The 57,671-nt window shown below is 45.7% G+C and carries 55 protein-coding genes and 1 pseudogene (1 of these 56 running past the window's edge); 25 read left to right on the top strand and 31 right to left on the bottom strand.

All coding sequences use genetic code 11. The features are described from left to right. Positions 1-95: 95 nt before the first annotated feature. A complete protein-coding gene (locus tag JGK14_RS10650) occupies positions 96-1,010 on the bottom strand; it encodes a PPC domain-containing protein (RefSeq protein ID WP_293197271.1) in 915 nt (304 codons plus the stop codon). Between the two features lie 98 nt (positions 1,011-1,108). On the opposite strand from JGK14_RS10650, the gene JGK14_RS10655 reads away from it, so the two are divergent. Further along, entirely contained in the window at positions 1,109-2,812 is a 1,704-nt protein-coding gene (locus JGK14_RS10655; RefSeq protein ID WP_293193544.1) for a flavin monoamine oxidase family protein, read from the top strand. Positions 2,813-2,869: 57 nt separating this feature from the next. Here JGK14_RS10655 and JGK14_RS10660 read toward each other — a convergent pair whose 3' ends face one another. After that, entirely contained in the window at positions 2,870-3,625 is a 756-nt protein-coding gene (locus tag JGK14_RS10660) for a Uma2 family endonuclease (protein WP_293179527.1), read from the bottom strand. A gap of 96 nt (positions 3,626-3,721) precedes the next feature. Between JGK14_RS10660 and JGK14_RS10665 the strand changes: the two genes are divergently transcribed. Both JGK14_RS10665 and JGK14_RS10670 read left to right on the top strand, forming a co-directional pair. After that, positions 3,722-4,201: an FxLYD domain-containing protein gene (locus JGK14_RS10665; protein ID WP_293179530.1), complete on the top strand. Its 480-nt coding sequence runs from the start codon at positions 3,722-3,724 to the stop codon at positions 4,199-4,201. A gap of 80 nt (positions 4,202-4,281) precedes the next feature. Beyond that, positions 4,282-6,039: an ABC transporter ATP-binding protein gene (locus JGK14_RS10670; RefSeq protein WP_325315045.1), complete on the top strand. Its 1,758-nt coding sequence runs from the start codon at positions 4,282-4,284 to the stop codon at positions 6,037-6,039. A gap of 233 nt (positions 6,040-6,272) precedes the next feature. On the opposite strand, the gene JGK14_RS10675 is transcribed toward JGK14_RS10670, so the two are convergent. The 4 genes from JGK14_RS10675 to JGK14_RS10690 are packed head-to-tail and all read right to left on the bottom strand — an operon-like array spanning position 6,273 to position 12,442. Next, a complete protein-coding gene (locus JGK14_RS10675; protein ID WP_293211895.1) occupies positions 6,273-7,424 on the bottom strand; it encodes a Fic family protein in 1,152 nt (383 codons plus the stop codon). Positions 7,425-7,427: 3 nt separating this feature from the next. Next, entirely contained in the window at positions 7,428-7,649 is a 222-nt protein-coding gene (locus tag JGK14_RS10680; protein ID WP_293211897.1) for a hypothetical protein, read from the bottom strand. A gap of 19 nt (positions 7,650-7,668) precedes the next feature. Continuing rightward, on the bottom strand, positions 7,669-12,276 hold the full coding sequence (locus JGK14_RS10685; RefSeq protein ID WP_325315046.1) for an eIF2A-related protein: 4,608 nt from the start codon (positions 12,274-12,276) through the stop codon (positions 7,669-7,671). Continuing rightward, positions 12,263-12,442 (bottom strand): hypothetical protein, encoded by a 180-nt coding sequence (locus tag JGK14_RS10690; protein ID WP_293201166.1) that lies wholly within the window; start codon positions 12,440-12,442, stop codon positions 12,263-12,265. Before JGK14_RS10690 ends, JGK14_RS10685 begins: the two co-directional genes overlap by 14 nt. Before the next feature lie 207 nt (positions 12,443-12,649). Between JGK14_RS10690 and JGK14_RS10695 the strand changes: the two genes are divergently transcribed. Further along, positions 12,650-13,006, top strand: coding sequence for a hypothetical protein (locus JGK14_RS10695; RefSeq protein ID WP_293179548.1), 357 nt, complete (start codon positions 12,650-12,652; stop codon positions 13,004-13,006). Positions 13,007-13,399: 393 nt separating this feature from the next. Here JGK14_RS10695 and JGK14_RS10700 read toward each other — a convergent pair whose 3' ends face one another. Together JGK14_RS10700 and JGK14_RS10705 are read right to left on the bottom strand one after the other, a co-directional pair. Further along, positions 13,400-14,368, bottom strand: a complete 969-nt coding sequence (locus JGK14_RS10700; protein WP_293179551.1) for a YegS/Rv2252/BmrU family lipid kinase — start codon at positions 14,366-14,368, stop codon at positions 13,400-13,402. A gap of 238 nt (positions 14,369-14,606) precedes the next feature. Then, the gene (locus tag JGK14_RS10705) at positions 14,607-16,163 is read right to left on the bottom strand and encodes a metallophosphoesterase (RefSeq protein WP_325315047.1); all 1,557 of its coding nucleotides are present in this window, start codon (positions 16,161-16,163) and stop codon (positions 14,607-14,609) included. Between the two features lie 646 nt (positions 16,164-16,809). Between JGK14_RS10705 and JGK14_RS10710 the strand changes: the two genes are divergently transcribed. Next, positions 16,810-18,195 (top strand): hypothetical protein, encoded by a 1,386-nt coding sequence (locus JGK14_RS10710; RefSeq protein ID WP_293179557.1) that lies wholly within the window; start codon positions 16,810-16,812, stop codon positions 18,193-18,195. Positions 18,196-18,548: 353 nt separating this feature from the next. Here JGK14_RS10710 and JGK14_RS10715 read toward each other — a convergent pair whose 3' ends face one another. Next, a complete protein-coding gene (locus JGK14_RS10715) occupies positions 18,549-18,947 on the bottom strand; it encodes a DUF4342 domain-containing protein (protein ID WP_293179560.1) in 399 nt (132 codons plus the stop codon). 669 nt (positions 18,948-19,616) lie between these two features. On the opposite strand from JGK14_RS10715, the gene JGK14_RS10720 reads away from it, so the two are divergent. Then, on the top strand, positions 19,617-22,433 hold the full coding sequence (locus JGK14_RS10720; protein WP_325315048.1) for an AAA-like domain-containing protein: 2,817 nt from the start codon (positions 19,617-19,619) through the stop codon (positions 22,431-22,433). 404 nt (positions 22,434-22,837) lie between these two features. Continuing rightward, positions 22,838-24,385, top strand: coding sequence for a sensor histidine kinase (locus JGK14_RS10725; RefSeq protein ID WP_293212621.1), 1,548 nt, complete (start codon positions 22,838-22,840; stop codon positions 24,383-24,385). Between the two features lie 111 nt (positions 24,386-24,496). Here the strand turns inward: JGK14_RS10725 and JGK14_RS10730 are convergent, their stop codons facing one another. The 4 genes from JGK14_RS10730 to JGK14_RS10745 form a co-directional block, all read right to left on the bottom strand. After that, positions 24,497-24,877, bottom strand: coding sequence for a hypothetical protein (locus JGK14_RS10730; RefSeq protein ID WP_293197263.1), 381 nt, complete (start codon positions 24,875-24,877; stop codon positions 24,497-24,499). Positions 24,878-25,037: 160 nt separating this feature from the next. Further along, the gene (secF, locus tag JGK14_RS10735) at positions 25,038-26,006 is read right to left on the bottom strand and encodes a protein translocase subunit SecF (protein ID WP_293179572.1); all 969 of its coding nucleotides are present in this window, start codon (positions 26,004-26,006) and stop codon (positions 25,038-25,040) included. Between the two features lie 181 nt (positions 26,007-26,187). Beyond that, a complete protein-coding gene (gene secD / locus JGK14_RS10740) occupies positions 26,188-27,597 on the bottom strand; it encodes a protein translocase subunit SecD (RefSeq protein ID WP_293179803.1) in 1,410 nt (469 codons plus the stop codon). 193 nt (positions 27,598-27,790) lie between these two features. After that, positions 27,791-28,774 carry an alpha-ketoacid dehydrogenase subunit beta gene (locus JGK14_RS10745; protein ID WP_293193211.1) on the bottom strand — a complete coding sequence of 328 codons (984 nt, stop codon included), beginning with the start codon at positions 28,772-28,774 and terminating at the stop codon, positions 27,791-27,793. A 196-nt stretch (positions 28,775-28,970) separates the two neighbouring features. Between JGK14_RS10745 and JGK14_RS10750 the strand changes: the two genes are divergently transcribed. From JGK14_RS10750 to JGK14_RS10760, 3 genes are all read left to right on the top strand, one after another. Further along, a complete protein-coding gene (locus JGK14_RS10750) occupies positions 28,971-29,270 on the top strand; it encodes a Uma2 family endonuclease (RefSeq protein WP_293193210.1) in 300 nt (99 codons plus the stop codon). 67 nt (positions 29,271-29,337) lie between these two features. Continuing rightward, positions 29,338-30,465: an RNA-guided endonuclease InsQ/TnpB family protein gene (locus tag JGK14_RS10755; RefSeq protein WP_293179581.1), complete on the top strand. Its 1,128-nt coding sequence runs from the start codon at positions 29,338-29,340 to the stop codon at positions 30,463-30,465. Beyond that, positions 30,462-30,803 carry a Uma2 family endonuclease gene (locus JGK14_RS10760; RefSeq protein ID WP_325315049.1) on the top strand — a complete coding sequence of 114 codons (342 nt, stop codon included), beginning with the start codon at positions 30,462-30,464 and terminating at the stop codon, positions 30,801-30,803. The genes JGK14_RS10755 and JGK14_RS10760 overlap by 4 nt, the downstream gene beginning before the upstream one ends. 240 nt (positions 30,804-31,043) lie before the next feature. Here the strand turns inward: JGK14_RS10760 and JGK14_RS10765 are convergent, their stop codons facing one another. Both JGK14_RS10765 and JGK14_RS10770 read right to left on the bottom strand, forming a co-directional pair. Next, the gene (locus JGK14_RS10765) at positions 31,044-31,316 is read right to left on the bottom strand and encodes a type II toxin-antitoxin system HicB family antitoxin (protein ID WP_293179584.1); all 273 of its coding nucleotides are present in this window, start codon (positions 31,314-31,316) and stop codon (positions 31,044-31,046) included. A gap of 102 nt (positions 31,317-31,418) precedes the next feature. After that, positions 31,419-32,786 (bottom strand): NACHT domain-containing protein, encoded by a 1,368-nt coding sequence (locus tag JGK14_RS10770; RefSeq protein WP_293207911.1) that lies wholly within the window; start codon positions 32,784-32,786, stop codon positions 31,419-31,421. A 451-nt stretch (positions 32,787-33,237) separates the two neighbouring features. Here JGK14_RS10770 and JGK14_RS10775 point away from each other — a divergent pair, with 451 nt between their 5' ends. After that, positions 33,238-34,083, top strand: a complete 846-nt coding sequence (locus JGK14_RS10775) for an SH3 domain-containing protein (protein ID WP_325315050.1) — start codon at positions 33,238-33,240, stop codon at positions 34,081-34,083. 190 nt (positions 34,084-34,273) lie between these two features. Here the strand turns inward: JGK14_RS10775 and JGK14_RS10780 are convergent, their stop codons facing one another. Then, positions 34,274-34,999, bottom strand: coding sequence for a M15 family metallopeptidase (locus tag JGK14_RS10780; RefSeq protein ID WP_325315051.1), 726 nt, complete (start codon positions 34,997-34,999; stop codon positions 34,274-34,276). 275 nt (positions 35,000-35,274) lie between these two features. Then, entirely contained in the window at positions 35,275-36,570 is a 1,296-nt protein-coding gene (gene purB, locus JGK14_RS10785) for an adenylosuccinate lyase (RefSeq protein ID WP_293212625.1), read from the bottom strand. A gap of 238 nt (positions 36,571-36,808) precedes the next feature. Between purB and JGK14_RS10790 the strand changes: the two genes are divergently transcribed. The 6 genes from JGK14_RS10790 (at position 36,809) to JGK14_RS10815 (ending at position 38,721) form a co-directional block, all read left to right on the top strand. Then, entirely contained in the window at positions 36,809-37,039 is a 231-nt protein-coding gene (locus tag JGK14_RS10790) for a type II toxin-antitoxin system HicB family antitoxin (protein ID WP_293179597.1), read from the top strand. Between the two features lie 51 nt (positions 37,040-37,090). Beyond that, the gene (locus tag JGK14_RS10795; protein WP_293206643.1) at positions 37,091-37,315 is read left to right on the top strand and encodes a type II toxin-antitoxin system HicB family antitoxin; all 225 of its coding nucleotides are present in this window, start codon (positions 37,091-37,093) and stop codon (positions 37,313-37,315) included. A 79-nt stretch (positions 37,316-37,394) separates the two neighbouring features. Continuing rightward, positions 37,395-37,841 carry a helix-turn-helix domain-containing protein gene (locus tag JGK14_RS10800; RefSeq protein WP_293206640.1) on the top strand — a complete coding sequence of 149 codons (447 nt, stop codon included), beginning with the start codon at positions 37,395-37,397 and terminating at the stop codon, positions 37,839-37,841. 19 nt (positions 37,842-37,860) lie between these two features. Beyond that, entirely contained in the window at positions 37,861-38,181 is a 321-nt protein-coding gene (locus tag JGK14_RS10805) for a helix-turn-helix domain-containing protein (RefSeq protein WP_293206638.1), read from the top strand. A 64-nt stretch (positions 38,182-38,245) separates the two neighbouring features. After that, positions 38,246-38,503 carry a type II toxin-antitoxin system HicA family toxin gene (locus JGK14_RS10810; RefSeq protein WP_293179609.1) on the top strand — a complete coding sequence of 86 codons (258 nt, stop codon included), beginning with the start codon at positions 38,246-38,248 and terminating at the stop codon, positions 38,501-38,503. Next, positions 38,500-38,721: a type II toxin-antitoxin system HicB family antitoxin gene (locus JGK14_RS10815; RefSeq protein ID WP_293179612.1), complete on the top strand. Its 222-nt coding sequence runs from the start codon at positions 38,500-38,502 to the stop codon at positions 38,719-38,721. The genes JGK14_RS10810 and JGK14_RS10815 overlap by 4 nt, the downstream gene beginning before the upstream one ends. Before the next feature lie 180 nt (positions 38,722-38,901). Here JGK14_RS10815 and JGK14_RS10820 read toward each other — a convergent pair whose 3' ends face one another. The 4 genes from JGK14_RS10820 to JGK14_RS10835 form a co-directional block, all read right to left on the bottom strand. Next, positions 38,902-39,669, bottom strand: coding sequence for a YebC/PmpR family DNA-binding transcriptional regulator (locus JGK14_RS10820; RefSeq protein WP_293193172.1), 768 nt, complete (start codon positions 39,667-39,669; stop codon positions 38,902-38,904). A gap of 144 nt (positions 39,670-39,813) precedes the next feature. Further along, positions 39,814-40,452, bottom strand: a complete 639-nt coding sequence (locus tag JGK14_RS10825; RefSeq protein ID WP_293179618.1) for a histidine phosphatase family protein — start codon at positions 40,450-40,452, stop codon at positions 39,814-39,816. Positions 40,453-40,735: 283 nt separating this feature from the next. Next, on the bottom strand, positions 40,736-41,740 hold the full coding sequence (locus JGK14_RS10830) for an endonuclease NucS domain-containing protein (protein ID WP_293193174.1): 1,005 nt from the start codon (positions 41,738-41,740) through the stop codon (positions 40,736-40,738). A gap of 94 nt (positions 41,741-41,834) precedes the next feature. Further along, positions 41,835-42,524 carry a class I SAM-dependent methyltransferase gene (locus JGK14_RS10835; RefSeq protein WP_293193175.1) on the bottom strand — a complete coding sequence of 230 codons (690 nt, stop codon included), beginning with the start codon at positions 42,522-42,524 and terminating at the stop codon, positions 41,835-41,837. Between the two features lie 301 nt (positions 42,525-42,825). Here JGK14_RS10835 and JGK14_RS10840 point away from each other — a divergent pair, with 301 nt between their 5' ends. Continuing rightward, the gene (locus tag JGK14_RS10840; RefSeq protein ID WP_293179630.1) at positions 42,826-44,697 is read left to right on the top strand and encodes a polysaccharide biosynthesis/export family protein; all 1,872 of its coding nucleotides are present in this window, start codon (positions 42,826-42,828) and stop codon (positions 44,695-44,697) included. Positions 44,698-45,033: 336 nt separating this feature from the next. Here the strand turns inward: JGK14_RS10840 and JGK14_RS10845 are convergent, their stop codons facing one another. Beyond that, a complete protein-coding gene (locus JGK14_RS10845; RefSeq protein WP_293219217.1) occupies positions 45,034-45,726 on the bottom strand; it encodes an SGNH/GDSL hydrolase family protein in 693 nt (230 codons plus the stop codon). A 153-nt stretch (positions 45,727-45,879) separates the two neighbouring features. On the opposite strand from JGK14_RS10845, the gene JGK14_RS10850 reads away from it, so the two are divergent. After that, entirely contained in the window at positions 45,880-46,203 is a 324-nt protein-coding gene (locus JGK14_RS10850; protein ID WP_293179636.1) for a polymorphic toxin type 24 domain-containing protein, read from the top strand. 5 nt (positions 46,204-46,208) lie between these two features. Further along, positions 46,209-46,667 (top strand): hypothetical protein, encoded by a 459-nt coding sequence (locus JGK14_RS10855; RefSeq protein ID WP_293179639.1) that lies wholly within the window; start codon positions 46,209-46,211, stop codon positions 46,665-46,667. Here the strand turns inward: JGK14_RS10855 and larE are convergent, their stop codons facing one another. The 5 genes from larE to fraC form a co-directional block, all read right to left on the bottom strand. Beyond that, positions 46,668-47,495 (bottom strand): ATP-dependent sacrificial sulfur transferase LarE, encoded by an 828-nt coding sequence (larE, locus tag JGK14_RS10860; RefSeq protein ID WP_325315052.1) that lies wholly within the window; start codon positions 47,493-47,495, stop codon positions 46,668-46,670. A gap of 101 nt (positions 47,496-47,596) precedes the next feature. Beyond that, positions 47,597-48,481 (bottom strand): Uma2 family endonuclease, encoded by an 885-nt coding sequence (locus tag JGK14_RS10865; RefSeq protein ID WP_293179645.1) that lies wholly within the window; start codon positions 48,479-48,481, stop codon positions 47,597-47,599. Between the two features lie 157 nt (positions 48,482-48,638). Next, positions 48,639-49,412: an ABC transporter permease gene (locus JGK14_RS10870; protein ID WP_293179648.1), complete on the bottom strand. Its 774-nt coding sequence runs from the start codon at positions 49,410-49,412 to the stop codon at positions 48,639-48,641. A gap of 351 nt (positions 49,413-49,763) precedes the next feature. Next, positions 49,764-50,762, bottom strand: coding sequence for a DUF5357 family protein (locus tag JGK14_RS10875; RefSeq protein WP_293179651.1), 999 nt, complete (start codon positions 50,760-50,762; stop codon positions 49,764-49,766). Positions 50,763-50,767: 5 nt separating this feature from the next. After that, positions 50,768-51,286 carry a filament integrity protein FraC gene (gene fraC, locus JGK14_RS10880; protein WP_293147226.1) on the bottom strand — a complete coding sequence of 173 codons (519 nt, stop codon included), beginning with the start codon at positions 51,284-51,286 and terminating at the stop codon, positions 50,768-50,770. Between the two features lie 229 nt (positions 51,287-51,515). Here fraC and JGK14_RS10885 point away from each other — a divergent pair, with 229 nt between their 5' ends. From JGK14_RS10885 to JGK14_RS10900, 4 genes are all read left to right on the top strand, one after another. Next, positions 51,516-52,649: a cob(I)yrinic acid a,c-diamide adenosyltransferase gene (locus JGK14_RS10885; RefSeq protein WP_293179654.1), complete on the top strand. Its 1,134-nt coding sequence runs from the start codon at positions 51,516-51,518 to the stop codon at positions 52,647-52,649. A gap of 461 nt (positions 52,650-53,110) precedes the next feature. After that, positions 53,111-55,099 carry a calcium-binding protein gene (locus JGK14_RS10890; RefSeq protein WP_293206622.1) on the top strand — a complete coding sequence of 663 codons (1,989 nt, stop codon included), beginning with the start codon at positions 53,111-53,113 and terminating at the stop codon, positions 55,097-55,099. A 338-nt stretch (positions 55,100-55,437) separates the two neighbouring features. After that, positions 55,438-55,677, top strand: a complete 240-nt coding sequence (locus JGK14_RS10895) for a DUF6883 domain-containing protein (RefSeq protein WP_293212609.1) — start codon at positions 55,438-55,440, stop codon at positions 55,675-55,677. Positions 55,678-55,687: 10 nt separating this feature from the next. Continuing rightward, positions 55,688-55,942, top strand: coding sequence for a DUF4926 domain-containing protein (locus JGK14_RS10900; protein WP_325315053.1), 255 nt, complete (start codon positions 55,688-55,690; stop codon positions 55,940-55,942). 113 nt (positions 55,943-56,055) lie between these two features. Here the strand turns inward: JGK14_RS10900 and JGK14_RS10905 are convergent, their stop codons facing one another. From JGK14_RS10905 to petN, 4 genes and pseudogenes are all read right to left on the bottom strand, one after another. Further along, positions 56,056-56,244, bottom strand: coding sequence for a CsbD family protein (locus tag JGK14_RS10905; protein WP_293179667.1), 189 nt, complete (start codon positions 56,242-56,244; stop codon positions 56,056-56,058). A gap of 96 nt (positions 56,245-56,340) precedes the next feature. Next, positions 56,341-56,567, bottom strand: a pseudogene (locus JGK14_RS10910) (DUF167 domain-containing protein). 75 nt (positions 56,568-56,642) lie between these two features. After that, complete coding sequence (locus JGK14_RS10915; RefSeq protein WP_293179670.1) at positions 56,643-57,236, bottom strand: DJ-1/PfpI family protein; 594 nt, start codon at positions 57,234-57,236, stop codon at positions 56,643-56,645. Between the two features lie 240 nt (positions 57,237-57,476). Continuing rightward, a complete protein-coding gene (gene petN / locus JGK14_RS10920) occupies positions 57,477-57,566 on the bottom strand; it encodes a cytochrome b6-f complex subunit PetN (RefSeq protein WP_071883976.1) in 90 nt (29 codons plus the stop codon). Positions 57,567-57,648: 82 nt separating this feature from the next. Between petN and JGK14_RS10925 the strand changes: the two genes are divergently transcribed. Then, positions 57,649-57,671, top strand: partial view of a hypothetical protein gene (locus JGK14_RS10925; protein ID WP_293179673.1) — the 5' end (the start) only. The gene runs 478 nt beyond the window's last position; only the first 23 of its 501 coding nucleotides appear in the window; the start codon lies at positions 57,649-57,651; its stop codon lies off the right edge, out of view.

The raw sequence follows: 57,671 nt of genomic DNA on the forward strand, positions 1-57,671 counted from the left end.
ATCTCAAAAGGTACGTAGTTGCGATCTTGGCGCTCTTTCCTAATATTATAAAGAGCGCTAAAGCGCAACTACGTACCTAATACGTTAATTTGATTTTAAGTTTGGGGCGGTATTACTGAGGGAGCAGATAGCAATCTCAAGTTGTAATCTGTATCGCCTTGAAATTGAGAAACGCGGACGAAATAAGTCCCCGCAGGCAAAGCCCCATTGCTTACAACTCTTTCTGAAGCCGTACCTAAATTGTTAGATGAAGCAATAATATCGTCTAATCCAACTACGCCGTTACCATTGAGATCCTGAATTAATTCTACATCCACATCTGCACTCAAACCATCAACAGTTGCACTGAAAAGACTGGGAGTATTGAGGATGAAACTGTAAATATCGGCTGGTTTGGTAGCACTCAAAAAATCGTTGTCAGTTAGACTGTCTGTGAGAACACCTAGGTTTTGGGCTGTGCTCAAATCGTCGGCGGGAACGGGGAGAGCGCTCAACAATCCTTCTTGTTGACCGAATTGAATGTAATGGTCGATCGCACTTTTAACTGCGCCACTGCTGACTGCTGATCCTATTACCGGATATCTTTCTAGATAAAAGCTGGGATCGAAAAAAATGCTGGCTTTGCGGTTTTCAAATTGACCGACTTTCAAGTAGTGTTCAAAGGCGCTAAATTGATTGGTTTGGACTGCTGTTTGCACATCCGGGTTGCTTGTCAGATAAAAACCCACATCGAAGAAAGGGTTGGGGTTCCGCCGTTCAAATTGACCGAATTTAATAAAGTGCTGGGCGCCGGAAAATTTGTTTTTTTCGGCTGACACTGCAACATCTGAATTGGTGTCTAAATAATAGCTGGCGTCGAACAGGGCATTAGGGTCACGATTTTCAAATTGGCCAATTTTTTGGTAGTGATCGAAGGGGGTCGATACTGTGCCTCTGGCGACTGCTACGGCGACATCTGGGTTGTTTTCGAGATAAAATTTGCTGTCGAACAGTGTTCTGAGGGTTAGCATTATTAAAAAATCTCTCTGTACTTTAATCTGGAAAGTGCATAATCAAATTCGATCGAGAATTCAGTTTACATCATTTTTTTTGTGAGGGCGTCTCAATTATGGCTAAATCTGCACTGATGGCAATGCTGCGCCGCGCTGCGAGTATTGCCCAAAAGTCAAGGGAAACAGGCATTCCGGCTGATGAATTACTGGGGATGCTGGACGATCGCACTCCCAATTTTCCCATATCTCGGCGGCACTTGCTGCATGGGGGTTTAGCGGCGGCGGGAGCCGTTGCTGCTGCGACTTTTACCCGGGAGGGAGAGGGGGCTTTTGCTCAAGCGCGCGGTCGATCGCCCATTTTGGTTGTGGGTGCGGGGATTGCTGGTTTGACGGCGGGCTATCGCTTGCGTCAGGGGGGCGTGCGTGCCGATATTATCGAAGCAAGCAACCGCGTGGGGGGACGGATTCGCACGGCTCCTAGGGTGGCTGGAACAGCGATTTCGGCCGAGCTGGGAGGAGAATTTATTGATAGCGGCCACACTACTTTGATCTCGCTGGCGACGGAATTGGGTTTGCGGGCGATCGACTTAGTTAACGTACAGCGGGGATTGGTAAAGGATACTTTTTTCTTGGAAGGGCGACGATTTTCTCTAGCGCAATTAATCTCTGATTTTGGGCCCCTTGCTAGTAAAATTAGTGCAGATTTGGGTGCGATCGGAGATAACATTAGCTATCAAGATTTTACAGAACCAGCGGAAAGATTGGACAATCTTTCGATCGCTGAATATGTAAACCAAGCTGATACTAGCACAATTGTCCGGCAGTTGCTCCGCATTGCTTACACGATAGAATACGGTCGAGATCCCGAGGAACAGTCGGCGTTAAATCTGCTGTTTTTAATCGGTTCTGAATCTGGCAGTTTTGAATTGTACGGCGACAGCGATCAGCGTTATCAAATAGACGGCGGTAACAGTCAAATTGTCAACCGTTTAGCCGATCGATTGTCTGGTTCGATCGAGACGGGGACAATTTTGGAAGCGATTACTTTTTTGCCGGATGGCCGCTATCGGGTGAATTTGCGATCGGGTGAAAGCGCCTTTGAGCGTATTTATGAACGGGTTTTGCTAACTTTGCCGTTTAGCACTCTCCGAGACGTTAAAATTAACGTGCCTTTGCCGCAACCGAAGCGTAGGGCGATCGAGCAATTGGGTTACGGTACTAATTCTAAGCTGATTACTGGCTACCGCAGTCGCATTTGGCGAGAAACTTATCGATCGACTGCTTCTGTTTATACCGATTTAGGATTCCAGAATACCTGGGAAGCTACGGCTTTTGCTCCCACTGCTAACGGTTTGATCACTAATTTTACAGGAGGAAAGCAAGGTTTGTCGATCGGTAGCGGAACTCCTGAAGACCAAGCACAAAAATTCTTGGGACAATTTGAAAGAGTTTTTCCCGGAGTGAGAAATTTGCGATCGGGAAAAGCAGTGCGAGTTTATTGGCCGGGAGAACGCTTTTCTAAAGGTTCTTATTCCTGCTATTTAGTCGGACAGTGGACGCAAATGCACCGCGTCGAAGGCGAACGATTTGGCAATTTATATTTTGCCGGAGAACACACTTCGCTAGAAAATCAAGGTTACATGGAAGGCGGTTGCGAAACTGGACAAAGGGCGGCTGTAGAAATTTTGCAAGACTTGGGTTTAAGAGCTCCTGTTGATGCTGTGAATGCTCGAACTGCTAGCAGTTTGAACAATCGTCGTCCCAGCCGAAAAGTTCCGGGAGCCCGGAATCTTGGGAATAGGAATCCGAGTATTAAATAATAGGAGTAATTGCGGACACGGCATTGCCGTGTCCCTACAAATATCGCGTAGAATTCATCAAATAATCTCGTCCGGGTTGATTCCCCGATCGCGCAAATACTCAGCCAGTCGATCGGCTCGTTCCCGTTCGCGATCGGCTCGCTGGCGTTCTACTGCTAACTGTTCTACGCCCCACAACAGCAGATTTCCTGATTCATCCCACCAGCGCAACCAATAGCCTGTACGCTGTTCTTTCTCCCCTCTCCACGTTCCTAAATACAAACCAAAATCTGCCATCCAGTGACGACCTTCCTCATCGGGAAATTCTAGTACATAGTTGCCATTTTGCAAGCGATATACTTCCAGCAATCCAGTTTCTGGGTCAAAAATGATGTAAGTTGGGACTTGCAGAATTTGTTCGTAAAAAAACCACTTTCCCGGAGGAAAAGTACGTTTAGTAGAATATTCCCCGCCGTCTGTTTCCGACAAAAATTCCATCACAATGGTCGGGATTTCTCCTTCCAAGTTTGGGGTGTAACTTTTGCGGTCAATTCTCGACTCTGCGGGCAATACCGAAGGTACGTAAACCCAATCTGGTGCTTTGATAACTAACTCGCCGTTGACAGTAGCGCAAATCCCAAAATTGCTGGCAATCAACATTAGTGGGCCGATTAATCCTCTCAGTTCTAAGATTTCTCGCAGTGCTCCAGCAATTAGCGGTTGACCTGTATTCTCCACTGGTTTTTCTTCTAATTGGAAATCGTCTGGCAACTTCTCCCAAGTTACGGTCAGGGCGATCGCTTTTTGTTTGGGGTTATCTTGAGTAACGACCATGACTTTATTTTCAAAAGTTTGATGTCTTATCATAGCACAATGTAAATTTTAGCGAAATTATCTGGTACAATTAATTTCATTAAATCCCAAACAAATATGAAAATATTACATTTAACCGTAGCTTTATCAAGTTTGCTAATCTCGCCGATATCGGCTCGCCCTTTGATTGCAGACTCTACAAATACCCTTGCTCAAAACTCACTAATTAATGAACCATTTTGCTACCTAAAAACCACCGAAGGCAAAATAGTAGACTTAGGCAAGTTGTGCGAAAAACAGCCATCGGGAAGTTCCCCAACTTGCATTACCGGTGCTAACATTGCGGCGAAAGTGTCAATTGCGACGGCAAATTATGACGGCAGCTTTTTCAGCGGAAAAGTGTTGAATCAAGGCTGCAAAATTATCAAAAATGTCAAAGTCAACTATGAAGTTTTGGACGAGTCAGGCAATTTAATAGACAACGGATTTATCGATACTCAACCCGTTAGTCTTGCACCCGGAGAATCGGCCGCCTTTCGGGGTGCAGTTGTGGCGGGGGCTAAAGTACGGGCTACTCATGCTGAGGGTCAAGAATGATTGCGAAGATTTGCCCGATCGCTGATATCATATTCTGGCTCAGATATCTCTAAAAACAGAACTTGCGAGGGCAAAATATCTTGAAAGCTCGATCGACATACTGGCAAATCTTACCCTACCTCCGTCCCCAAAAACAAACCATCGGTAAAGCATTAGCTTGTACCGTAGTCTTTACCATATTTTGGCCAATAATCGCGTGGCTGGTTGGTGAAACCGCCAAATTTATAGGTAAAGGAGATTTAAAAGGGTTTGCTCAAATTGCTGCACTCAGCGCCATCATATTTCTAATTCGTGGTATCGCCCAGTACGGTCAAGATACGCTGATGGCAAAAGCAGCTTTGACTATTGCTTTAGAAATCCGCAAAAAAGTTTATGCACACCTCCAAAACCTCAATCTCGGCTACTTTGAGACTGCCAAAACCGGAGATTTATCCTACCGCCTCACAGAAGATATTGACCGCATTGGCGAAGTCGTAAATAAATTTTTTCATCAATTTATCCCTTGTGTTTTGCAGCTAATTGCAGTCATGGGATATATGATTTATCTTAACTGGCAATTAACTTTGGGTGCGTTAATCATTGCACCGTTGATGGCTATTTTAATTGGCTGGTTTGGCGAGAAACTGCTCAGTTACTCGCGAGAAAGTCAAAATCGGATTTCTGATTTATCCGCTTTGCTAACAGAAGTATTCAGCGGCATTCGTTTAATCAAAGCATTTGTGGCGGAAGACTACGAAATTGCCCGCTTTGCAGAAGAAGCCGAACAAAACCGTCGCGCTAAGTATTTGTCAGAACGCATAAAAGCACTCCAGTTCGTCGTAGTTGGCTTTCTGGAAGCGATGAGCGTGATTTTGCTGTTTTTCCTCGGTGGTTGGCAAATTGCTCAAGGAAATCTCACTGGTACGCAATTTATCAGTTATATCGCCGGAGTAGCGCTGTTAATCGATCCGATCGCAATTACCACTGCAAATTACGGCGATTTTAAGCAGGGAGAGGCTTCTAGCGATCGCATTTTTGAACTTTTAGCCATTCAATCAACAGTCGTCGAAAAGCCTGGTGCGATCGAACTTCCCCACGTTACCGGAAAAGTCGAATACCGCAACATTAACTTTGCCTACCCCCCTCAACCCCCCCTTGATAAGGGGGGGCTAGGGGGGGTTCCGATTTTACAAAGTATGAGTTTACTCGCACTTCCCGGAGAAGCGATTGCGCTTGTCGGCGCATCCGGTGCGGGGAAAACTACGTTAGTAAACTTGTTACCCAGATTTTACGATCCGCAAGCCGGACAAATTTTAATTGACGGTATTGATATTCAAGATGTCACCTTAAATACTCTGCGCCGACAAATCGGAATAGTGCCGCAAGAAACTATTTTATTTTCGGGTACAATTGCTCAAAATATTGCTTTCGGTCAATCTTATTATGAACTGAAAGATGTGCAGAAAGCTGCGGAAATTGCTAACGCCCATCAATTCATTACTGAGTTTCCCGACGGCTATCAAACTTGGGTAGGAGAAAGGGGTGTAAATTTATCTGGTGGACAAAAACAAAGAATTGCGATCGCCCGTGCAGTCTTGCTAAATCCGCGAATTCTGATCCTCGATGAAGCGACATCGGCGCTAGATTCGGAGTCGGAAGCTTTGGTGCAGGAGGCCTTGGAAAGATTGATGCGCGGTCGGACTGTGTTTATTATCGCGCACCGTTTGGCGACTGTGCGGAAAGCCGATCGCATATTAGTTCTCGAAAAAGGTAGAGTGATGGAATCGGGGACGCATGAGGAATTATTGCAAAAGGGCGATCGATATGCTCGTTATTACGCCCAGCAATTTAGTCAGTAAGGTATCCTAGAAACCGGGTTTTTGGCCGAATCTGCTGGTCTCAACGAAGTATTATCGAAAAAACCCGGTTTCTGACTACTCGCGCGTAAATTTGGGGGTGCGATCGCACCGCCGACCACCGGCTAAATAGGCGTTATTTTTCCCAACCTACTTCCGTTATTTTTAGAGTCATAACAGCTAAAAACCTTGCAAATTCGTAAAACACCCCTCAAATAAGTGGCTCAATGCCTAAATTAACTTCCGCTATTTTCCGAAACAGATTCCCTTATTTTGAAGCAAGCAGCAATCCACTCCTCAGCTAGCGCGTAACTGCGGACTCTTGCCCCAGAACCCGCCCAAACCGGATGGATCAAACTACCTTCAGTCCACTCTTGCAGCCATTCGCGGGCCGTCTTGTCTGAAACCCCAAACCAGGATGCAACATCTGAAACGTCGATCGCAAAAGGATTTTCCACTCCATCCAAAACCCTTGCCAAAAGTCGGGTGAGGAGTTGTTGAGAGCGACGTGGCAATGCTTCCCAGGGTAGGGCATCAGGAGAAGCACCTTGATAAAGAGACTTAGCTTTAGCTTGCAATTCATCGGCGGCACGAGCCATCGTCTCCACGAAGTAAAGCAGCCAGGGCGTGTGGTCTGGGTCGTGGCGACCTTCGTAGAAGTTCACCGGCAGTCCCATTTGCAAAGAGCGGTAATAGCGATCGCGATCGGCATTAAAATACTCATCAAACGAGAAAAACCCCCGCATTCGGTAGCCGGAACGCCACAGTTCAGCAGTAGCCAGAAGTCTGCCGGTGCGACCGTTCCCGTCGTTAAATGGATGGATACTGAGAAAGCGGTGCGTCAGAATAGCTGCACGGATGGGGGCGGACAATTCTGCTGCTGTCGTTGAAGATAGCCAATCGACTAATTCCCGCATCAAGGCGGGTACATCCCCCGGTTCCGGTGGCCCGTAATCTATCGCCCGCGTGACTGTATCTACTACAGGGCATTCTGTAACGCGATACTCGCTTTTGCTGCCCCGCCGCCCGCGACCGCGCACGATGACTATTCGGTGCAGTTCTTTGATAAATGCTTCTGTAATGGGAGTTTGGGCTTCTGCGAATTCTTCAACGCGGTCAAGGGCACGCCAGTAATTTCGGACTTCCTGTTCCGCATCACTTCCTGTGCGCGAACTCCTTGCTATCGCCCGTCGCACCGCCGCTTCATCCAAGGGATTACCCTCAATTTGTGTCGAGCTGCGTGTACTTCTTTGCAGAGCATCGTGGCGCAGGCGTAGAGTAGTATCAGGTGGCAGCGGTAACACCTCAATGACAGCACGCGCACCCTCGATGACTCCCAAATGCGTAACGAGATTGTGACTGTATGAGAAGCGGGGAATAAAACTCATGGGCTAATAGTTCTGAAGTTCCTGGTCAATTTCTTCAACAGTTCTGGATACATGACGGCTGCGGATTTCCGTAAGCAATTCCAACACTTTACGCCGCCCGCCTTGCGGCTTTTCTGGTATAATCACAAACACTTCAACCTCTTCACCCACAGAACCAGGTGGCACTTGAATTTCAAGTTTATTTCCTGCAAGAACTTTGGTTGTAATCCGTATTGCTGACTGCATAATTCCTCCTTGGCGATGATTAATTTTCCACAGCCCCTAAAGCTTTGAGGGTGGCTTTTTCAACTTCCGTTAAACCCGTAACTCCGGTAATATTCATGTTTTCATAAGGTCTGTCACTTTTCAGTATTTTGAGGCACTCACCCGTCCCAGCATCCCAAATTATAATTGTGCCATCCCGACAGCAAGCAGCAATAATTTTTCCATTTGAACTGAAGGCAACTGAGTTAATTCTACTGGTATGACCTTGCAAAATTTTTAGACATTCACCTGTACGGATATCCCATATTCTTACCGTTCCATCTACACTTCCACTAGCAACTATTTTACCAGAATAACTAAAAGCAACTGAACGTATCCAATCAGTATGCCCCTGCAAAATTTGGAGGCATTCACCACTCTTGACATCCCATAATCTTACTGTTCGATCGATACTTCCACTGGCAAGTATTTCACCGTTCTGACTAAAGGCGATTCCGCGTGCCCAACCCGTATGCGCCTGCAAAATTTGGAGGCATTCACCACTATGGATATCCCACAGCCTCACCGTTCCGTCAAAACCTGCACTGGCAAATATCTCGCCCAAAAAACTGAAAGCAACCGAGTATACAAAATTGTTATGCCCTTGCAAGGTTTTGAGGCATTCGCCAGTAACGATATCCCACAGCCTCACCGTTTGTTTATAACCTGCACTCGCAAGTATTTCACCATTTGGACTGAATGTGATCGACCGTACTTCATTGCCAAATTCTGGCAAAGTATGAAGGCATTCACCACTGCGAATATTCCACAGCCTCAATGTTTCGTCATAACTACCGCTGGCAAGTATTTCACCGTTTGGATGGAAGGCAACTAAGTGTACCCGATCGAGATGCCCCTGCAAGATTTGGAGGCACTCACCAGTGTTGACATCCCACAGCCTGACTTTTTTCTCGTCATCGCCGCTGGCCAGCATTTCACCGTTGGGACTGAAGGCGATCGACATTACTTGATTGCTATACCCTTGCAGTGTATTCAAGCATTCACCGCTGTTGATATCCCACAGATTCAGCGTTTGGTCGTAACTACTGCTAGCAAGTATGTCACCCCCAGGATGGAAGGCAACTGACCCTACTTGATTGCTATGTCCTTGCAAAGTATTCAAGCATTCACCAGTGCGGATATCCCACAGCTTTGCAGTGCGATCGTAACTTCCACTTGCAAGTATTTCGCCATTTGGGCTAAAGGCGATCGACCGTATTTGATCGAAATGTCCCTCCAAAGTTTTGAGACATTCACCGCTACCGATATTCCACAGCTTCACTGTTTTGTCGCCACTGCCACTAGCAAGTATTTCACCAGTAGAATTGAAAACAACTGAAAACACATTTTTAGTATGTCCCTCAAATATTTTTAGACATTCACCACTGTTGATATTCCATACCCTTATTGTTTGGTCACCACTCCCAGTAGCAAGTATCTCACCACCAGGATGGAAAGCCACTGAAAATCCCACTTTAGTATGGTCTTGCAAAATTTTGCAGCATTCGCTAGTACGAATATCCCATAACCTTACCGTGCCATCAAAACTCCCACTGGCGAGTATATTTCCATCAGGATTGAATCTGACAGACATTACTGATTCGGTATGTCCCTGCAAAACTTTTAAACATTCACCAGTTTTGACATCCCATAACTTAATTGTTTTGTCATAACTTCCGCTAGCAAGTATCTTACCATCAGAACTGAAGGCAACTGACTCCACTACGTTGCTATGTCCTTTACAGGTCAATATTTCTCTGCAACTGCTAGCTTCCCACAAGCGAACTATGCCATCAGTATCACCTGTAGCTAACAGTTTGCCATCAGGACTAAACATTACTGACCGAATACTGCTGAAGATTTTAGTAAAAGCAGAATTAGCTAAATTCGCTTCAGCAAAGTTGACGCGGCGCAAGCTAGCATTTGTAAAATCAGCACCTAAAATAACTGCACGAGAAAGGTCTTTTGTTTCTAACGCAGTGCGATCGATTTTCACCAACAGCGTCGCCGCATTCCCTCCCACATAACCTACCTCACTTTCAGTTTTTCCCCGCGTTGCTTCCAGAATTTCTAGTAGGGGCGACTTCTCTAAAGCCCCCCTTCTTAAGGGGCGTTGGGGGGATCTCTTCTGGCTAACATCGTCACTATCCTCTCTCTCTAATAGGAATTCGGGGGTTCTCTCGTGATTGGCATCGTCACGATCCCCCCCGGCCCCCCTTAACAAGGGGGGGGAAATAACCTCCAACATAGGTAACAACAAATCAATCACTGCTTTCGTCAGTGGCGCTTGTCCAAAACTCTGACAAAGTTGCCCTAAATCTTCAGCAATAAATCCCTGCAAAGGGGCGATAAGTTCGTTGTTATTTCTCTTCTGCGCCTGAAGCCGACAATAATTAGACCAAGTGTATAATTGAGCCTCAACATCAGGATCTAAACAAGACTGTTCCGGCGCAACTAATTCGGTAAAATCTGCCGCCAAAACTCCCAATTCCGCTGCAAATTTGTAAGCGACAAAAAACTCTAATAACGAACGGTGCGCCGGAGTATAATCGCCGTCGGCATTGCGGATCAGCATTGTTTGACCCATCATGTCGTAGTGCCAGTGGTCTAAGTCTTTTTCCTCTTGGACGATGGCACCAAACAGGCCGCGAATGCGATCGGGAAAACCGCGATAATTCAGACTCATTTGGTCGGTAGACAGCATTTCCCAAGACAGTTCGCACAAAAAGTAAAGCTTATCTGCTAAAGAAGTAAAAGTGCGTTCAGCTTTGATATCTCTCTCTATCTTCCGTCGCACCGCATACAGATATATCCGCGACATATCGACGGGTTTTCCAGCTTCAATATCGGGCAATGCTTCCAAAATTAACTCTGTCATCACCGGGCGGCGCGCTAAATCTAATAAATGCGGGTTTCCCATCACTTTTTCGACAGTAGTTGCTTCTGTTTGAACTGACAGCGCTTGCCGAATTTGCGCGTCGTTAAATTTCTCTAATTCTAAGACTTCAAATTGGGGAGTTTCGCCTGTTAAAATGGTTGTTGAAGCTTGCAGTTCTGCATTGAACAATGCCCGTCCTTCCTTGCCTTCAGGAAAGTGTTCGGTGCGGCAAGTCAGGATAACTTTCGCACCCGGAACGACGGCTTTTGCTAGTTCCCAGAAGTTGTTGATGGTTTCTTGCCGATCGCACTTAGCGGCCATTTCATCAAAACCATCGAAAATCAACAGAAACTTACCCATCCGATTCAGTTGTTCAAAAGCCGAATAACCCGCCAAAGGTATCTCGTGTTTCCGAAAGAAAAACTCAGAAAATAGCGACTCCACACTAACAGCTTTAGCATAATCTCTCAGGGGAATTACTAACGGCAAACGCGGACGTTCTAAGCCGCGCTTTTGAGCATCTCGGTAGCGTTGTAGCGCCATCCAAGCATAGTGCATGGCAAACCAAGTTTTCCCCGTCCCAAATTCTCCTAAAACTGAAATATGTTCTTTTACTGGGTCATCCAACCACAAATCAATATAACCTTCAATCCAGCCATCTCGTTCGCCATAATGACTCACTCCTATTTTGCGGTGAGTATCGGGGTCAATTTCTTCTTTCGTACAAGCTAGCGGCACATATTTCGTATCAATTCCTCGGCTGGTAATTTCAGTTTCTAGCCAATCCAGATAAGCGGTAAAATCGGCATCTTGATCCAGCAATTCATCGAAGGTATAGCAAGCTAGATCGCGATTTTCATCTTTTTCTACCTCATCCCGCGCGGCGCGACTGATGCGGCGGGCGGTGACTAGCCAGCCTTCATCGGTGCGCTGCTTTTCCACCGACTCGCGCAAGGCTAAGATGTCCCTGAGTCCGGCTTCTCCGGCGATACCGCGTACTAAAATGCGATCGTACTTTTTGCGTCTCACCGGAACATTGATAATCCATTCAAAATAGTTATCTTCCGAGATTTGATAGGTTTCAAATTGATAATTTAAGGTTTCAAACCAACCGCGCACTTGTTGTGATAAAATAAAAGCTTGAGACTTTTGAATATTCGTTGATGCGGCTGCGGGAAGTGCGGGATAATCTTCGGCTTCCAACCGCGCAAACTCGGTGCGAATTCCTTCGAGAGTGGGAAGGCGTTCGATGCGATCCATTACCATAGATAGGCGTTTTTGCAAAGAGGCGATCGCATTTCCCACCATCACATCGCCGATCGATCGCGTCCGCTTTGCGACTTCCATAAACACGGCCGCAAATGCCATAAACTCCCGTCTGGGGTCAATCCCTAAATCTCGAAGTTCTTGGCCCAAAGCACTTTCGTTGAGAAACTCATCGCCTGCTTGAATTAAAATGGCTGGGCTGTCGGACTCGAAGGCTTTACGAAATGCTGATTCAATCTCTTTTTGGCGAAACAGTTCTAAAATCTGCTTGGGTTTGCCAGCGCCGTATTCTACTAAAGTATAAACGTAAACTCCGCTAAAATCGGCTGGCGGTGCATCGGGGTCGAGGTTAAATCTTTTTAATAATTTGATGACTGTTTCGTTGCGCTGAAACTTGTCTTTGATGGTGCCGAAGGGAATGGCTGTCAGGAGGCTGATAACTAAGTCGAGACTAATTGGGATCATTTAGGCTTTCCTGTTTTTCCGTGGGAGTAACGCTCAAATCTAGAATCGGTAGGCTGTGTCCCTGAAATGCGCTGCGGGCGATCGCACATTGCTCTATTTTTATGTTAACAGGATTTACGCGCTTCAACCAAAGAAACCGGGTTTTTACCGAATCTGTGGGCTGCAACGCGTCTCTTCGTGAAAAACCCGGTTTCTGACCAACCGTTGGCAAGTTATATCCAGTTAATTAACTTAGCATTTTTTTCTCGATTTGACAACTTCAAAACAGAGAAAAAACCGACATATATTGTAGTAAAAAAAGCTTTGATATTAGTTGTCGTTTCATAGTGAAAAAGTTAAAATATAGATAACTTACAAATAAAACTTGCTATCTATGAAAATACAATCTTCCGTCTTAGTCCACCTAGGATTTGGCAAATATGTGCGATCCGATCGAGTAACAGCAGTAATCCCAATTGAAGAAGAACGGGGCCCGGGCCGGCGCACTTTCGTGCACGTAGACGGCGAAGCAGACCCGATCGTTGCTTCGCGCGCCGAAGATACAATTGTTCGCGATTTAGTGCAGGAACCGCGCGAAATAACTCAAGCCCGCCAGCAACAAGAAATCCTCCAAGATTTGCTGGCAGATTTGAACAATGTTAACGTCACCGTGCGCCGCATCAGTCGCGATGAAGGCGGCCTCGATCTCGAACTTTTAGAGCGCCGGATTCGCCAAATCTTAGACGCATAAAAAGAAAAGACCGCCCGCGCGGTCTTAAGGTATGTAGTTGCGCTTCAGCGCTCTTTCATATCTAATTAAAAGAGCGCCCACGCGGTCTTAAGGTATGTTGTTGCGCTTCAGCGCTCTTTCATATCTAATTAAAAGCGCCCACGCGGTCTTAAGGTATGTTGTTGCGCTTCAGCGCTCTTTCATATCTAATTAAAAGAGCGCTGAAGTGCAACTACGTACCTCCAGAATACTGCTCTTTCATATCTAATTAAGAGAGCGCTTTCATCGCAACTACGTACCTTAAGAGAAGAGAGCGCTGAAGCGCAACTACGTACCTAAGAGCGCCCAAGCGCAACTACGTACCTAAGAGCGCCCAAGCGCAACTACGTACCTTAAGAGTTGCCTAGGTCATGTTTAAGTTAAGGGTTTCATTGTCACTTCAATGTCAGCTAAACCTGTCAGTTTTTCCACGGGTACATCTTCTTCAACTCGCGGTATGAAAATAGTTAAACCTCCGGGAATGCACTCAATTGAAAGCGGAGTCATGCCGACAATTTCTCCATCTACAACCACTTTTTGAGGCGGATCGGCACTGATTTTTACTTTTTTTGCGCGCAAATAACCGATGTCGTCGCGATCGGTAGGATTGCCGCTCAATGCTGTTTGTAAGAGGTGATAAGAAGCTGCGATCGCCCCTGCTTTATTTTGAGGCGCCACCAGCGTCACGTCCAGCAAGCCGTCATCGAAAATAATCCCCGCGGGGCCTTGAGCTAAAATGGAAGTAGGCGGCGCTGCATTCGCCACTGTCACGGCCACCGCAGTAACGGTGATGATTTTATCTTCGGTTTCGATTTCGGCTTCAAATCTTTCTAAATTGTTTAACTGTTTGATTCCCGAGAGAATGTAGGCCAGCATTCCCCAGCGATTCTTCATTTCGCGATCGGCTAATTCGACAGTTTCCGCCTCAAAACCCACTCCAGCTAACAAAACCATCGGCATTTTACCGTTACACATCCCCGCATCCACCACCCGCGTCAACCCTCCCAAAATAGTTTCGCAGGCGGTTTCGATGGTATTCGGAAGATCCAAAGCATTTGCAAAAGCATTCGCAGTTCCCCGCGAAATAATTCCTAAAGGGATATTTGTCCCCACAATGGCGCCCGCAACTGCTGATAATGTGCCGTCACCCCCGGAAGCAATAATTTCCTGAACTCCTCTAGCAACTGCTTCGCGGGCGAGTTGATCTGCATCTAATTCTGGTGTTGTCAGCCGAATGTCTAAGTCAATAAACGGCTCTAACATTTCTTGAATTGTCGCTAAGTCTTGGTCGGGGTCGCTGTTGCCGGCGACGGGATTAAAGATTAGGCAAGCTGAACGTTTCATAGTTGGTAAGGGGTAATTGGGAATGGGGAATTGGGAATGGGTAATTGGTAATTGGTAATATTATTTCCTGTTGAGATACAACAATTAAATTGGTTTGTAGTGAGGACTTTCGTCCTTATTTTCCTGAGGACTAAAGTCCCCACTACAAACCTAAAACCAAATAGGTTCGATCGTTCGGACTTTAGTCCTTCCCAATTTTTGCGGACTGAAGTCCTCACTACAAACCTAGAAGCGAAAGTTAAATTACAAAAGGTTCGATCGCGATTTCCTGCCATTTCCCCTCAAATCGTTCGACAACCAAAGGTCGAACTCTGAACTTGGGGGGAGTCCCGTCAAGAACATCAATCCGCAAACACGAATAAGGACGGCGTTTGTGGGAACCTTCGCCGCTGCGGCCGACAAATAGCAAAGATTCCGCTACCCGCCGGCTGGCTGTTTCAGCACCAGCCTCGCGCGCCAACCGATAAGCTTCCGGGCTCGATGCTTCCTGCAATATCGGCCCTTCCGGGCGCTGACGCCGCAGGCTGTGGCCGCTTCCCCCGCAGACAATCCAATTAATCCCAGAGTCGCCGTGTCCGGTATCCCCAGTCCGCAGGTATTCCAAACAGTGGGCGTGGCCTGTGAGTACCAAATCTACTAGGGGACGCCCCCGCGCCTCCTCCCCAACTGCATCGGCCACCGCATCGAGTACCTCGCGCAATCGCAGCCGAACTGCCAAAGTTTGAGCTTGATTCCACTTTGTCGCCTCGGTTACGTAGGGGGGATGGTGCAAGTACATTACCCGCCCCCGCACGTCTGAATCTGCCCAAGATGCAATCAATCGCCTTTTGAGCCATTCGAGTTGTTCAACGTCCGTGGAGGCTGTTCTGTCGGGCGACAGTTGTTTGTCGATATCCATCAGCATTTCGTCAACTTGCTCTAATTTGGCGCTCAAGTCGTCTAGCTTTTCGGCTTCTTCGGGAATTTCCGGGTTTAGCCGATCGGACATTTCGAGCATTTCCAATTTTTCTTGTTCCAACTTTTGCCGATCGAGTTCCAAATTTTGGCGGCGAATCTCGCCCTCTTTGGTTTTCGGGATCGGTAAGGGTTCGTTGAAGGTATTGGAGTCGAGGGCGAAGAAGTCGATACCCCCGCTGCGAAACGTGTAATAGCGGTTGGGTAAGCGGGTAAAGCGTCCGGGTTGGTAGCGGATGCAGCGGCCTGTGCTGGTGCTGGCGGTGTAGTGGGCGTCTAGGTGGCGATCGAGCTCTCCCGGCAATTTGTGAGCCCTCAGGTAGTCGAGAAAGGCTTTGGCGTAGGCATTTCCGATCTCCGAACCGTGCCAGCCGACATCGAGATCTAACTTGGAACCCAGCAGCCTCCGCAGCGGCAAAGCAGTCGCAGAGAGAATTCCGTAGAATATCGGCAAGTCGTAGTAGTCGTGGTTTCCCGGTACGGGCAAAAACGGAAAGTTGAACACCATGCGATCGTAAGCAATCCGAGATGGTTGCTCGCCGCCGACGATAAACTCTCGGTAGGGGCGAATAAAGTTTTGCAAGTAATATTCACTCGAACCCACCAGATAAACTACATCGCCCGTATGCAGAGCAAAACGGCAACTTTGGCGTTCCCGCAGCATCAACTCGGCAACCTGCCGCTGCGGGTTGTGGCCGCGGTGGTTGCCGGTGCCGCTGTCGCCTGCGACTAAAAATGAAAATTCAGGACAGTCATCGGTTCGATCGTCCAAAACCATCTTAGTTTGGTCAATTCCCCGATCGGCGATCGACTTTTCTTGCCACCGCACCCGCTCGTTCATTTTGCGGATTTTGACTGTTATTCGCGGGTCGGACACGAATTTCACGCCACCTAGTCTCCCAAATTGCTCAGTTCCTAGTTAATCTTGCAGCGATCGCACGGGTGTTTACCTCTGTCTAAAAGCTGAACATCGCTCGATCGCTGGCGCGTGCGGGCTACAACCAGGTTTCTGCTTCCCTAGAAGTCGATCGACCCAGATTGAGAAAAACCGCGTTTTTTTGAGATTTAGCGATCGGGCGGTTGTAAACTCACTATTGTTAAAAAAAATGCAACTGCTTTTGCTTTGTCGGCGATCCAAACCCCGATAGTCATAAGTCATTCCCAATCCTGCAATTTTTCAATCCTGCAATTTTTCAATCCTGCAATTTTTCAATCCACAATCTAAAATCTAAAATGGTATCCGCTCAAATCTAATGTTATTGATGATACAGAACCTTTTAGTTCCCAGAATCGCGGCAAATTTTTAATTTTTAATTCTCTTCTGGCGCTCTCTCCCTCTCTCCCTGTATTCCCCTCTGGCTTTTACCCCCCGATCGGACTTCTGACAAAAACAAGTTTTCACTCACGAGCGATGGCACGATCGCAGCGCGTTTTGATACCATTCAATCAAGCCCAAGACAATCAGGGAATGTAGTGGAGGTGCGTAAATGGAGCTTTTCGGAGAACAAAAACGGTGTCTGGATGCTTTGGTAGCGTCGATCGAGCAATTGGGAGGTCGAGTAGACATTCCGAAGCTGGAGCAGATAGCAGAGCTCATCATTCAAACGATGAGGGGGCCTTGGCGCTACTTTCACACGTCGGAACACATTTTTGAGGTCGGAGGGTCAGTCGATCCGATCGAGGTACTGGCTGCGCTGTTTCACGACCTCGTGTACGTCCAAGTCGATCAGGGCGTAAGTTTCAATATCAGCAGCGCCCTTTGTCCTTTTGTCCAAGAAGTGCGATCGCAGTTAGTGATTAGAGATCGAACCGAACTACCCGACGATGCCATGTATCACCTGGTGGCCTCTGTCTTTGGGTTTGTTCCAGGCAAGATTCTCTCTCCGTTTGCCGGCCAGAACGAATTCTTGAGTGCCGTGATTGCTGCCAAATCTTTGGAGCCTTTTTTGCCTGCAAGTACGATCGCCGAAATTGCCGCTTGCATCGAAGCTACGATTCCTTTTCGTCCGATTTCGGCCAGCGGTTTGAGTGCGATCGAACTTTTGCACCAGCGCTTGGTAAGTGTAAATCGCGATTTGAATTTCGGATGGACTGATGCCGAAACAGCAGAAATTGTCAAGCGTTCGGTCAGGTTAGCCAATCGGGATGTAGAGAATTTTGCCTCTCCAAATTCCTCTAATTTCTTAGACAATACCTGGAACTTGATGCCAGAAACCAACCACGAATTGAGCAATGTCAATTCCTATACCGTGGGCGGATATCGCAAATCTCTGCAAAAGATGGAAGGATTTTTAAACTTCCTCAAACCAGAACTGGTTTTTCAGCAGTTTATGCAAGAACCGGACAATGAAACCTACGCTCACATGATTGCCCAAACTAGAAAAAATATCGCAGTCGCCAAACTTTATCTGGGTATCAAACTAATTACGATCGCAATTTTAGAAGCTCTTTCCTACCGTTTGGGGCGCGACATTCCGCTTTCGACAATGATGGGAGAATTGCGCGCACCAGGATTTAAAACATCGGTTTTGGAAGATTACTTGCCCAACAGACAAATCGCTTACCCCTTAGAAAGTCAGTTGGAAAAAGAGGTTTTAGATTTGTTAGCAATAGGACGTAATCAAGAATCTCCCTATGATATTAAAAACTCCCCCGTGGCTACGTTTATTATCAAATCTATCGGCTTTGCAGAAACCGAAAACTTTTTGAAGAAAGCTCAAGAATTCTTTGCCGGTCACATTTCGTCGGAAGAGTTTCTGTCTTACTGCGCTCCCGATGTCATCGATACCATCTCCTCCGGGGTTATGAAACTCTTTGACAGCAGGAAGACGGCTTTAGGAACAGTTAAGCTAGCTCACCAAACAGTTTCTTAGCATATGTTGGCAAAATCAGGACTTACGCACAACCTAATTTTGGTAAGGTGCGCTCTGCACCTCGTGCACCTTACCGCTATAATTCAATACGCTTGGGTTAACTGTTTACTCCGAGGAGATCCCCCTAAATCCCCCTTAAAAAGGGGGACTTTGAGCAACTTCTTGTCCCCCCCTTGGGAAGGGGGGCTAGGGGGGATCTGGCTTAACTGAACGGTATTGCGCTATAATTCCACCATAAAAACACTTTTTGCGTAAGTCCTGATTCAAAAAAAGAGGACTTTAGTCCTCACAAGAAACAAGCTCGATCGCGCGAAATTAACCGGATATTAGCAGTAATCGCGACTGAGTTATTATTATTCTTTTCTTTCAATTATAATCGTCATGTGAGCGACTAATGCACCGATCGCTCCTACTGCTGCAATCACTGGAAACAAAGTCGCGCTGATGACTCCGCCGACTACTCCCACCGTCAGAGGAACTTCTACTAAAATCCGTCCCTCTTCATTTTTGATAATCAGGCGGCGGATACTCCCTTCGTGAATCAGCTCTTTAACTTTAGCAACCAAATCGTCGCCGTTAATCTTCAACTCCTCGACGCTAACTTTGTCCTGAGTATAAGTAGGGGTTTCTAAAGGAGTCGCGTCAAATTGAACTTCAGTAACTTTTTCGGCAGAAACTTTTCCCGATACAGGTATTGATTCGAGTTCTCTTGCCCCGACAGGTTCTTGTACGCGATCTGTAGGTGTGTCCATTTTTTGTTCTCCTTTTCGGTAAAAGTATTTTTGTATAGAATTATTTAGAATAATAACACGCAACTTTTTATCCATCAATCATACTTTTGGGTGATATTAAGGCATTTACGTAATAAACTCAGAAACCGGGTTTCTACGAAGATTTCTGGTAACTCAACGAAAAAAATCGTAGAAACCCGGTTTCTCGCCCCCCACCATGACTTCAGAAACCGGGTTTCTACGAAGATTTCTGGTAACTCAACGAAAAAAATCGTAGAAACCCGGTTTCTCGCCTCACCTCTTGCCCCCCCTCTCTCCCTCTCTCTCTGCTTGTGCCAATACGCTAACTGTCTACCTCTAACCCCCCCACCGCTGCACCCGCGAACAACCTCAGAGCGAGACAGCCACAGGATTAGAGCTACTTTCACACCTTGTATATTCAGACTCAGCGGATGTAGAGGTTGAAATACTGACATTGTACTGAAAGTGCGATCGCCCCGCCGTGTATAGATTTAACACATCTAGTTCGGCAAACCGCACATGGAAATCCTCGCTTACTTTCCTCAACAGTCATTTTTATCCAAGTCACTGCGATCGCCCCACAAAACCCGGCCTCCCGAGGTTCCTCCCATGAACATCCTAGAGTTTCTAATGAGAATTGCTTAAAATAAAGGGGAAGCAGTAGTAATTATGATCGAAATATTATCGAAACCAAACCAATTATCTCAAATTGAAGTTGAGCTTGGCGCAAAGTCGGCTAAAATAGAATTTCTTCCTTCTGCTTCCCCTTTATTTCCCGTGTCCGATTTGGCAGCGACAGAATTTGCATATCAAGTTGGTGGCAGTTTGCAGGCGAATGCTCTTACCTACGTCACCAGAGCAGCAGATAGCGAACTTTACGAATCGTTAAAAGCAGGTGATTTTTGCTACGTGCTCACCTCCCGACAAATGGGAAAATCCAGTCTGCGGGTGCAAACAGCGCGCCGCTTACAAGCAGAAAATATTGCCTGCTCAATTGTTGACATCACAGGAATTGGCACGGCTCAAATAACTCCCGTCCAGTGGTACGCGGGTTTTACAGCCACTCTCGCCAATAGCTTTAAAATTAAAATGAATGTCAAGACTTGGTGGCGCGATCGAGAAGACTTGCCACCAGCCGTCAGATTAAATGAATTTATCGAACAAGTATTGCTTCCGGCGATCGATCGCAATATCGTAATTTTTATCGACGAAATTGACAGCATTCTCTCCCTGAACTTCTCCAGCGACGACTTTTTTGCCTGGGTGCGCGGCTGCTACAACAAACGCGCCGAAAATCCCGAATACAACCGCCTGACTTTTGCCTTATTTGGAGTAGCGACTCCTCAAGATTTGATCTCTGACAAAACCCGAACTCCGTTTAATATCGGCCGCGCCATTGAACTCAAAGGATTCGATCTTGCCGAAGCCACACCTTTAGTCAGAGGATGGCCAGAAAAAATCGATAATTCCCACGAAATTCTCAAAGAAATCTTAGCTTGGACTGGAGGACAGCCATTCCTTACTCAAAAACTTTGTCAATTAACTGCCCAGAAGTTAGCAGCAGAAACCAGCCGCGATTGCCATAGCCCAGCCAACTGTCAATTATTTATTGCCGAATTAGTGCAGTCTAGCACCGTAGAAAACTGGGAATTTCAAGACGAACCCGAACATCTCAAGACAATTCGCGATCGCCTCCTGAGAAATCAAGAGCGCATCGGCCGTTTGCTAGGACTTTACCAACAAATCTTAGCAGATATGACTCTGCCAAACGGCGCAGAAAATACCGCAAAAGAGTCGATTGCTCAATATAATTTAGCTAAATACAGTTCCCAAAAAATGGAACTTTTACTGTCAGGTTTAATCGTCCAAGATGGAGGAAAACTGAGAGTTTACAACCAAATTTATGCGTCTGTTTTTAATCGGGAATGGATACACCAAGAATTAGCAAAGCTCCTGCCTTACTCCGAGTCTATCTGCGCTTGGGAAGCCTCCAACCACACAGACGCTTCCCGCTTGCTGCAAGGCAGAGCTCTCGCAGAAGCCTTAATCTGGGCGGCTGACAAAAGTTTGAGCGATCGCGATTATCAATTCCTCTCGGCTAGCCAAGAACAAGAAAATCTGGAAGTTCAAAGAGCTTTGGAACTAGAAAAAGCAGCTTCGCAAATATTAACCGAAGCAAATTTAGTTTTGACTAAAGCTCAGCAAAAAGCCAAGCGAACAGTCCAATTTAGTTTGTTTGCACTCGCTGTAATTTCTGCTATCTCTGGTAGCGTGCTCGTGCAGGTGCAGCGAGTAGCCCAGAAAGCTGAAAATCAAAAAAGACAAGCAATAATTACCCACATAGAAGCACTCAATTCTACCGCCGATATTTCCCTAAGCTACGATCAGCTAGGAGCTTTAATCGCAGCAGTCAGTGCTGGCAAAAAAATGCGAGAGATAGAAGTTTCCCCAACGCTGAAAGCACAGACACTAAATATACTGCACCGAACGGTAAATGCAGTTAGAGAACGCAATCGTTTGCTTAAGGGACACACGGCTAATTTCAGCCCGGATGGCAAGTTGATTGTGAGTGCGACTGACGAATTGTTGGTGAATTTCTTTCAGCCTAACGGTAAGTTAATTTTGAGTTTGCCTGGACACACCGAGTCAATTACTGAGGTAGTTTTTAGTCCTGACAGTCAGTTAGTTGCTTCTACAAGTTTTGACAAAACTGTCAGAATTTGGCGCCGCGACGGAACTTTGCAGCAAGTTTTGAAAGGACATCAAGATTTAGTTTGGAGTGCAAGTTTTAGCCATGATTCTCAACTAATTGCTACTGCAAGTTCGGATAAAACTATTAAAATTTGGAATGCAGGCGGTGTTTTGCTGCATACTTTAAAAGGACATACTAGACCTGTTACATCAGTCAGGTTCAGTCCCGACGGTAATATGTTGGCTTCCACCAGTCAAGATCGAACTGTCAAACTTTGGAAACGCAGCGGGAAAACACTGTTTCGACTTGAGAAAACTCTTTTGGGACACGGAGATGAAGTGTGGGGCTGCAATTTCTCGCCAGACGGTGAGAGGATTGCTTCAGCTAGTCACGATTGGAAGGTGAAAGTTTGGAATACTGACGGCAAGTTGCTCAAAACTCTCGATTCTACAGCAGCTTTGGGTAATGTCAGTTGGAGTAAAGACAGCAAGTTGCTGGCAGGGGGCAGCACTGACGGCAATGTGAGACTTTGGCGCCGCGACGGGACTTTGCTGCAAACTTTTAGGGCACATCAAGCGGATGTGTGGAGTGTGAGTTTTAGTGCCGATCGCAAAACTTTAGCATCTGCCGGGAAAGATGGGTCGGTGAAGCTTTGGAGTCTCGATCCTGCTAAAGTAGAAGGTGCCGAACTTGACACATTGCTCGCCGTCGGCTGTCGCTGGCTAGGAGACTACCTGCAATACAATCCGGGTGTTGAGAGCGATCGGCATTTGTGCGAAAAAACTGACAATTGACATTTTGTGCCAATTAGCAGAAACAGGTTGCGGTTGAATTGTCAGGGCGGGCGATCGGCTCCAGATTTGTCGCTACTCTTTTCTGGATTGTCATATAATTTTAGGTAAGGGGTAATAGCAAATGTCCTCGCCCAGATCGCGGATGTCTATCAATCTGAACCAAATTCATGTTATGAAACATTCAAGCTAGTGATAAGTGCTAGATTCTGGTTAGTAGAATTTGGGATAGATTAAACTTACTAAGTAGTCAGGTTGCAAAGGTATCTACTGTTAAATTAATCTAACCTGCTATATCGTTTCGGGTGACAACAGCACGATTAAAGAAAAAAATCATGCTAAATTAACTCGATTGGAGCGAGCCGAGTAGAGTTGATTGCCAAGCTATCAAAAGAGTAGAAAAAGCAGTGCAAATAGTACGCAATACTCCAGCAGCCAACAGCAACTGCCAATTACCAAAGGAGGGAGCAGTGTATGAAACTGATGGGGTAAGTCCCCTGAAATCGCCGCTCGGTTTGCGATCGACTCTAGAGGAATTAACCCTGTACAACTTTCTCCTGGAGTCAGAGTGTCTGGGTGGCGAAGTTACTAAAATTTTTCAATCTAATCCTTTACTTCCCGGCATCATCATTACTGAGAAAGGAAAGTTTGCAGGGATGATTTCGCGCCGACGTTTTTTTGAACACATGAGTCGCCCCTACAGCTTGGAGTTATTTTCTCAACAGCCTTTGTTCATCCTGTACCGCTTTACTAAAACTGATATCTTGGTTCTCGATCGCAAAACCTCTATTATGAAGGCAGTACGGCAGTCTCTAGAGCGATCGCCCGAACTAATCCACGAACCCATTGTAGTGCAGGTAGAGCCGGACAATTACCAACTTTTAGACGTTCACCAACTACTGCTTTCTCAGTTGCAGATTCACGAGTTAGCAACCGTGGCGATGCGGGAATCCCAAGCACAATTGAGACATCAAGCCCAACAGCTCGAACTTGCCCTCCTGGAACTTCAGCGCACTCAAACTCAACTAATTCAAACAGAGAAAATGTCTTCTTTGGGGCAGTTAGTAGCAGGAGTTGCTCACGAAATCAACAATCCCATCGGCTTTATCTACAGCAATTTGCACCACGCTAAAGAGTATACCGAAGGTTTAATGCGGATGCTTTCTCTGTACCGGCAGCACTGTCCCGAATCTATCCCAGAAATTGAAGCGGAATCAGAAAACATCGAACTCGATTATTTGCTGGAAGACTTACCCAAAGTGTTTGATTCAATGCAGCAAGGTGCAGAAAGGGTGCGCGATATCGTTTTGTCGCTGCGGAATTTTTGCAGGTTAGACGAAGCCCAAATGAAGCAGGTCAACATTCACGACGGTATCAACAACACAATTATGCTTTTGCAAAGCCAGCTTAAAGGGAAACCAGGACTGGAGGCGATCGCAATTCACAAAGAATATAGCAAATTGCCGCTGGTGCAGTGCTATCCCGGACAGCTAAATCAGGTATTTATGAATATTTTGGTTAATGCCATTTACGCTCTTGTTGAGTGGAACAAACACGAAAATGTCGATGGGAAAACCCAGAAAAATTCGCAAGCAGGCGATCAAAATAATTCCCGTACAAACACTCAATCTTCAATTTCTAATTCTAGCCATCTGATGCCTGCGATTCTGATTCGCACGGAGTTAGTCGAGGGCAAAAAGGTAATAATTAAGATTTCTGACAACGGCCCGGGGATGACAGAAGATGTTCGGAAGCGGTTGTTTGACCCTTTCTTTACCACAAAGCCTGTGGGCAAAGGAACGGGCTTGGGATTGTCAATTAGCTATGAAATTGTTGTCAATCAGCACGGTGGCGAATTGAAGTGCTTTTCCGAACCGGAAAAAGGAACTGAATTTGCGATCGAGATTCCACTTCAACAGTTTTCCCCACCACATATGTTACCTCGGTTTGCCTGATGACTGCTGTTCGCGATCGGGGACAGCACTAGCTCGAAAGCGAGCGGGGACAGCACTCATGACAACTGTCAACTGTCAACTGTCAACTGTCAACTGTCAACTGTCAACTGACTACGGACTACCTTTGCAAACCCACTTCCACAAAACATGACTCGGCCCCTGTTGGCGAATGCGGCGCACTTGTTGTTCCAAACCCTGTTTTTCCCGCAGGGGCAATCCTCGCACAATGTTGCGACTGTGCCAAGTTAGCACTGCTAAAGTCATCGCCAAACATATACCCAAACCGAGAGTGGGCCAGCGGTGAAAATATAAACCGTAGCGCACCGCCGCCCAAGTAAAGTTTTCTAACCACAAATCGATTTCGTGACGCAAACTCCAAATGCTCAAAGAACCGACGCTAATCCACAGCAATATCACAGTTAACCAGCGGCCGTAAACTGTTAGTTTGTGAAGCCTTTGGACTTCAATTTGAAAATTTGGGTCATTAGTCATGGCAGAAGGAAGAAGGAAGAAGGAAGAAGGAAGAAGGAAGACCGAAGTTGCAATCGACCGCATGGGGAAATTGCAACGCGAGAACGTCCTAACCGTCTTGGCGCGGTTACAATAACACCAGTCAACAGCTCGATCGCTAATGACTGATGACCAACAATCGTTAAACTTCTTCTGATGGGTTAATTCCTTCTGCGGGGACGGCGATGGATTTGCCTGTACGACTGCGCCACCAAGCTAGCAGCGTGCTAGCAATGAAAATACTGGAATATGCACCAGCAATAAAGCCGACAATCAAGGCTAAAGCAAAGTATTTGAGGGTTTCGCCGCCAAACAAAAAGATGGAAAACAAGGTCAGCAGCGTCGTCATGGTCGTGTTAATTGACCTTCCCAGAGTCTGCATGACGGCATCATCGACAATTTGATCGATCGACTGTCCGGGATTTAGCTTGATTACTTCCCGCACGCGATCGTAAATTACCACTGTATCGTTAACAGAAAAACCGATAATTGTCAAGAGCGCAACCACAAATAAACTGTCAACTTCCACTCCTATAGCCAAACCCAACATTGAGAAAATGCCCAGGGTAATTAAGACATCGTGAAACAAAGCAACAAAAGCAAAAAAGGCATAATCTAACTGAAACCGGAACGTCAGATAAAGAGTAATGCCAGCAAAAGAAAGGAACAAAGCTAGCAAGCCGGAAGTAAATAACTGTTTGCCGAGAGTAGGGCCAACCGTATCAATTTGAATAGATTGAGGAGCAAAAGCGCCTATTTTCTCGCTCAAAGCTGTTTGCAACTTAGTCCGCTGTTCGACATCCAAAGTTTTAGTCCGCAGGGACAAACCGCGCTGTTCTTTGCCGATAACTTGAATGCTGCTGCCGGCCAAACCTTGGGTGTCGAGGACTTGGCGGACAGCAGCAATATCGATGGGTTTACAATTTTCCGGTTTCGTGCAGTCGAGTTCAAATTGCAGCCGAGTGCCGCCGATAAAGTCCAAACTGGGGCGCAGCGGTGCGCGGATGTCGGGACGAGTCCAAGAAATCGCCATCGACACTATACCTGCAAGGATTATAGCGGCGGAAAGACTCCACCAGATCGATCGCTGTTTGATAACACTGAATTGCATAATTTCGCGGGAATTGGGAATTGGGAATTGGGAATCGGTAATCGGTAATCGGTAATCGGTAATTGCGAGTTGGAAATTGGTAATTGCGAATTGCGAATTAATTTACAACTGATTTTTAGCAATTTTTACTTAGCCAATCTTATCGATTACCAATTACCCATTACCCATTACCTACTAGCTATTAGCTATTAACTGTTTTCGACAAACCGGGACAAAACCACTCGGGTTTGCGTAATTTGGGAAAGCCCAAGACTACCAACATTAGAGTGCGACTGCAAGTAAGAGCAGTAAACATACTCACTGCGACGCCCAAGGCCAGCGTTACAGCAAACCCTTTGACTAAACCAGCCCCCAACCAGAACAAAGCAGCACAAGCAATCAGTGTAGTTACGTTGCCGTCTAAAATGCTGGAAAAAGCGCGGTAAAAACCTGATTCTACCGATCGATAAAGCGTCTTCCCCGCCCGCAACTCTTCCCGCGTGCGCTCAAAAATCAACACGTTAGCATCCACGGCCATCCCGATGCTGAGCACAAAACCAGCAATTCCTGGCAACGTTAATGTCACCCCCAACAGCACGAAAGCGGCCCAAGTTAACAAAGCATAAATTAACAGAGCAATATTGGCAATTACGCCGGGGAGTCGATAGTAGCCAACCATGAAAATCAAGACTAAAGTCAAGCCACCGATGCCTGCATTAATACTGCTTTGAATGCTGTCTCGTCCCAAGCTGGCACCTACTGTGCGGTTTTCAATAATTACGACAGGCACGGGCAAAGCACCGCCGCGCAATTGCACCGCCAAGTCATTAGCCTTCTGTGCTGTAAAGTTGCCCGAAATTTCGACATTACCGCCTGTGATACCTGTTTGTTTGTACTGATCGCTAACAGTCGCAGCACTAATGAGTTCGTTATCTACAAAAATGCCTAGGGTGAGGTTTGTACCAGCAATGCTTTTGGTCAATTCGGCAAACTTTTGGGCCCCCTCAGTATCGAACCGTAGCGCTACAGCATAGGTGTTGCCTAAGGAATTGGATGTGGCGAAAGCATCTTTGAGGTTTTTGCCGGTGATCTCGGTACGTTCGTAAAGGTTGGCGGTAAGCTGTTTAATGTCCTGATTCTTTTTGTCGATCGCAGCTTGGTTGTCTGCGATCGCCTTAGCATCTCCTTTTGCCTGCAACTCCTGCTGCTTTCCCAGCATTCCAGCAAGTTCCTCTTTCCTAACCTTCAAAAAAGCTCCTTCTTGCGGTGTCTCGCGCCGAAAATCTAGCTGTGCCGTACCGCCGAGTACCCGTTCCGCTTGTTGCGGATCGCTTACTCCAGGCAACTGAACCAGAATTTGATCGCTGCCTACGGTTTGTACAACTGATTCGGAGACTCCCAAACCATTAACTCGGTTTTCGATAATTCGCCTCACTGCTTCTAGATCCCGCTCTTCAATTTTCGGGATATCTTTGGTAGTTTTCACCTGAATTGTGAGTTGCGATCCTCCTTGCAAGTCTAATCCCAGCCGCGTCGGAATTGTTGCTATCACAGTAATAGCGGCTACGATCAAAACAAAAATTAGGGCTAATAATGAACGTTGTTTTTGCATACTTATAGTAGTTGACAGTTGACACTTGACAGTTGGTGAGACTGTGGATTCCTGCACGGTTGAGGTAGTTGGCAGTTTACCAGGGACAGTAATTAGTTGGCAGTGGTAATTGGTAATTCGCAATTGGTAATTGGTAAGGGCAGCTATCAACTGTCAACTATCAACTGTCAACTATCAACTGTCAACTGACTATTTATACTCGCAAACCTACCATTTTTTGGACAGCTTCGACAATTTGGTTTGGCTGGACAATTGTCAATCTTTCCAAATTACCGTTGTAAGGTGTGGGAATATCTTGTGAAGACAGCCGCAAAACTGGTGCGTCAAGTTCGTCAAAATATCGATCGCAAATTGAGGCAATTAATTCAGCGCCGATGCCTCCGGTTTTCATGCACTCCTCTACAATAATTACTTTGTGAGTTTTGCGAATAGATTCGCCGATGGTGTCCATGTCGAGGGGTTTGAGAGAAATTAGGTCGATTACTTCGGGATCGAAACCTTCTTTCATGAGTGCCGGCAAGGCTTGCAGGACGTGGTGGCGCATCCGCGAATATGTCAAGATGGTGACATCTTTGCCCGATCGCACAATTTCCGCTTTATCTAACGGCACTAAATATTCTGTGTCTGGCAAATTTTCCTTAAGGTTGTAAAGCAAAACGTGCTCGAAAAACAGCACCGGGTTATCGTCGCGGATTGCTGATTTTAAGAGTCCTTTGGCGTTGTAGGGAGTCGAACAGGCGACAATTTTCAAACCCGGTACTGCTTGGAAATAGGCTTCTAACCGCTGGGAGTGTTCGGCGCCGAGTTGTCGGCCCACGCCGCCTGGGCCGCGAATTACCATCGGCATTTTGAAGTTGCCGCCGGAGGTGTAGCGCAGCATTCCGGCGTTGTTGGAGATTTGGTTGAAGGCGAGGAGCAAAAAGCCCATGTTCATGCCTTCGATGATCGGCCGCAATCCCGTCATTGCTGCGCCTACTGCCATGCCTGTAAAGCTATTTTCGGCGATCGGGGTATCGAGGACTCGGAGCTCGCCATATTTTTCGTAGAGGTCTTTGGTGACTTTATAGGAACCACCGTATTGACCTACGTCTTCGCCGAGTACGAATACAGAGGAGTCGCGGGCCATTTCTTCGTCTAGCGCCTCGCGGAGGGCGTTGAACAATAGGGTTTCTGCCATAGGAGGTGAAGCAATGATTGCAGGAGGTCAGATTAGAATCTTAACCTTTTGGGGGTGTCGGTGAGGATGCGATCGTACATTTGGCAGTTAAGACTGGAGATTTGGCCAACATATATCATAATATTTGTATTATGTCAATCAATATTTAAGTTAACTAGACAGGCGGGAATTCCCCCGCTCACAGCAGAGGAATATTATGTTCCAGACAAAAACTGAACTAACTCTGGAAGAGTTTCTCAGTCTCCCCGAAGGAGAAGGAGATATAACCTACGAACTTGTTGACAATCAAGCAGTACCGAAGATGTCACCGAAAAAATTTCATTCTCGCCTCACCAGAAGCCTGATAAAAATTCTCGAACAGTGGGGTGAAGAACGGGGAGAAATTGGTGTAGAATGGGCAGTTAAATTAACCAGAATGGGGCGAGATTGGGTTCCAGTCCCAGATTTTTTATATGTTTCTTACCGAGAAATTGGGTCTAAAGCCCCGTCCTTCTAGGACGGCTTTTTCTTAACTTTTCTTAATTTTTCTTGGGATTCTCCTGAATCCGCGATAAAATGCCAACATGAAAACCCTGAAGTTTAAGCTGTATCAACATAAGCGGAATAGATTTCTCAAGCGGTCAATTAACGCCGCCGGAGTGATCTATAACCACTGTATTGCCCTACATAAAAGGTACTACAGAATGTGGGGAAAACACTTAAACTGCTCTAAACTTCAAGCTCATATAGCTAAACTACGGAAGCGTAAACCTTTCTGGCAACGACTAGGCTCTCAGGCCGTTCAGGATATCTGTCAACGCATCGAGAAAGCCTATCAACTATTCTTTAAGCACAATAAAAAGGGAGTAAGACCGCCGGGATTCAAGAAAGTTAGAAGATACAAATCTTTTACTCTAAAGCAAGCCGGATACAAATTTCTCTTAGGCAACAGAGTTAGGATTGGAAATCAGGTTTATCAGTATTGGAATTCCAGGGAAATAGAAGGAACCGTTAAAACCTTAACTATCAAGCGATCGCCTCTAGGTGAACTCTTTATGATGGTGGTTGTGGACCCAGAAATAAGAGAACCCAAAATCAAATCCGAGACGAGTAGAATTGCTGGATTTGATTTTGGCTTAAAAACCTTCCTGACTATTTCCGATGGAACCCAAATTGAATCCCCTCAATTCCTCAAGCAATCCCTAAACAAGCTCAAGCAAGCCAGTCGCCAACATTCAAGAAAAGTTAAAGGGTCAAATCATCGAGAGAAAGCTAGAAAGAACTTAGTTCGTCAGTATGAAGATGTTTCAAATCGTCGTACTGACTGGTTCTGGAAACTAGCCCATCACCTCACAGATAGATTTGACATTTTGTGTTTTGAGACCTTGAACTTGAAAGGAATGCAACGTCTTTGGGGCAGGAAAATATCAGACTTAGCCTTTGGAGAGTTTCTCCAGATTTTAGAATGGGTGGCTCAGAAAAAAGGAAAAGCGATCGTTTTTATAGATAGATGGTATCCATCTAGCAAAACCTGTTCTGCCTGTGGTCATGTTTTAGAAAGTCTAGATTTATCGGTAAGAGAATGGCGTTGTCCATCTTGTCAATCTGTGAATGGACGAGATGAAAATGCTGCTAAAAATATTTGTGCGGTTGGGGCATCGACCGCTAAGTTAGGCTATGTTAGACAGGTTTTGCCTGCAATTGCTGTTTGACCTTAGAATCAAGAGTGCGTTTACGCCGGGGAGTATGTCAAGAACGCTTATCTCCAGACTGGAATCAAGATGAAGCCTGTCCTGTCGTCCCGGAATTAGTCATAGAAATTATTTCACCAGAACAAACTTTCGGTCAGTTAGCTGCGAAAGCGAGAAATTATTTGGATGCTAAGGTATTGCGGGTTTGGGTAGTTGATAGCAAGGCTAGAAGTATTACAGTTTTTTACCCCGATGCAGCACCGCAGACTTATATGGGAGATACTCTATTAAAAGATCCACTTTTTGATGGACTAGAATTTACTGCGGAACAGGTATTTAAGATGGCAAAAATACCATAATTTTTTTTGAATCAGGATTAGTGTGTGCTAGTTCACAAGCTATTCCATTGTTCTAGAGTAATTTGCCTATCTATAATCTCCTCAACCTCTCGAATCATCATCCGTAACTGAGGAACAGAATACTCGTCATTAGAAGGAATAGTTAAGCGATACTCATGATAAATCATAAACTGGTGCTTGCTTCCAGAAAAAGGGCCAGCTAAGCCTAGCTCTTGTAATTTCTGGATAAATTCTCGACGCTTACAAGGTGTCCAACGGCTCAAGGCTAGGCTCCTGATTTAAATCAATATTGTCAATTACGGGCAAACGGTGTCGCAATTTTAACCCTAGCAAAATCCAGTCTTCCAAAGTGGATCGCAACTCATTTTGACACTCTTTTAAAGTTGAGCCAAAGGCGATGACTCCCTTGCAAACAGGAATTTTGCCGACAAAGCTACGATCTTCAAGTTTGTCATACATAGCCTCAGTCATTGCTCGATCGACGTATTCACTCAGAATGAATTTTACAGTCATTAAGTTTTAGTTTCCTTTTGCTTGTCGAATATTTGGCGATCGGGTATTTAGCTCTCCTTCACAGTTACATCTATTATATTTGTTTTTGTCAAGCTACTACATTTATATCTCAGCAAAATGCTTCTGCAACAAATCGTGAATAAATCGATAACGTCGATCGCCCGTTTTTTGAAGCAACAGTCGATCGCCCGCAGCATCCAGAAAACGCTGGTAATCCCAAGGAATATGACCGCTAGACCACAGCACGAGGCGCAATATCAAACTATCAATCGCCGGAATTGGCGGCAACACAGCACTAATTACCGCAGCCACAGCACCCGCAATCAATCCCCAAATCGAGCCGGAGACTAGGGTGGCGATTACTCCCAAAAATACCCAAATCAGCCCGCCCAACAGCTTAACTCCAAACTGATACTTGCGCTGTTCCTCGCCTGTTTGCAGCCAACTCGACGAGATGCGATCGAGGTAAAATTCTTGAATTCCTTGCTGTTCCATCTTTCTCGCCAACCATCCCAGCCAGCGGCGAATTTGTTCTGGCCGCAGTTCCTTATTTCTGGGATACTGCTTGACTTCCCCAGTCATTTGGTGGCGGATGTAAGCAGTTAACAGATATTTGCGCTGTTCTTCTGTGGAAGTGATCCGCTTCCAAGATTCAATTAAAATATCATCGTAAGCCAAAGCCATCATGCTCAATAATAAGGGAGCTTTTGCTAATTTTAACAACTCCGGCTCCTTCTCTATGCTGTACCAAAGTTCGCGGCTTCTGGCTTCTAGGAGATAATTTTGAATTTGAGTTTCGCTCAGAGGTTTCAGCAAAACTGCTGCTTGCAGTTTAAATCTACTCTGGCAGTTTTTGTAAGCTTCAAAACTGCTGCACGCGACTAAATGTTTGGGTTGAAATTCGCTTTCAAGAAACTGATTGATTGCTTGAATGCAGCTATCTTGGCGGTGGATTTCTACTTCGTCCAAACCGTCGAGGAGAGGTAGCAATTTTTGTTCGGCCAGCCATTTTTTGCCGACAGCCGCAGGGATACTATATTTGTACTGAAGCTGAACAATTAACCAATCTGCGATCGCCCCAGATTCTGCTTTCCACGATCTCAGTTCAAACAGCACGGGTATTGGTAAATTAGGATCTTGTTCGGCGCGCGAAACTAACACCAGAGCCAATTCTAGCAGCGTCGTGGTTTTGCCGGCACCCGTCGCTCCCAAAATGACTAATTTGCCGTTGGTGCGATCGAACACTTGAGAAATGCTAGCTTTGGCTGGAAGCCGAAAACTTGGACGATTTCCCGCTTTCACTTCCACATCCCAACAGCGGCTAACACCGACAGGCTGCGAATCTTGGCTGAGGTTAGCCAGCACAGCAGTATGCAAGGATTGCGATCGGCCGGCTTCGGCTTCCTGCTTCACCTCCGAAAGCAGTCGATCGCGAGGTGGTTGTAATTGGAAAGGAATAAATCTTGACATGACAACTAATAAACTAGACTTCTTGCAAAAATAGTTAGGACGCTGCTCAAAGCCATCCCACAAAAATCTTTTTTCTTGTGGGATGGGCTTCTAGCCCGTCCCAAAATTTGATTAAAAGGACTTTTGCAAGAGGTCTACTGCACCTCGCGCTGGATGCTTACGTTGCTAGAGTTGAGCACAATTGGCTCAGAGCAACAGTAGCATCACCACAGGTGTCAAGTATAGACGGACTAAAATTATTGTGACAATCATGAATGTTAAATTTTAGGAACTCATCCGGAAAGATGAGCCCTGATTAAGTATTTTCACTATAAATCCAATGGTGGTCGCCCGGAATTTCCCGGAAAAATCTTGATAAATCCGCCTAATTACGTATTTTCCCTATAACTTGACTGGCGATCGCGTCAATTCCGCAACCAAAAATATCAGTATAAATACAGAGGAGGTTTTTATGCCATTTACTTCTACTCAAATCATCATTACAGGCTTAGCAGGGCTAGCCACAGCCGTGGGTGTAGCTGCTGCAACTATACAGTCGGGTGCGATTCAACAATCCAATGTAGCCCTTCGAGAATCCCCAGCAGCAGTCAGAAACGAGATTTCACTCGTTCCGGCGAACAACCCGGAATCTGAACCGGCAGAACCTCTGCAAGTAGAAACCCAGCCTGCGGAAGCCCCCAAATCTCAACCTCAACCAGCCAAAAGTGCCGCACTTCAACCACCGCTAATCGCTGGATTCTCGCAGCAAAAAGTTGCCCCAGTAGTTGTCACACCGCCCAATTCCGGCTGTAAAATCAGTATGGCTGTAGTTAGCGATCCGAATCCACCGCTGAATGTGCGATCGCACCCGCAAGTAAACGACAGCAAAATAGTAGGAAAACTGAAAAATAATACCTTTGTTTCCATCGCAGAAGAACAAAATGGTTGGCTGCGAATTACCGAACCGCCCGGTTGGATTGCCAAAAATCGCACCGAAAGCAGTTGTTCTAATGTCAACCAGCAGATTAATTTTTTGACTGGGGGAGATGAAGCGATAGTCAAAGGTCGAATTATCGGCGGTGGAACTCATTCTTACAAGATTCGGGCTGCTAAAAATCAAACAATGACGGTTAAGAATCGGAAAGATGTTTTCCCACAAATTATCACTCCTAGTGGCAAACTTTTAGTAGAAGATCCGAATACACAAGGCAAGAAAACTGAGTGGACGGGCAAAATCCCTGTTACTGGAAATTACACATTTCAACTAGACTCAAATTTCCGGGGATTTGAATACGAATTTTATGTGCGAGTCCGATAAATTCCCAAGAATACCGGGCGGTTGAAACCGCGTCTATACAGACAAAACAAGCCGGACGCCGGTTGAAGAGTGGGCGGTGAAAATTACGTTAGCTTCTTCAGTCCGCGGAGGCGGACTTCCTTTGTGTAGACGCGGTTTTAACCGCCGTCTTAGTTTGTGTAGACGCGGTTTTAACCGCCGTCTTAGCTAATTAAGGAATTTCAGAAAGCGACACATCTAAAATCGCAAATTTCTGCCAATCTTCCGAATCAAAGTGCCACCATTCTGTGCTTATCCCGATAAATCCCTGTTTTTTCATCGCATCTTCAAGCGTTTGACGATTTTTCCGAGATTGAGCGCTGCCACCGTTGTAATCTCTGTGAGCTTTTTTGGTAAAATCGTCATAGGGCGTTGGCATCTCTAATTCTTTGCCAGTGCGATCGACTAAAGTCAAATCCACTGCCGCACCGCGATTGTGTCGCGAACCCCTAACAGGATTAGCAACATAGTTCGGATCTGGCAAAAACTCCCACATTTGCTTAGTCACAGAAAAAGGCCTGTAGCAATCGTAAACTTTCAAACCCAATCCGATTTTTTCTAAATCTGTTTGAACTAGGGCTAATTTTTGAGCAACAGAACTTCTCAAAGCACATTTTGCTACTGTATAAAGTTTTCGTTTCAAGAAATTGTTAGTAGTGGCGTAGCGGATATCAAGACGAATGTTGCGATTGACGGTGCGGATATCAACAAGTCTCGCCCAATTGGGAAGTTGACTCATGAAAACACTTTCAGGTGTTACTGGGTTGGATTCTAATTGGGGAGATTGCACTTTTGGTGGTTCCTCGGCGCGGACAAATGTTGTATAATTTAGCGTAGTTGTAGATACTAATACAAGGACAAATACCATTAGATATTTGACAAATCTACTAATTTTCATAAGTCTGTTAATTTGAGGTTTTATATGAGTTTTTACAATTTATGTCTTCGACGATTTTCGCGCTTTTTGGATTGTCTGTCAGCCCGCGAGACCGACAAGGGTTGAAACCCCTGTCTCATAGCTAAAGTCCTCTTTAGAGGACTAAGATATTTCTCATTTCTTGAAAATTTTGTTTTTATGAGTCTTTCAGTCGGTTTCAACCGACTTTAGCTATGAGACGGGGGTTTCAACCCCGGCGTACTGTCGGACAATCCTGATTTAATTGTTGATTTTCTTCAAATTCCCAACCGCTGATATACTAAATCTAAGTGCCTCAATTGATACTGCGGATCGAAACAATCATCAATTTCCTTGCTCGTCATCTTAGCAGTAACGCGATCGTCCTTAGCAATCAAATTATAGAAATTGCCTTCAGATTTGTTCCAAGCTTCGTGAGCGCAAGATTGCACAACTTTGTATGCTTCTTCACGGTTCATTCCTTTTTCTACCAAGGCTAGCATCACGCGCTGACTGAAGATAACTCCGCCGTAAAGATTCATGTTTCGCTTCATATTTTCGGGATAGACTAGCAGGTGTTTTACTAAGTCTGTGGTTTCCACTAACATGAAGTGAGTTACTGTAGAACTGTCGGGCAAAATCATCCGTTCTACGGAACTGTGAGAAATGTCTCTTTCGTGCCAAAGCGCCACATTTTCTAAGGCTGCGACGGCGTTGGCGCGGACAATTCTCGCCATCCCTGTGAGTCTTTCCGATCGAATCGGGTTGCGTTTGTGGGGCATGGCGGATGAGCCTTTTTGCCCTTTGGAGAAGAATTCTTCGACTTCGAGCACGTCGGTGCGTTGCAGGTTGCGAATTTCGACTGCAAAACGTTCGATCGATGCGGCTAACAATGCTAAGGTTTGGACGTATTCGGCGTGTCGATCGCGCGAAATGACTTGAGTCGATGCACAATCGGGTTCGAGTCCGAGGTTTTGACAGGCGATCGCTTCGATGCGCGGATCGATATTAGCATAGGTTCCGACTGCACCGGAGATTTTGCCAACTGCGATCGACGATCGCAAATTCACCAATCGGGCGCGGTTGCGAAGGACTTCAGCCAGCCATCCTGCTAGTTTAAAGCCAAAGGTGATGGGTTCGGCGTGAATTCCGTGCGATCGGCCAACCATCACAGTATTGCGGTGTTGTTGGGCCTGATAGCGAATAGCTTGGCTCAAATCTTCGACACGTTCTAACAAGATATTGACGCTGGCGACTAATTGCAGCGCCAAAGCAGTATCGAGCACATCGGAACTGGTTAAACCGAGGTGAATGTAGCGGCCGGCATCGCCTACATATTCGTTGACATTTGTCAAGAAAGCAATCATGTCATGGCGAACTTCCTCTTCAATTTCGAGGACTCGTTTGGGGTCAAAATTAGCCTTAGCTTTAATTTCTTCGACTGCGGCGGCGGGGATGTAGCCGAGTTCGGCTTGAGCTTCGCAGACAGCAATTTCTACTTGTAGCCAGCTTTTGAGTTTGGCGGTTTCAGTCCAGATGTTGCCCATTTCGGGCAGAGTGTAGCGGTCAATCACGGTGGTCGTTGGGGAATTCGGTCTCACCATTGTACATCTGTGTGGGGATGCAAGAGTCAGGAAGTCCAGAAACCGGGTTTTTTACGAAAATACTTTGTTGTAGCCCGCAGATTTGGTAAAAACCCGGTTTCTTTGGTCGGAGTGAAGAAACTAGGTTTTTGGAGTTTGGGCGATCGGCTACAATATCCTAAACCTCATTAGCTGGCATTCTTCTCTATTCCCCTATAAAGGGTTCCAAATGAATAGCAATTATAGTCTCATTATCCAGTGGTCAAAAGAGGATCAACTTTTTGTTGTCAGCTTACCTGAGTTTACCGATGTCATGCAGCCTTGCACTCACGGACACACTTACGAAGAAGCGGCAAAACACGGACAAGAATTGTTAGAAACATTGATTGAACTCTATCAAGAAGATGGCAAACCTCTACCAGAACCTCAGACGTTGGGGAAACGATTACAGATAGCGTAAAACGAAATAATTGAGGAAAATTTGCCAAATCGAAGCAGAGGAGACAGAACCATGAAATATACAGTTGTTATCCAATGGTCGGAAGGCGATCGATGTTTTGTCGTGTTTTTGCCTGAATTTGAGGATGTAATGCAGCCGGTAACTCACGGAGATTCTTATGAAGAAGCTATCTACAATGCACGAGAGGTACTGGAGTTACTAATTGAGAGTTGTCAAGCTGAAGGTAAACCATTGCCCGCAACTAAGAAGCTAGAACGATTATTTCAGGCTGTTTGAATATTTTGATTATTTCGGATATTGCGTTTACGCCGTGAAAAGTGTTATCGTCAAGAAAACAATCAAAATACATCTTGCTATGTTAAAGCAAAAAGCATCGCCAGAGTCTGTTTTGCCTCCAGAAAAAGAACAAGAATCTATAGCACAATTAGCACAGATACTCAGCCGAGAATCCGCACAGCCAAAATTAGTCACCAGTAACGGAGAAGAGATTCTCCTTCCCGAATCAGTCTGCAACATCCTGCATCAAGCTGTGCAGGCGATGGCATCTAATCGGGCTGTTTCGATCGTTCGTCACAATCGCGAATTAACAACACAACAAGCTGCTAATATCCTAAATGTATCGCGACCTTTTCTAGTCAAGTTGCTAGATGAAGAAGCAATTCCTTATATCAAAGTAGGTTCCGATCGGAGGATTCGATTTAAGGATTTAATCATTTATCAAGAACAGCGAGACAGAAAGCGCCGTAAACTATTAGACCAGCTAATCGAGATGACTGAGGAAGCTGGTTTATACGAGGAATAGGATTAATTCACTTTTTAATATGGCTAAAGTTGCTGTTCTACTTAATGCTTGTCTTTTGTTTTCCCTATATTTGCTTGATATTCTTCACAATCGCGAACTGACGACGCAGCAAGCTGCCGATATCCTGAATGTATCGCGACCATTTCTTGTCAAGTTGCTAGATGAAGGAGCAATTTCTTGTGTCAAAGTAGGTTCCCATCGGCGAATTCAATTGAAGGATTTAATCATTTATCAAGAACAGCGAAAAGTCAAGCGTCGCCAAGGACTTAAGGAATTAACTCAATTTCTTCAAGAGGAAGGATTTTACGAAGCACGAATACACGATATAGTTCAAGATTAAGAATGTTATGATTGCAAGCAGCATCAATAAACCCTAAAATTCCAGGTACAATCAAGAGCGAGCGATGAAAAAGCGTAAAATTTTAGAAAAGGTGCTATCTGGGTCAAAAAACATCAAGTTTAATGAAATGGTGACACTGATTGAAGCCTTTGGCTTTAGTCTGGCGAGAGTCAGTGGCAGCCATCACATATTCAATCATCCTGAAGTGCCAGAAATTGTTAACATTCAAAATAAGAAAGGCGAGGTGACACCCTATCAAGTCCGTCAATTCTTAGCGATAATCGAGGAATACGCTCTCACAATAGAGGATGATCAACCATGAAAGACTATCACATCAATATTTTTTACAGCAACGAAGATGAAGGCTATATTGCCGATATTCCCGACTTAAAATACTGTTCCGCTTTTGGGGAAACCCCAGAATTAGCTTTGCAGGAAGTACAGATTGCTAAAACAGCATGGCTGGAAGCTGCAACAACTGCGGGAAAACCCATTCCCGAACCAAAATACCGACCCGCAATATATCAACTTACTACTTGACAAACGATCGCACAAATCCCCCTTACTGCATCCGATCGCCCATCCGGTACTGGACTGCTTCTCCCAGATAATTCGCGATCGAACTTTCATACTCCGACAAAGCCGTAATTGTTCTAGTAACCTTCAAATTTTGCTACGAACCTGATGCGGACTAAAGTCCTCACTACGAACCTTGGGATTTTAAATCATAATTGAGGACATCAATTCATCGGTCATTTCAAAATTAGCGGTCACACTTTGCACGTCGTCCAAATCTTCCAAGGCGTCCATTAACTTAAGGAGCGATCGAGCTTTTTCAGGAGTGTCTATTTCCACTGTATTGCTCGGAATCCAGCGAGTCTCTGACTGTAAAACTGCAAAACCTGTTTGTTTCAAAACATCAGCCAGTTTTTCCAAATTAGGCACACTTGTAAAAACTTCTGCACCTTCAGTATCCTCATCAATTGATATCAAATCGTAGGATTCGGCTTCGGCTTCTAGGGATGCTTCAAACAATTGTTCCTCATCAATGGGGCCGCGTACTGTACAAACTCCTTTGTGGTCGAACATCCACCCCACACAACCAGTTTCGCCCAAGTTGCCGCCATTTTTACTAAAAGCTTCTCGCAAGTCAGCCGCCGCGCGGTTGCGGTTGTCTGTCAGCGCTTCAATCAGAATCGCCACGCCGCCAACGCCGTAACCTTCGTAGCGAATGGCTTCTAATTCGGAACTACCTCCGGCTAAACCGGCACCTTTGGCGATCGCCCTTTCTATGTTTTCATTAGGAATACTCGCCGCCTTGGCTTTTTCAATAGCTGTCCGCAGTTGAAAATTGCCAGCGGGATCGGGAACTCCGCTGCGGGCGGCGACAATAATTTCGCGAGATATTCGGGCAAAAACCTTGCCTTTAACAGCATCAACTCTAGCTTTTTGGCGTTTAATATTCGCCCACTTACTGTGTCCTGCCATACTTATTTAAGATTTTTGATTTAAAATGTGCGATCGACATTAAATGATAGCACTCAGATTTTCACAGACCAGATTAACCTAGGGTGTGCACTGCACAACCCGTACACATAGCATATAATGCGATTTTTTGCACGAATCTCAACTTTAATTAAAGCGGATGTCGGTTTCAGTGTCCGTGAGGTGAGAAGTATCGCCATTAAGTGCGATCGACCATTCGTCCCCATTCCGCACCACTTTCACCAAACAGCAAAGAGAAGCATTAATTTTCCTCCTAGCACCGCCCACCAGCCACAGCGCACTTCCCACAACCGACGAACCGTGACCTACTAATAACATATCCTCAGGAAACTGTGCAGCGAGGCGTTTAGCAGTTTCCCCCGCCCTTTTGAGACAAGCTTCCCCGGTTTCGGGATAATTAGCAATACCGCCTTTATAAGAAGCATCAATCCTGGGAAAACGCCTGCACAAATCCTCGACAGATTCAGTTTCCGGCATTTCGGTCATCCATTCAGGATTCAGCCATTCGCACAGTCCCCACTCTAGTTTAATTGACAAATCCAGAGCTTCTGCCGCGTGATTTGCCGTTTGGACAGTTCGCAGAAAAGGCGAAGCAAAAATATGAGAAATTTCTTCACCTTTGAGGCGATTGGCTAGTTGTTTGGCTTGAATGTTACCGTCTTCGGAAAGATGGGGATCGTAGCGGTGTTCTGCGGTGAGAAACCAGTCGGGGTTTACGAAGTCGATGCGGTTTCCGTGGCGTGCGATCCAGACTGTTTGCGGCATGAGAATTTTATGTTTTGGTTTCTATATGTAATATAATCTAGACTTACGCACCACGCGATCGAAGAAACCGGGTTTTTTATTTAATCTGTGGACTACAGCGCAGCATTTTCGGGAAAAACCCGGTTTCTGGCCACCCATGCGTAAGTCCATTTATATCAAAATTAGGTAATTTTGATTTTTTGTCAAGCTATTGATATAAGTTTTTAACCGCTGATGCACGCAGATAGACGCAGATGGATGGTGATTTTGGCAAGAAATTATGGGTGCTATATGATTTTTTACCTTAAAGTGTTTCCCGCCATTTTTCCAAGGATAAATTTACCAAATAATCCAGAGGATTAGATTCTTTATTTTGCTGACTTATCTCAGTTACATAGTGTTTTAAATCCCAGGTCAGAACTTGCGAATCAGAAGCAGAATAACGAGAACCCACCGGCCAGTGGCGAAGATAAGAATACTCATCTATTTTGCTCAGGGATAAAGCATCATTCCTCTTTCGGTTATAAATTGCCATTCTCCCAACCCTGTTACAGTTATCGATCCAAGGGGAAAGAGGTAGCCATAACATGAGTGCTGGTCTAATATAACCTTCCCCAGCTCTTCTATCTACACAAATCTGAGCGCATAGTTTACTTTTACCTTTACCATAGCTAATGCTTTTAGAGCAAATTATTTCTTGTATACGGGTGTCAAATCTGAGAATCTTCTCCCGAATTCTCCAGATTACCTGCTGTTCATCATCAATAAACTTCTTGAGTAGATTCCGAAACTCTCTGGGTGGACTCCGTATATTATCCGTACTTTCTATTTCTTGATATGTAATCTCTAGTTGTGAAGTATGCCCAGTATCTACATCTTTCAAATGGAGATATAAATTATCCCCCTCAGGAACTATCGCAAATTCTAAAAACTGTAAAAGTAGATGATTGTACTTCCTATCAGTAAAACTATCCCTGTGAAAAATAGGCGCAATCGCGACTAAACGAACAGGGGGATCGTAGTTTACTTGGTTGGCAAAAGGTTTGCTCTCTAGCAAAGCATGATAATAACGAGTTAACTGCTGGACGATATATCGATCTTCACCATTTTTCAACTCCAGCACTGCTAAACTTTTATTGTCATCAACTGCGATGATGTCGCATCTTTGTTCGTTGATAGTGAATTGTCGCTTGATGACTGTCAAGCCTAGCAAACTCTCCAGATGAGCTTCGACAAAATCCTCTAAAGCCTCTTCGCTGACAAATTCCCACCCTGTCCCTGTTTTCCTTAAGGCTGCGCTGCTGAGCATTTTGACCTGGGTATATGAATATAGTAACTATTGTCTTTGAGTCCGCGGAGGCGGACATGGTTTGTATAGCCGCGAATTCCATTCGCCCGGTAAGTTACATTTGTCCCCTAACTCGCAGCATCTTATTTCCACCTTTTTGAAACTCATAGGGAGCCTCTTGAACTTCCACACGAAAATTTCTATTTTTCAATTCGGCAATAATCGGATTTAAATGCTCAGATTCCTCTCCGCTAAAACTTTGCAACAGCGGAAACACTCGCACTTCCTTAGCAACCCGACACATTTCCATAATTGCTTCTAGATGAAATTCTTCCGAAAGCAGGTGAGAATAAGCAAATAAGAAATGGCTGCACAAAGCTAAATCAAATTGACCGTTATCGAAGGGCAAAACAGGCAGCTCAGCAGTCAGGTAGCGGCCTTGCTCCAAGCCAGAGGGAAAATCTGCTAAAAATTCCTGCATTGCTTTCATCCGCACTTCGCCTAGCTGGTACGGCGATTCAAAACTGTTCCACAGGTAACCGTCTACATTGGCCTTAACAGCGTCAATCACAGTTTGATATGTTTCTTGGATGCGATCGCCAATTTCCACCGCCGTAAACTGATAAACCGGATCGCAAGAAATCACCTTGTTACCTTGGCGAGTCATTTCAGCATTGAAACTCGCCGGCCCGCCCGCACAATCTAGAATTGCTCGCTTGAGGTCACTTGATGTCAAGCTAAACATTCCTATGTATTCATCCAAGCAGCGTCCCCAGGGAATTACCTTCTCCAATTTTAGTGACACTTGTCTTTGTCCCGCAGATACAATTATTAATATTTTACATCAAAGAAGGATCGTTTTTTCTAGATCTTTTATTTCGGGGGGTTGATTTGCATCCCGACTTATGTATAAATAATTTTGAGAACATTTGGCTAGCTTTACGCTTTCTTTATAAAGAAGGTACTCGATTGCCGCACAAATTTTATGATTCCACCTCTGGATTTTCCAGGGCAGCGAGGCTACACTGGACAGAACGGAAAATAAACTAAAATTAACTAGCTTGCATTGCGATCGTTCAATGGCAGACTGCAACCAGGAAAGAAAGATGAAACATAACGTTCAAACCGCTACAAGTCTTAGTTTGTCAGCACTCCTGGTGCTGAGCAGTTCGCTGCCCAGTATAGCTCAGTTGCCTGCCATCAGAAATCCTGCACCCGCTAGGAACCAAAACAGGCCGAGAGTACCGCCACCACCGCCTCCGGGTTCGAGTTTCCCACGGATCGGCAATTCGGGTTCGCTGATACAAGAAGCGGCTTATACTTTAGGCCCGGGCGATCGCATTGCTTTAGATATCTTCGGCGTCCCTGAATTTAGCAAAGAATATCAAGTCTTAGTTGACGGAACCCTCAATCTACCAATCATTCGCAGCGTCTCAATTCAAGGGTTGACGCTGCAACAAGCCGCTACCGTCATTACCAAGCGATACGAACCCTTCATCAATGTTCCCGTTGTCACGGTGACTCTGATGGTTACTCGCCCCCTAAATATAGGTGTTGCCGGTGAAGTTACTCGCCCCGGTTCCTACAAAATTAATGCCAGCAGAGAAGGAACCGGAGGAGGCGTAAAATTTCCAACTTTGATGGAAATGCTGCAAGTTGCTAAAGGGGTGACATCCGCAGGAGATATGCGAAATGTCCAAATTCGCCGTCCCCGCAGAGGCGGAGCAGAACAACTTATTACTGTTAATTTGCAGGATTTTTTAGATACGGGAAATTTGAGCCAAGATGTCACGATCCGAGATGGAGATACAATTTTTGTACCGACAGCAAGTGCTCTCAATACCCAAGAAGTCCGTCAAAGAGCCAGTGCTAGTTTTTCCGCTGATATTACTAAACCAATTGGCGTGGTAATTGTCGGAGAAGTCAACAGGCCGGGGCCTTATACTGTATCTGCTTCGGATTTGCGATCGACTAACCAACAAACAGATCTGAGTTTTGTCTCTATTGAACAACAACAAGGAGGAGGAGCCGTTGTCGGACTACCAACAATCACTAGAGCGCTCAAAATTGCTGGCGGTATCACCACAGAAGCAGACATTCGTCGCGTCCAAATCCGCCGCCGTATCAGAGGTGGGACTGAACAAACTATCACGGTAAATCTGTGGGATTTGCTGCAAAAAGGTGATGCAACTCAAGATGTTTTACTGCAAGAAGGAGATAGCGTCATTATTCCGACGGCATCTACTGTAGACTTAGCTGAAGTTGCCCAACTCGGAAGTACAAGTTTCTCTCCAAATGCGATCAGCATCAATATTGTAGGGGAAGTGATCAGGCCCGGAGCTTTACAGGTTAAACCTAGTACATCCCTCCACCAAGCTTTGCTGACTGCGGGTAGTTTCAATCAATTGCGGGCTAAAAAAGATAAGGTGGAACTGCTGCGTTTGAACCCCAACGGTACTGTTACTCGCCGCACTATTAATGTCGATTTTGCTCAAGGGCTGAATCCTGACAATAACCCAACTCTCCGAAACAACGATGTGATTCTCGTAGCGCGATCGGGCTATACTAGGGTTGCAGACAATATTGCCACTTTCTTGCAGCCGATAACAGGAGTTGCAGGTGGAATCAGCAGCGTTAGCGGAATTTTTACTGGGTTTCAAACAACTATCAACGCTTTTCAGAACTTATTTTTGGGAGGAGATTTCGATCGGCGAAATCAACTCAGACAGCTTCGAGAACAACGAGAAGACAGACAAGAGCAACGTCAAGACAGACTGCTAGACAGAGAGTTACAGCGTGAAGAAAGACAGCGGCAAGCTGAAGACAGACAGCAGCAAGCTGAAGACAGACGCTTGCAACTCGAAGACAGACAGCGGCAGATAGAGCTTCAAGATCGGCAACTTCAAATTCAACAGCAGCAAAATCAGCAGCTACAGCAACTACAACCACAGCAAATTATGCCAACTACTACTCCTTGATATTTAGCGCTAGGGTGCGTCAGTTTAGTAATTGTCGATCGTGACAAAAATCTAATTCTGACACACAATTGATGCCGTAGTGCCTCACTTGTGATATCAATTCCGGTTGCACCGGAATGATGTTGACTGTTGACTGTTGACTGTTGACTGTTGACTGTTTAAATAATACCGATGCAACCGGAAACGATATGAGATCGTGAGGAAAGTAGCAAAAATATCATTTTTATGACGCACCCTACTTCACTGAAATGACATAAATCAAGTCCGCATAAACGGACTTAAAATTAAGAGTTTAGCAGGATATTCTTATGTCAGATAAAGTGTGAGTTGTCAAGTTTAATTCAAAATATTTAACAAAACTTTTCTGTATATATCTAAACCTTTGGCATTGAGGTGAACGCCGTCTATCGTTAAATCTCCATTTAGAGCTTTTTCCTTAAATAAGGCTTGTATGCCACTAGATTCCACGGTCATATTTTCGTCGGCGGCGACTTGATCGATGAGAACATTAATTTCGTCAACTCTGGCAATTGTGCCGGCAAATTTAGGATTGTAGCTGGCGGCAAGAGTTGAGTAAAAAGCAGGAATCAGAATAATCTGTTTGGTGCCGATCGATCGCATAATTGCGATCGCCTGTTTCAAATTGCTGACAAACTGCTCGTCGCTGATGCCGTACATAGCATCATTTGTGCCGATCGCCAAAATTGATTTTTTGCAAGTAAACCCCTGGGGCACTACAAGTTTAAGCTGTTCTAGCAGAGAAACAGAACTCATTCCGCCGATCGCAAAATTAAAGTTTTTTTCTCCCAAAGAATCGCCCAATGCCGAAGAAATAGAATCGCCCCACACGCAACCTTGATATTGCCGGTCTTTAATTTGCTGCACCTGATTGTACACCAAAACTTGCCACCACAGGGCAGAGCTCACTGTATCTCCCGCAGGTGGCGGGCCCGCTAACACCCGAAACGGGATGTAAGCGAACAACAAGAAAGCCAAGATGGCCCAGATCAATCTAAATTTAACTTTCATAAAACTTGCTACTCTTGCTGCTACTTCAGTTTATGCTATTGCTTTAACAAGCCGTCAGCATTTGTGCAAATTTCTATAAATTGTACTCTGTACATTTCCAAATACCCCTACATATATCAAACTGAGATGGTAAAATAATTTAGGACTAATATTATGTCTAAACCAGTTGACTGGACAGTTGGCATCCCCGCTAGCACCCTGATAGCCGTCGGAACCCAGGTCAGCGGGAGATTTCCTCTAGATGGAGCAAGTGCCCAAAACTTACTGTACCGCATGGATGGCAAGAACATTACCAGCTATATCGTCTACGATGACAGTGGACGGGCAATTAAGCGAGTAGACTTGACAGGAAGGGCTCATGCAAATGTGCCGACACCTCACGCCGTTGAATACAAACACAACCAAAACTCAGCAGGAGACATTTATGTGCAAGCTGAGAAAACAGTTAGGCCAGCTAGATTGGATGAAATACCCTAGAAATTATGTTCATCAAACAAATATCCTTGAATGCAGATAAACTAATCGATTTCCAGCAATGGAAAAAAGCCAACGGCGATGATTTTTCACTCTGGGATTATCTTTTTGGATCTGCTAATATTGAAATTGCCATAGCTTTCACAAAACTATTCTGGCCAGATTTTGTCGAACATGAAGGCGGCATCTTTTTGTCCGAAGCCTTTAACAGTCAAATCTACGAACAGTGGAAAATCGAGCTAGGGAATGATGTCGCTGCAATTGAGCAGGTGATGAACCACCAGCACGTTGATGACATTCTCCCCGGTGCCCAAAACGCTAGCAGTGACAATTTATTGTATTTGGGACAAGCATTAGCTCAGATGTGGGAAAGTCGCCTAAAATCGCTTTATCCTCAGCGCCGTTTTCAAGTTAAATGCGATCGGGACGAACACACGGTTGTAGTGACATTTTTTCAAGATAATTAATCAAGCCTTCGCCCCCAACAATTCAGGTTGCAAAACCTGATTTAATTTGCCGCTGCGAAATCCCTCCAAATCCAAAGTCGCATACACAAAACCAAACTGCTGAAACACCGCCACCAATGCAGGCAAATCCGCATTTAATACAAACTCTCGAATCTCCTGGGCAGGCAATTCAATTCGCGCCGTATCTCCATCCGATCGCACGCGCAGATTTTTCAGCCCCAACTGCCGCAAATACCGTTCAGCGCGCCCCACTCTTTGCAACTTTGCAACGGTGATTTCTTCACCGTAAGGAAAGCGCGAACTCAAACAAGGTTGAGCCGGTTTATCCCACCAAGGCAAACCCAATTCTCTTGCTAACTGTCGCACTTCAAATTTAGTCATGCCGACTTCTGCTAAAGGCGATCGCGCGCCCCGTTCCTTTGCAGCCTGAATCCCCGGGCGGTAATCCTTTAAATCATCACCATTCACCCCATCCACCACATAAGGATAACCCTTGGCAAGTGCTAGCGGTTTCAAAGTATCGTGCAGTTCACTTTTGCAAAAATAGCAGCGATTAACCGGGTTAGAAGTATAATTAGGATTGGCCATTTCCTGAGTTTCGACTTCCTGGTGGGCGATGCCAATTTCTGCGGCTTGAATCCGGGCATCTTCCAAATCCTCTGGCAGTAGAGACGGAGAAACAGCCGTTACAGCCAAAGCGCGATCGCCCAACACGTCAAAAGCAATTTTTGCCACCAAAGTGCTGTCAATGCCACCAGAGTAGGCAATCAGCGCTCGTTCCATCAGCGCGAAAATGTCTTTTAATTCTTCGAGTTTTTTCACTAACATGATTTCAATTGGGATTACTGTAGAAGGCGATCGATATTAGATCCCCAACAACTTCTGCGAAGTCGGGGATCTAAATATTCTGTTTTTTTAGGTGGGTTTAGTTATTCTGGATCGATACCGAGGGCTGCCAATCGCGCCAAAAGTTCTTGATTGCGCTGTCTTTCCTGTTCCAACAGCGTTTGGGCGGACTCTTTATCTTGCTGTTCGCGATCGGCCCGCTGGCTTTCAGCTTCGGCGCGTTGGCTTTCAGCTTCTGCCCGCTGGCTTTCAGCTTCTGCCCGCTGGCTTTCGGCTTCGGCCCGCTGGCTTTCGGCTTCGGCCCGCTGACGTTCTACTTCTGCCCGTTCTTCCGGCCACAAAAGCAACTCTCCGTCTGCATTCCACCAGCGCAGCCAATTTCCTGTTCTACCTTCCCGAGTTCCCACCCAAACTCCCAAAAATAGATTTAATCCAGGTATCAAATAACGCCCATTTTCATCAGGATCTTGATTGTTGTAGCGATCGGATTCCAGCGCATAAACTTCTATTCTGCCTGTATGCGGCCGAAAAATGACATAGCGAGGAACTTTGATTACTTGTTCGTAAAAGAACCACTTGCCGATTTCTTCTGTGTGTTCGACGGAGTATTCATCGCCGTAAGTAGCTGAGAGAAATTCCATCACTACAAAAGGCACTGTTCCTTCGGTATGAGGCGTGTAACTGCGGCGGGGATAGCTGTGAGGCCAAGGTTGAACCGGTTGCACGTACATCCAGTCTGGGGCTTTGCAAATAGTGCGATCGTCCACAGCAGCACACAAAGCAAAATTAGAAACTATGAGTGCATCTTGGATTAGTTCCGGGGAATCCACTACAGACTGGCGCAAACCGTTAGAGATTAAAGGATGTTCTATATTTTCCACGGGGTCATCTGGTAGAATAAAATCATCGGGAAGCAGCGGCCAGGTAATTTTTAGCTGCGATATCGGTTTGTGAATTACAGCAGTCATAAGTCACCTCATTTTACCAATAAAAGTTTGACTTTTAGTCGAGATTGGCGATCGACAACCTTCTCTATATCTTAGCGTGCTAATTCCACAATCAAATTCGTTTGCAGCGAGGACTCTTCCAGCAAACAATTACCGCTGACAATGCGGAATCTATATTTTAAAATTCTCGACGCGAAAATATGGCGATCGCAATTGACAGCAGCAGCACCACATACAGCAAACCATAGCCCGCATCTGTAATCAAACCCGCCAAGTAAGGTACTTGTCCGTAAACAGCATCATTTCTCAAATTGAACCGGGCTAAATCAGGCAAAACTAGATAAAGTCCCATCATCAATTGTTCAATGCCAGGATTTTTAGTTAACTTGCCAAAAGCCACTAAATCCCGCGTCGAGTGTCCCATCAAATAAACGCTAAATGTCAGTAAAGTAGCCAGCAGCGAACTGCTAAAAACTCCAAATAAAATCCCCACACCGGCCATGAGGCACAGCTCAAACCACACGAACAGCGAAGCGATTAAAATGCTGCCCAAAGGGTAAGGAATGCGACTCAAACTCAGAATAACCAGATAGATAACAGTCATTGCTGCTACCAGAACGAATAGCACCGCCGACATCCCTAAGTGCTTGCCCACAATTAACTCAGCCCGGCTTATCGGCTTGGCAACTAACAGGTAAACAGTCCGCTTTTCAATTTCTTTGTTGACCAGTCCGGTAGCCACAAAGACTGTGACAATTATACCCAGGATGCTCATCGCAGCCAAACCAATATCTAAGATAATTTTATTTTCGGTTGTCGCTGCCAATTCCGGTATCAAGCGCACCGAGGCTCCCATCAACAGAGCAAAAATAATAATTAAGTAAAGGATGCGATCGCGAATTACTTCCCAATATACATTAGTCGCGACTGTCAAGATTCTTCTCAAATTCATCTAGTTATTAACCCGCAGTCAACTTTAGCCATATTTTAGTGCAAGGAAGAGGGAAGTTCGGCAACGGATTTTTTAACGGATGTAACGGATGGATGTTGAGGGTAGAAGTCAAGGGTGAAGAAAGAGGATTTTTCCCATCTCCCCCTCTTCCCATCCCGACGGGTGTAGGTTTTTTGGTAAAAGCCTTATCCCATAAGAGTTTGAGATTCCCGCCAAGCCAAAGCCCAAAACCTTTGCAATGTCTAGATTTGCTGGGTTTTGCCAGTGGAAAACCTACACCTCTACACCTCTCCCCCTCTCCCCCTCTCCCATCTCCCTTATCTCCCCCTCTCCTAACGGCCAGAGACAAGCTCAAACTTGACTGTCTCCCGAAGTTCCATCTTTTTTCAGTCCAGGTTTAGAGGGTTTGGTAGTGTCGCAGGTTACAGTCGCTCTATTGCCTACATCGATCACCTCGCAAGATTTGGTCAACGAATATATTTCGGGTCTAAACACCAGCCCCAGCCAAGTTGCCTGCATCTGTAACTGATAGCGGGACTCTCCTTGGACGATCGAAGTTTTGACCTCCCAGCTCGCATCTTCTGGGACTACCCGAATTGTTTTTAACGCTTGATTCTTCAGAAAAAATCGCTCGTTGTCAATATCTATTAACATTTGTTCTACCTGCGCCCACGGTTTTGTGCGAGCTTCATTTTGCAGGTATCGATCCATTGCATTGAGGATGACCACTCCTCGGGAGCGATTAATAGTTGGCTGTTGAAATGTCACCACATAATCGCTTTTCCTCAAATCCTGCGATAAAACGCTCGGATATTGTTCTATCCAACCTTGAATTAAAAAGTGAAATCCAAACCAACAGGAAATCAGCAGGTGAATGAGAGTAATCATCAAAAACTGAGGCCGCACTAACGATCTGATACCTTCCCGTTTTGACTCGCTATTCCAAATCTCTATTACACCCAAAATTATTACTGCTATAATTGGGCCGGATATCCATGCTATTTCCTTCCTATCTGACGGCAATCGGATCAGCAACCACAAGCCAATTAAGATGCTGGTCACCCACGGACTCAGACTTACTTTTTTAATCGTAAAAGGTTGCTGGCTGGTCAGCAAACCCATTGACAGTGTAAAAAATAACCAGCTCATATCAAACATCAGAGTTCTTGTCGGCCAGTCTGTGATTGCCGCCACCGTCAGCAAAGCTAAAAATATGCTGAGCAGTAAAGGCGTCTTCCAGTGGACAACTTTAGGCGGAATTATCGCCTTTTGAAATTTTTTATTGGTTTCCCAAAGGTTGTTAGTCAGCTTCGTGAGTTGCTGAGTCACATCCAAAAATTGCTTCATCATAGATTTCAATTGACGCTTTGCAAAAACAATACGGTTAAAATAACGAAATTGCTAACAGTGTGGGCGATTAAAACTGCCCCAAACTGGGTAGTTACTCGAAAAGTTTTTTTGGGAGGACGGCGGCTGAGAGTTGGCGGCCCCAAAAACTGAGGTTTGGAAGCTTTTTTGTTACCAGAAACCATGTTCTCTATGAATTCTAGTCCCTGCCATTTGGCGAGAAAAGTGATTGCCAATACCGAGAGGGCAATCGCAGTTATTGCAGAGTAAGTATTCTGACCTCCGCCTAATAAAATATAACCGATAAGTTCTTCTCGCCATTCTTTGGAAATAACGCTTTCAATGCCGAAGAAAACTAACCAACCCACGCAAGTGCAAGCGAGATTGAGGATGGCTGTATATTCAACGCTGGTTTTGGGGCCGAGTTTCAGTAGTTTTTGCAGAAACCACGATTCGATCGCGATCGCCAAAAACATCATTAAAATTTGCACCAAAACAGTCCGAAATGGGAAAACACTCGCAATCATAAGCATTCAGGTATATCAGCCCGTGTTAGATTTTAATTGTACATCAGAAGCGGAATAATCTAGAGCGTAGGTTTTAGCCCCTAATCCTCTTCGATCGCCCTTCTGAACATCAAGTGGTTTAGGTTCTATCCTATAATCTGTTGAGATCCGCCAACAGAATGGAAATATTAAACATTCAATGGGTGCGATCGGATACCCACCCCGAGACAGACTCAAATAACTGCGGATTATGGTAAGGAATGGCATTGGTATTCGGACAGCGTCATCTCGCTCAGAACGCATCGCGGGTCAGATTCACGTCTACGACGGCGCTGGTAAAGGCAAGTCTCAGGCAGCTTTGGGAGTAGTGTTGCGCTCGATCGGGCTGGGTATTAATTCTGACTCGCCCACGCGAGTCTTGTTGCTGCGATTTTTGAAAGGGCCCGGCCGCTCCTACGACGAAGACGGGGCAATAGAAGCCCTGCAACGGGCATTTCCCCACTTGATCGATCAAGTGCGTACCGGCAGAGCCGAATATTTTGGGGCCGAAGCAATCACCCGCTTCGATCGCACAGAAGCCCAGCGAGGCTGGGATATCGCCAAAGGAGCGATCGCCAGCGAGCTTTATTCTGTAGTAGTTCTAGATGAACTAAACCCCGTATTGGACTTGGGTTTGCTGCCAGTGGACGAAGTAGTCCAAACCCTCAAAAACAAACCAGAATATTTAGAAGTAATCGCCACTGGCCGAGCGGCCCCCGAAGCTTTGCTGGATATTGCCGACTTGCACTCAGAAATGAAGCCCCACTATCACCCCGCAGCGGCCGAACACAATATTTCAGGTATCGAAATATACACAGGAGCGGGCAAAGGCAAATCTACGAGCGCATTGGGGAAAGCTTTGCAGGCAATAGGTAAGGGTATCAGCCAAGACCAATCTCACCGCGTCTTAATTGTACAATGGCTCAAAGGTGGTAGTGGCTATACAGAAGATGCGGCGATCGCAGCTTTGCGGCAAAGTTACCCCCAGTTAGTAGACCACCAGCGGTGTGGCCGAGATGCTATAGTTTGGCGGGGGCAACAGCAAGAGTTAGATTGCATCGAGGCAGAACGCGGCTGGGAAATCGCCAAAACGGCGATCGCCAGCGGCTGGTATAAAACGATCATTCTCGACGAACTCAATCCAACAGTAGACTTAGAACTGCTGCCGGTAGAGCCGATCGTCGAAGCCCTGCTGCGAAAGCCCCGCGATACAGAAATCATTATCACCGGGCGCTGCCACAAACCCCATGGTTACTTTGACTTGGCAAGCGTACACTCGGAGGTATACTGTCACAAACACTACGGCGATCGGGGCGTAGAACTAAAGCGGGGTGTAGACTTTTAGACCCCAGAGCGGTGCGGAGTTCAATCCGAGCCAGAATTATTTAAAGACGGCCCTGCCTGGGAAACCGGAAATTGCCACAAAGCGTTGTAACCAAGTAACCAATCTCTCACTTTTCTTTGTCTGGCGATCGCCCGATCGACCCTTGTTAATCTTTAATTTCCTTCCCCGGAGGCGATCCCCGAGCGCCAATCCAGAATGGAACATTAAGAATGTGAGCCGCGTCTTCTTGAGCGTGAGCACATGAGACATTGCACAAGGATTATTAAAGGGTGAAGACATTGAAAATAAAAGCTTACAAGCAAAAAGTCCGCGAGGGAGAAAGTCTAGACAGGGTTAACACCAGTAGGCTAGACTTGCGGCTGGCAAACAGGTTAAACTACAGCGGCATCCAAACATTCGGTGTTCTAGGCAGTGTCTGTAGTCGCACAAGCGATGACCAACAAGTAGAGGAGTGAAGCTGTATGACAACGTTAACTGACAATTCCGATCAAACTAATTTAAACACTCCGGGACTGGGCCCGGATACAATCTTTGCCGGAGCGGGGGGGGATTTAATTACAACTTCTACCCTCGGCGGCAGCTTAATATTTGGCGAACGCGATAACGATACTCTAATTTCCGTCGGCCCCAACGATAGCCTATACGGTGGCCCTGACGAAGATTCATTAGTAGGCCAGCGCGAGCGGGTTTTCCTGTCGGGCGATGGAGGCAGTGACACCGTAATTGCTCAAAGCCGGAATTCGACGCTGTTGGGCGGTGCGGGAGATGACTTGCTCCAAGGCACTGTCGATGGCAACCTGATGTTTGGTAATCAGGGTGCAGATACGATGCTAGGAGGCGCCCTCGGAAGAGACACCCTCTACGGTGGCAAGGACAATGACTCCCTCGGCTTCTTCATCGCAGGCGGCGGCAACAACCTCGGTCTTCGCATCGGCGGCAGTGCCGGTGGCAATCAAGGCAGCAACTACCTGCGCGGAGACTTGGGCGACGACTTTATTGTAGGTATCAATCAGAAAGATACTCTGATCGGCGGTAAAGGCAACGACACAATATACGGTGTGGCCAGCAACAGCTATCTTTCCGGCGACCTAGACAACGACACCTTAGTCATTCTAAACAGTACCCAGTCGAGTCCGTTTTCTTCGAGCGTCATCACGATCGGCATTGAGAAAACCACTTTGCTCGGCGGTGAGGGCAACGATTCTCTCCTAGGCGGTATCGGCGACTTTGGTACCGGCAAAAACTTGTTGGACGGCGGTGCTGGTAACGACACGATCACGGTTTATGCTACTCAGGATACGGCATTGGGAGGCGCTGGTGACGACTTCATCAAGTCCTCTACGGTGTCTGCACTTTCCAGCGTAGGCGCGTCGAGTTCATTTCCAGGCTTCGCGGGTCGCAACTTGCTCAATGGCGAAGATGGTAACGACACGATCGTTGCAGCTTTTGCGAGTGATAGCATGATCGGTGGCGGTGGCAATGACAGCTTGAGCGGCATCTTTAATCAAGCCTTCGGTGGAGATGGCAACGATACGATCGATGCCACCACTTTTGCGATCGGTACTACTACTGCGCTGATTACTCTTGACGGCGGCCTGGGTGACGATCTGTTACTTGGCAACACCAGCACTAATCTTACTACCACCGGCACCGTCACAAACTTCATGAACGGTGGTGAAGGAAGTGACACGATCGTGTTTGGTAGCAGACGCGATCGATTGGTTGGCTCTTTTGCTGGTAACGACTTTATCTCCTACGCCACCAGTGTCAACTTTGCCGGTGCCACATCGACAAACCTCATTACCGATACCTTAGGTTCCAACTTCATCATTGGCGGCAACGGTACTGATGTCATCACTACCGGTGCTGGCGACGACATACTGTTCGGCGGCCCCGGCAGTCTTCCTACTGGATCGACATCTGACGGGGACGACACCTTAAATGCCGGCGGCGGAAACGACACGCTGTTGGGCGGCTTTGGGAACGACTATTTGCTCGCAGGAGACGGCAACGACTCTCTCGGTGGCGGGCCCGGTGCAGACACGCTGATTGGCGGCGCCGGCAATGACAGCTTCTACTACAACAACTTCGGCGAGGGCGTCACGATCAACGCCAACGGTAGCCTGGGTAGCAGCCCAGACCAAATCGGCGATTTTGAAGTCGGCCGTGACAAGTTAGTATTGAACTTCGATTCCTTCCTATTGCCACCATTTGACAATAGTCTGCCGAATCGACCTTCTTCCAGGGCGTTCTTACAGGTGGAAACCGGGACTTACAACAACGATCTGACTCCCGCAGGAGCGACTCCAGGACAAGCAGTCCTCGTTTACGAAGGTTCCACAGGTCGCTTGCTGTACGACAGAGACGGTGCTGGCGGCCAAGCACCAATTCAACTGGCACTGCTGAACGGCCGACCAGGCTTGACGGCGACTGATATTACCCTGATTTAATTTAGGTGGCAGCGGGTGGGAGTCGGTTTGGAAAAAGCCGTAGCGTAGCGGGGCGTAAGCCATCGCCCGCGCCAACTCTAAAAACTAATTGTGCTATGTTTCCAGCTAGGGATATGAATCCCTAGCTTTTTTATTGCATGGGGAATTGGGAATTGGGAATAGGGAATAGGGCATTGGGCGGAGCGAAGCGGAGGGATGGGGCATCGGGCTTTTATAACATTGGCATTAAAAGGAAGGGCAGATTCACCGATCGATTTTGCCACCAATCAATCATTCCTTAAACTAAGAGGGCCCAAGCCCAACAACATACCTCATATGGGAGCTCGAACCGCTATATTTTGTTTGCCAGTAAGTTAGGCATTACCCTAGAAAATGCTGAAATGCTCAAACAGGCTTTAAAAGAAGCTGCTATTAACGAAGATGTTGTTATTCAGAAAAACAATGAATACGGAACACATTACAACATGAAATTCTTGCTGAAAACCGAAGTAGGTGAATCTCTGATTCTAGCAGCTTGGATCGTCCGCTCAGGTGAAACTTTCCCCAGATTGACAAGTTGTTATCCCGTCAAAAAGTGAGGTAAAAACAATGAAAAAAATTAAATACCTAGATATTGTTGCTTTAACTGAAGATTTAGAAGCAACCCATTTTGAAACAAAACAAATCATTAAATTATATAAAGGACAAGTGGGAACAGTGGTGATGGAATTTGATGGCAGTGCTTTTGAGGTAGAATTTTCTCAACAAGATGGCACAACTTATGCAATGGAAACAATCCTCGCTACAAAATTAATGCTTTTACATTACGAGTTAGTAGAATCTGTAGGGGCAGTTAGCCGATAGATTTTGCCAGCAATGATTTTTCTAATCTACAAAAAGTATCTCTAAAAAAAATCCCGCAAATGATATGTTGTTTGCGGGATTTAGTAGGCAGGAAACTTGTAGGAGGAAATACTTTATGCTCGGTCTACAATCTCTTTGGCTTTATCTTTGAGGTCTTCTTTCATGTGAATTGCTGATGCTTCGTCCTGCTTGGCTTGACCTTCTAATTTATCTTTCTGGTTGCCTGTAACTTCGCTCACAGCTTCTTGAATTTTGCCTTCAATATTCTTGGCAGTTGCTTCGACTCTATTTTCAATGGTCATAATTTTTTCTCCTAACCTTACAACTACTACTGTATAAATTAAAAGCTGAGTCTTAATCTATCTTGAGAAAGATTTAGATATCTATCTAAAGATTGGTTAAATCGGAACTTCGACAAGTTTATTGCGGGAGGAAAGACCGGATTTAATTGCGATCGCCGATTTGGGCACTTTAAACTTTTTCGCCAACAGCACGATTAACTCTGCTTATTGGCTTTTCCATCCACGGGCGGGGATTTGAGGTGTACTGTCAGGCTGCCGTCTGGTTGCTCTTGGATGCTTTGCTGTTTGGAATTAGGTTTAACTTTGACTGCAAAATTTTTCATGTGACTAACAACTCAATAACTAATAACCAATAACCAATAACCAATAACCAATAACTAATAACTAATAACCAATAACTAATGACTATCTGAATGTTCGATTTTAGTTCCCAAAACTTTGAGAAATTCAGCCAGCCAGTTAGGATGTGCAGGCCATGCGGGGGCTGTGACTAAATTGCCATCGACTACGGCTTCGGTAACGGGAACTTCGGTATATTTGCCACCGGCCCGGAGTATGTCGGGGCTGCAAGCTGGATATGCGGTGCAGCGTTTGCCTTCGAGTACGCCGGCGGCGGTGAGGACTTGCAATCCGTGACAAATAGATGCGATCGGCTTTTTGCTGTTGGCAAAGTAGCGGGTAATTTGCAGCACTTGTTCATTGAGGCGGATGTATTCTGGCGATCGTCCTCCAGGGATAATCAAAGCGTCGTAGTCTGCGGCGTTAATTTCGTCAAAAGTTGCGTTTAAAGTAAAGTTGTGACCGGGTTTTTCGCTGTAGGTTTGATCGCCTTCAAAGTCATGAATTGCGGTGCGAATTGTTTGACCTGCGGCTTTGTCGGGGCAGACTGCATGGACGGTGTGACCTACCATTTGCAATGCTTGGAATGGAACCATTACTTCGTAGTCTTCTACAAAGTCGCCGACTAGCATTAAGATTTTTTTGGCAGTCATTTTTGTAAGTCCTGTTATTTTGATTTGCTTAAATAGCAATAGGCTTTAGATAAGGCTGATCCCCCCTAGCCCCCCTTAAAAAGGGGGGAACAAGAAGGTGCTGCGAAGTCCCCCTTTTTAAGGGGGATTTAGGGGGATCTCCGAGGAATAAACAGTTTTAACCCAAGCGTATTTGCTTAAATAGGATTAAAAAAAAATGCAGGGCAGTTAAAAAGCCTGCCCCGCCAGCTATTCTGGAATTTAGAAACCGTTGCGGCCCCAAATTACCATTGAAATTGAGAAGGAGAACAAAACTAGCACCGAAACCCAACCGAGTGACAAAATATCCATAGCTATTTATTGAACAAACTGTACAAAGTGACTCCAAAGCTTATCATAAGTCAATTTGAGCTATTTTTGAAATGAGGGCGCTGTGAAGGACTCGTCAAATTTTAG

The sequence above is a fragment of the Microcoleus sp. PH2017_28_MFU_U_A genome, assembly GCF_020738035.1.
Lineage (GTDB): Bacteria > Cyanobacteriota > Cyanobacteriia > Cyanobacteriales > Microcoleaceae > Microcoleus.

Coding starts and splice junctions, on each gene's coding strand:
- JGK14_RS10825 (WP_293179618.1), bottom strand. CDS start 40,452: ATGCCGCAAACAGTCTGGATCGCACGCCACGGAAACCGCATCGACTTC.
- JGK14_RS10770 (WP_293207911.1), bottom strand. CDS start 32,786: ATGTCAAGATTTATTCCTTTCCAATTACAACCACCTCGCGATCGACTG.
- larE (WP_325315052.1), bottom strand. CDS start 47,495: ATGTTAGTGAAAAAACTCGAAGAATTAAAAGACATTTTCGCGCTGATG.
- JGK14_RS10790 (WP_293179597.1), top strand. CDS start 36,809: ATGAATAGCAATTATAGTCTCATTATCCAGTGGTCAAAAGAGGATCAA.
- JGK14_RS10755 (WP_293179581.1), top strand. CDS start 29,338: ATGAAAACCCTGAAGTTTAAGCTGTATCAACATAAGCGGAATAGATTT.
- JGK14_RS10700 (WP_293179551.1), bottom strand. CDS start 14,368: ATGAAACGTTCAGCTTGCCTAATCTTTAATCCCGTCGCCGGCAACAGC.
- fraC (WP_293147226.1), bottom strand. CDS start 51,286: ATGATTGCGAGTGTTTTCCCATTTCGGACTGTTTTGGTGCAAATTTTA.
- JGK14_RS10705 (WP_325315047.1), bottom strand. CDS start 16,163: ATGAACGAGCGGGTGCGGTGGCAAGAAAAGTCGATCGCCGATCGGGGA.
- JGK14_RS10875 (WP_293179651.1), bottom strand. CDS start 50,762: ATGATGAAGCAATTTTTGGATGTGACTCAGCAACTCACGAAGCTGACT.
- JGK14_RS10745 (WP_293193211.1), bottom strand. CDS start 28,774: ATGGCAGAAACCCTATTGTTCAACGCCCTCCGCGAGGCGCTAGACGAA.
- JGK14_RS10850 (WP_293179636.1), top strand. CDS start 45,880: ATGTCTAAACCAGTTGACTGGACAGTTGGCATCCCCGCTAGCACCCTG.
- JGK14_RS10840 (WP_293179630.1), top strand. CDS start 42,826: ATGAAACATAACGTTCAAACCGCTACAAGTCTTAGTTTGTCAGCACTC.
- JGK14_RS10915 (WP_293179670.1), bottom strand. CDS start 57,236: ATGACTGCCAAAAAAATCTTAATGCTAGTCGGCGACTTTGTAGAAGAC.
- JGK14_RS10765 (WP_293179584.1), bottom strand. CDS start 31,316: ATGACTGTAAAATTCATTCTGAGTGAATACGTCGATCGAGCAATGACT.
- JGK14_RS10820 (WP_293193172.1), bottom strand. CDS start 39,669: ATGGCAGGACACAGTAAGTGGGCGAATATTAAACGCCAAAAAGCTAGA.
- JGK14_RS10775 (WP_325315050.1), top strand. CDS start 33,238: ATGCCATTTACTTCTACTCAAATCATCATTACAGGCTTAGCAGGGCTA.
- JGK14_RS10720 (WP_325315048.1), top strand. CDS start 19,617: ATGATCGAAATATTATCGAAACCAAACCAATTATCTCAAATTGAAGTT.
- secF (WP_293179572.1), bottom strand. CDS start 26,006: ATGCAATTCAGTGTTATCAAACAGCGATCGATCTGGTGGAGTCTTTCC.
- JGK14_RS10800 (WP_293206640.1), top strand. CDS start 37,395: ATGTTAAAGCAAAAAGCATCGCCAGAGTCTGTTTTGCCTCCAGAAAAA.
- JGK14_RS10900 (WP_325315053.1), top strand. CDS start 55,688: ATGAAAAAAATTAAATACCTAGATATTGTTGCTTTAACTGAAGATTTA.
- JGK14_RS10675 (WP_293211895.1), bottom strand. CDS start 7,424: ATGAGTTTTATTCCCCGCTTCTCATACAGTCACAATCTCGTTACGCAT.
- JGK14_RS10780 (WP_325315051.1), bottom strand. CDS start 34,999: ATGAAAATTAGTAGATTTGTCAAATATCTAATGGTATTTGTCCTTGTA.
- JGK14_RS10730 (WP_293197263.1), bottom strand. CDS start 24,877: ATGACTAATGACCCAAATTTTCAAATTGAAGTCCAAAGGCTTCACAAA.
- petN (WP_071883976.1), bottom strand. CDS start 57,566: ATGGATATTTTGTCACTCGGTTGGGTTTCGGTGCTAGTTTTGTTCTCC.
- JGK14_RS10710 (WP_293179557.1), top strand. CDS start 16,810: ATGGAGCTTTTCGGAGAACAAAAACGGTGTCTGGATGCTTTGGTAGCG.
- JGK14_RS10890 (WP_293206622.1), top strand. CDS start 53,111: ATGACAACGTTAACTGACAATTCCGATCAAACTAATTTAAACACTCCG.
- JGK14_RS10815 (WP_293179612.1), top strand. CDS start 38,500: ATGAAAGACTATCACATCAATATTTTTTACAGCAACGAAGATGAAGGC.
- JGK14_RS10830 (WP_293193174.1), bottom strand. CDS start 41,740: ATGCTCAGCAGCGCAGCCTTAAGGAAAACAGGGACAGGGTGGGAATTT.
- JGK14_RS10715 (WP_293179560.1), bottom strand. CDS start 18,947: ATGGACACACCTACAGATCGCGTACAAGAACCTGTCGGGGCAAGAGAA.
- JGK14_RS10865 (WP_293179645.1), bottom strand. CDS start 48,481: ATGACTGCTGTAATTCACAAACCGATATCGCAGCTAAAAATTACCTGG.
- JGK14_RS10665 (WP_293179530.1), top strand. CDS start 3,722: ATGAAAATATTACATTTAACCGTAGCTTTATCAAGTTTGCTAATCTCG.
- JGK14_RS10870 (WP_293179648.1), bottom strand. CDS start 49,412: ATGAATTTGAGAAGAATCTTGACAGTCGCGACTAATGTATATTGGGAA.
- JGK14_RS10805 (WP_293206638.1), top strand. CDS start 37,861: ATGGCTAAAGTTGCTGTTCTACTTAATGCTTGTCTTTTGTTTTCCCTA.
- JGK14_RS10885 (WP_293179654.1), top strand. CDS start 51,516: ATGGTAAGGAATGGCATTGGTATTCGGACAGCGTCATCTCGCTCAGAA.
- secD (WP_293179803.1), bottom strand. CDS start 27,597: ATGCAAAAACAACGTTCATTATTAGCCCTAATTTTTGTTTTGATCGTA.
- JGK14_RS10685 (WP_325315046.1), bottom strand. CDS start 12,276: ATGATCCCAATTAGTCTCGACTTAGTTATCAGCCTCCTGACAGCCATT.
- JGK14_RS10650 (WP_293197271.1), bottom strand. CDS start 1,010: ATGCTAACCCTCAGAACACTGTTCGACAGCAAATTTTATCTCGAAAAC.
- JGK14_RS10660 (WP_293179527.1), bottom strand. CDS start 3,625: ATGGTCGTTACTCAAGATAACCCCAAACAAAAAGCGATCGCCCTGACC.
- JGK14_RS10750 (WP_293193210.1), top strand. CDS start 28,971: ATGTTCCAGACAAAAACTGAACTAACTCTGGAAGAGTTTCTCAGTCTC.
- JGK14_RS10845 (WP_293219217.1), bottom strand. CDS start 45,726: ATGAAAGTTAAATTTAGATTGATCTGGGCCATCTTGGCTTTCTTGTTG.
- JGK14_RS10905 (WP_293179667.1), bottom strand. CDS start 56,244: ATGACCATTGAAAATAGAGTCGAAGCAACTGCCAAGAATATTGAAGGC.
- JGK14_RS10680 (WP_293211897.1), bottom strand. CDS start 7,649: ATGCAGTCAGCAATACGGATTACAACCAAAGTTCTTGCAGGAAATAAA.
- JGK14_RS10795 (WP_293206643.1), top strand. CDS start 37,091: ATGAAATATACAGTTGTTATCCAATGGTCGGAAGGCGATCGATGTTTT.
- JGK14_RS10855 (WP_293179639.1), top strand. CDS start 46,209: ATGTTCATCAAACAAATATCCTTGAATGCAGATAAACTAATCGATTTC.
- JGK14_RS10695 (WP_293179548.1), top strand. CDS start 12,650: ATGAAAATACAATCTTCCGTCTTAGTCCACCTAGGATTTGGCAAATAT.
- JGK14_RS10655 (WP_293193544.1), top strand. CDS start 1,109: ATGGCTAAATCTGCACTGATGGCAATGCTGCGCCGCGCTGCGAGTATT.
- JGK14_RS10810 (WP_293179609.1), top strand. CDS start 38,246: ATGAAAAAGCGTAAAATTTTAGAAAAGGTGCTATCTGGGTCAAAAAAC.